The organism is Sulfitobacter sp. SH24 (assembly GCF_965641895.1).
Taxonomy (GTDB): Bacteria; Pseudomonadota; Alphaproteobacteria; order Rhodobacterales; family Rhodobacteraceae; genus Sulfitobacter; species Sulfitobacter dubius.
Genome location: NZ_CBFFKK010000001.1, coordinates 1 through 56,120 on the forward strand (window position 1 = coordinate 1; position 56,120 = coordinate 56,120).

Consider the following 56,120-nt stretch of genomic DNA (forward strand, 5'->3'; position numbering starts at 1 on the left):
ATAACAGAGTGTCCCATCGAACGCCTGTTCTAGCCTCGAGCGCCTGGATCAGCTGAGCCGCGCCTTCTTCACTCATGACTTTCTGAACTGCGATCAAGTCAAATCGGCTCGCGGCCTTTGCGACCGCGGTCAAATCCTTTCCGTCATCTCATCCGAGATGTTCGATATTCCAACTTGCAATAAAGGCATCCGCATAGATCGGTGAGGGAAGCTGAAATACAAAGATGAGCCACAGAAATTTTTACATGGTAATTCCGCCGTTATTTTTCCGCAGACGCGAGGCGACTCCATCCGATCGTCTTCAGCGCGGGGCAGGGGGCGCATAAATGAGATAGCGACGGGAGAAGAGGTTACATGACGGCAGTTCTTTGCCCAAGATCGGCCTCCGTTGACCGAAACTTAGAATTGGCATATATTGCCAATAAAGGAGGCCCGACCCATGGTGACACGCAACGTTGTCCTGACCGAAACCCAAGACCATCTGGTTCAAGCACTGGTGGCGTCCGGGCGCTACCAGAATGCGAGTGAAGCCATGCGCGCTGGCCTGAGGCTGCTTGAGCAGGAAGAGGCGCAGATCACGGGCGTCCGCCAAGTGCTTCTCGAAGGTCTCGCGCAGGCGAAGGCGAGTGAACTTGCTGAGGGCAGCGGCAAAGACGCGATCCGTAGGGCCTTTGCGACCGCGCGCGCCCGTTCATGAGCCGACCCTTTCGGCTGACCCGTCGGGCGGAAGCCAGCCTCACGGAAATCGCCAGATGGACGATTGAAACTTTCGGGCTGCGCCAAGCAGAGCTTTACGAGGCCGAGTTGCTCAACCGCTGTGAAAGTATAATGAATGGCCAAGCCCATAGTCAGAGTTGCGCAGTTCTCGTCGATGATGTCGAAGACCTACGGTTCATACGGGCAGGGGAGCATTTCTTGGTCTTTCTGGATCGATCGGACGAGGTCATCATCGTGGATATCCTCCATTCCCGCAGCGATCTACCTCGCCATCTTGCTTCGCTTTCGGCTTTGAGGTCCGAAGACTGTTGATCCGCGTCATAAGCCGGCTGCCTTCGTCAGGTTTACTCGGAACCGGTCGCGCCGGCGTTGATAGCGTCGGGTCATTTCGGCCGAAGCGTGTCCGAGCTGCTTCTGGACATAGCGTTCATCAACCTCTGCCGAACTGGCAAGGCCGGCACGCAGCGAATGACCGGAAAACAGGGCCAGGCGGTCTTTTTCGGGAAGGTCCGAACGGATACCTGCTCTCTGAACTGTCTGCTTGATGAGCCGAGCGACATGCTTATCCGTCAGCCGGGCCTCCAGCGCCTTTTTGCCATCGCGCGACGTTCTGACAAAAATTGGACCGAAGTTGATCTTGGCAAAATGCAGCCAATTCTCCAGCGCATGAACCGGGCAAGTCTGGTCCGACGATCCGCGGCCGATCTCGACCTCGCGCCAACCGTTTTTTGCGTTCAATGTAAGAAGCGCTCCATCATTTAGGATCTCGATCCAGCCAAGTGAATCCGGGGTGTCATCCTTGTGAGCGTCGAGGCTGATAATTTCCGACCGACGCAGACCGCCTGCATAACCGATCAGCAGGATGGCTCGGTCTCGCAGACCGCGCAGGTCGTAGGGCAAGGTGGCCACCATCGCCCGAATGTCCCCGGCAAGAATCGCCTCCTTCTGCACTGGCGGACGGGCGTGTTTGCGTTTGATACCGACCACCACTGTGGCGATATGCCGGTTCTTACGATCGAGGTTGAAGCCGCGTTGCTTGTAGTTCCAGCTAAGGCCAGATAGACGGCGCTCGATGGTCGAGACTGAGAGGGCAGGGGCCTTTCCCGTGGGTGCCGCCAAGTTGGCGAGGTAGAGCCCGATTATCTCGGGTGAAGGCGGCAAGGGCTCCGTTCCCTTCAATCTGCACCAGCGGGCAAAGTGCGCCCAGTATTTTGCATAGGCAGTCAGGGTGTTCTCAGAGGCCGCCTGCTTTGCATAGCCGCGTGCGGTTTCTACCAGCTGATCGAGGGTGCCTGAGCCAGCCACATGCGAGGGCAGGGTGATGCCATCACTTTTCTCTTGATAGCTCTCCGTCAACCTGAGCATCATCGGAGGTACTAGCGCGTGCTGAGCTTAACTTCTTGTCCTCTGTGGCCATGTTTCCCCCGAAAACTCAGTAGTATTGAGACTGTGCTGCGACAGTATCTCATAGCGTCCGATAATGTAAACTTATTGGACATAGCTGTGCACAACAAGGTGGGGCGTTTTACACAGCATTTTGTGGACGAAAGCGCCGTGATCAACTACTAATTTCGGCATGATACATCAGCGCGCCGCCATTTCGAACGACCTAAGTACCCTACCGCGGCTGCCGGGCTGGGTCGCCTCTGGACGTGTGGAAACCCTCGAAACTGTGGCCTTTCGGTCCGGGGCGGCGCTGGCGGTTCTGGATCAATTGATCGGCGACCAGAGGAATATCTTGCCGATAAAACTTTTGGCCAACCGGCTGGCGCTGAAGGCAGCGCTGGCAACCTCGAAATTGGAGGGCCGCTTGGCGCGGGAGGCTGATATTCGCGACGCGTTCCATCTGACACCTCCCGGCGCGGCGCGGGGCCCGGATGGCGATCTGTTAGCTTTCTGGCGCGATGGAGGACGGCTTCGTCCGAGAAGGACCCGGGCGATCGGCGATCTGGTTGGAGTGGAGTACGCGGGCGAGATGGGTGTCTGGTTGAATGCGGGGCAAGAACATTCCGGAAGCCGTGGCCACTGGCGGGTTGCGTGGCGGTCCTACGCGCTGTGCTTAGCGCTGATGATCGGGCAGAGCGGGTCGCTTGCCTGCTCTCGGACTTTGTCCTAGCGCGGGCTCTGAATTGAAAGGAGGTGCTACCGGTTTCGGCCCAGCATCTGACGAAGGCGGTACTACGCGACCTGACCGCGGAAGGGCAGGGGGCAGAGCTGGTAGTGCAAGCGCGGCTCTTGAAAAGCATCGAGGATACAATCCGAATGGCACGGGACCTCGCCCGTCGGGCGGAAGCGCTTCGCACCGGGTCGCCAAAGTTACGGGCCAAAGGGTCGGATGCGGCGGTCGAGCTGTTCTTGACCGAGGATGCAGTGGCCCCGGCGTATTTGCTCTCTCCAAGAGTTCGCGGGACCTCGATCCTGATGACCGATCGCGCCGCGCGGCGGTTCTGTGATCGGCTGGTCGAACTAGGTGTAGCACATGAGCTTACCGGGCGGCCTACGTTCCGACTTTAAGGGATTGCGCCATGACGACTGCGACCAGGAAAGAGAATTCGACAGATGAGCGCAATGCCGGCTTTGACCGGGAACTCAGTGATCTCCCGCCGGAGTTGCGCTGGCGCGAATGGATGGGGCGGATCGAGGCGGTACTTCTTGCGAGCGCCTCGCCGGTTGGACGCGAGGATCTTGCACGTGTGGTCGGGCAGGGGGCTTCGGTCGAGTTGCTGATCGAGGACATCCAAACCGCGCTGGTCGGCCGTCCCTATGAGTTGGCACAGGTGGCTGGTGGATGGATGTTCCGCACTAAGACGCAGTTTGCGGATGCTATCAAGGCGGCTGCCGATCTTGGTGATCAGTCCTTGGCCTTCACCGGGTGTTGTCACGTTACCGAGCCTTAGGTTGCTGGTGCATTGATCTGGGCGTAGGCGGTGTCGATGCAGGCATTGAAAATCAGCTACAAGCGCCATCGGCTTCCACCTCAGATCATTGCTCATGTTGTCTGGCTCTACGCCCGGTTCAACTTGATCCTGCGCGAGGTCGAGGAGTTGATGCTGGAACGTGACGTGGACGTTTCGCATGAAACGATCCGGCGCCGGACCGTCAAGTTCAGCCCGCTGGTCGCCCACGTTCTACGGCGACGGCAGCCGCGCCCCGGCGATGTCTGGCACCTGGACAAAGTCGTCGTGAAGATCGCGAGCCAGTCATACTGGCTCTGGCGCGCCGTCGACTAACACTTTGTCGCTCTTAAGGAAATCCTCCAACCGAGGCGAGAAAAGCGCGCCGCAAAGCGGCTTTTGATCAAGCAAATGAAACGTTGGAGCTTCGTGCCCAAAAGGATCATTACGGACAAATTGCGATCCTATGGCGCCGCAAAACGTGAAGTCGGGCCCGGCCTTGATCATTGGTCCCACAAGGGGCTGCAATAACCGTGCAGAAAACAGCCATCTCCCTTTTCGAAAACGAGAGCAGGTGATGCAGGGTTTCCGATCGCCTGATAGCTTACAACGCTTCGTCTCGATGCAATCTGCAGCCCGTAATTCCTTCTCCGTACCAGCCCGTTGTCGTTCCGCTCTTACTATCCGTTACCATCGGCTAAAAGCATTCGAGGCGTGGAAATCTGCGGCAAACGTCGCCTAATCAACGATCGGCATGCCAACTTGCAATCTCGGCGAGTTAACGTGACAATACCAAGATTGGTGCTCAACAAGCATCATGTGCGATCTTCATAATTCTCCAAATGAGCGACCGCATCCGAGATTTTGGAGCGTATTTCCACAGCATCACTTTCGGTCGCAGAAAAACTGGCTTCAATCTATCAGTGTTACTGGAAAGGCTCTCTCGTTCTGATTCAGCTACTGGGTAATGTCCAACGCGGTGGACATGCTGGGAGGTAGAGATGGACTGTGAAAAGGGTTGCGCGTAGTGAGATCGTAGGAGTGACTTCCCACGCACATCGTGGAAAAGATCAGATGGCGAGGTCTCCCTGATAGATCCTGTCTCCCGTCATGAGGCATTCTCTTCGGCCTGCTTGTGCTGAGCCAGTTAAAAATGAGGCCCCTCCGCAGAGGAACTGGGCAAATTCACCTCCCACCACAAATTTTTGCAGGGCTTGAGCGTCCAGCTCGTTCTGACATGTGTTGTCTCTAAAGCGAGTTAGGCCTTCCAGCCGACTGCAGACACTTCCAGGCCATGTCTCTGCTGCTGAAGCAGAAACACCTGGCCCAAGATCACGCTCATTTCCTGCATGGTTCGGGATGCTAAGTCCACCATGCTTGCTGAGCCGACTCGCCTACGGAGAACATGCAGTGCGCTGCTTTGCATCCGATCGATCAGTTCCGCACCTTCGTGGTGCTTCGGGAGAAGGGTAAGGGCGCTGAAGAGAAAGAGGCCGCGTTCTTTGTCACTCCGCTGGTGGTAAGACAGCGCCTGAAACTCGCTGTCTGGCCCCTGCCCTGCTCGATCGTCTGATCGCCGACAAGCTTCAGTCTAAAGCCGAAGCGATCGTGACCAAAGGTTGGAGATTGCCGAGAACTCGCCTGACCTTTCCTATGCCTAAAGCGGCGGTTTGCGCAGGCAGAGCGAAGATCCAAAGAAAGATGTCGAAAGCGCGGCGCATGCCAAGCTGCTTGCCGATTACCGGGTGCTCGAGAAGGAATACGACCGCCAAGATGAATTTTCTGTAGAGAACTATGCGGTTCCTGGCAGTTGGAAATCGCGATGGACAAGGACGGGGCCCGGGCGCTGGTTTTCGAAGCGGATGAGTTCGTACGGGCAGGGTGTTCGTGACGCGTGACAGATCTTGCAATTTGGACATTGATTGGATGAGTTGAAGGACTCTATCAAGATAGTTGAGCTCTCAAACCCGATCCAGGTAGAGAAAACAGAGAATGGCTTTGAGCCTTCTCAGGATTATCGGCGGCTATTGGCCGACGGTACAGCCGTATCCCCGCCGCGATGGCCACCCGCGGGGAACCGCTTGTTGGCCTCTATCGCAAAATGGTCGACGAGAACCTGATCCGAAAAGATCTATCCTTTGGCGAAATGGCGCGGTTTGCACTGTCCTATGCACGCGACGAGGGCATCGATGCGACAGAGGCAGTCCCATCACTCCATGCCTCAGCCCTAAAACAAAAGAGGACCTATATCCGGCAGTTCGCTTGCGTACCGGAGGCTCTTGAGGGCGCCGTGCTCTACCCCGAAGCGAGTTCCTCGCGCCTTAGGGCTGGACCCTCTATAAGCTAATTGAGGGGCGTCCCGAACTGGCAAAGGATATTTGAGAACGCCTAAATGGGCATCCCGAAAAGAACAAGGATGCCGAGTTGAGGTCGGCCCGGGATACGCTGGCTGAGCCGAGAAAGGCAGGTTCAAAGGGGGAAAACGGTGTCCAGAACCTCTTCTGAGGATGGGCCTTCCGGCAGGTGAAGCGCAGATGACCGCCTTAGATGGGAAAGTCGAGTTGCTCTTATAGCGGGACTTCTCAGCCATTCCAAAGGCGCAGCTTTAGCAAGGTATTGAAGCGTTCATGACACTGCGAAACGCTAATATCTGACGAAACTGCATACTGCGACCTTTCCCGATGGTGTTATAACATATCATGTCATGGCAAGGATAATGCCTCTGTTCGCTTAGCATTCCTTAACCGACCGAGCCAGGGGAGCGTGGTATGAGTGAAAAGAGCATAGTGATTGTCGCGGGCTAGGGGGCCTGGGCAAAGGCAGACAACAATTCTGCTTTGGAAACGGCCGAACACGTCGCGGCTCAGAAATGGGCGCTCATCGCGTTGTTCACCTTGAAGTGCCGGTGCTGATCAAATTGCTGATGGCATTCTTAACAGATGCGATCGCAGAATACGCGCCTGATCATTGGTTGGGCTTTGGCGCTGCGCCCTGGGGGCTGCGGCATTCGAATTGAATGCGCTCGGAGGTTTCGTGCGCGTAACCTCCTTCAACCCACGGACCAATTGGGTTTCGCAGGCGGTTCATACAGCAGGCGTTATCGACGTAAGATGAGGCCTTGCCCTGCAGCTTTTGGGTTCACTGCAGACCTTCTTGCGTTCTTTTTCCGCGATTTTAAGGTTTCCCGACCACTTGCTTCTTTGAGGCCGATTTTGGCGGGCAAGCAATGTTGATGTAACACGTTTGTTCGGATCGCGCCTCTAAACAAGAGGTGAAATATGAGCAGAAAAAAAGATAAGAAAGTAAAGCACTTTACGGTTCGCGTAACACAATCTGAACGAGACGCGCTCACGAAGCGTGCGGCGGGCAGGTCGCTTTCTGATTACATTCGGAAGCATGTACTGGGCAAGAAATCACGTCCGCCATTGCGATCGGCTGAGAAGCAAGCCCTCGCGCGGCTGAGCCGGATGGGTGTTGTCGTCAGTGATTTTATCCAGCACGTCGCGACGCATGGCACGCTTAAGCGGGGGGAAGTCATTAAGTTTCTGGGTGGGATGGAGGATGATCTGCATGCCGTACGGCTTGCCATCCTTAAGGGCGGAGCTGACGATGGCGATTGCTAAAATCTCTCGCCCGCGCGGCCCGGGACCGACGGTTCGCTACATCGTCGGTCCCGTTGATCATGCCGGACGGGAACGGGGCCAGGTTGCCGTCATTGGTAGCACGATCGGCAAGAGGCCCGACACGGCGATTAAGTTCCTCGGCGAGGTTGCCAAACTGCGACCGAGACTTAGGCGCCATCTTTACCATGTGTCGATTTCCGTGCCGCCAAACGACCGAGAACTGTCGCGCTCTGGCTGGGCTGCGATCGGCCGGGCTTGGTGCGAGGGCATGGGAATCGAGAATTATATGATCGTACTTCATGACGCTCATATCCATATCATCGGTTCCCGTATCCGCCTCGACGGTACAGCAGTCTCTGACACTTTTGACTACCGGCGCAGCGAGCTGCTGCTGCGCACAATCGAAACCCAATTCGGGCTCGCGCCCACGCGCTCATCGCATCTGGTAGATCGGGCCCGAGGAGTGCCGCATCAGCGCGCGCGCACGCTGAAGGAGGTTCACGCGGTCAGAAGGGATGGGAGGTCTCACAAAGACTTCATACGCCAGTCGATTGATGACGCACTCGCTGAAGAGATTGACGCGGCACAATTGAGAACAGTTCTGGCAGAGGCTGGCATCGAGATGATGCTTGAACAGGCCGCAGATGGCGCGGGCTATGTTCTGTTCGGTTTCCAGGGGCGGTCGTACGGCGCGCGCAGCTTGGGGCAGGGGTATAGCTTGACCAACCTGCTTGTCAGAGGTTTGCAGCTTAGCGCGCCTCAGAATGCTCGGGCGCAGCTGCCAACGCCCCCATGGGCGCTCGATGAGGGGGTGAGCCGCAAAAAGCCACAGGGTGCAGGGCATCACGAAGACGCGCTCCGGCGGCTGCGTGGTTTTGGCCGAGAAGCCCATCAGGTCATTGACCGTTACAGGGCCCGTGACGGGGCGCAGCACCCGTCGCCCGGTTCTGACCCCTCTGGGGCGGGGCCAGAACCGGAGGAGAAGCCTCCAGATGTCAGCTAGCGACGTGATCGCAGCCTGATCTTTTGACCCCGCCCGAGGCTCACACAGGGGCCAGTTTCATATTTCTGGGGATCATAGTCTTATTTCATATTTTCGTTGTTCTCGATCCAGTCTTTGATCATTCGGCGGATCATTTCAGGCCGTGTGGGCAAGTCGTCCTCTTCTTTCCGAAGGTCGTCTATCTTTTTTATGATATCGTTATGGAGCCTGAGCATAATGCCGGATGAATCGACGGGAGGGCGGCCTTTTTTTACCATTTTACAACAGTTTCTCTCATTTGGAGTTGACTTATTGATATAATGGTATCATAATGAGGCGAGCAAGACAAGGGCGGCAACCCTTGCCTTGCTCTAAACACAACGATCTAAACAGGAGATCATTATGCCTAAGGACTATTTTAACGATCACATTGAACGAGCGACAGGCGAAACTTCTAAAGCCTCGCCGCAATCTTTGATGTTCGAGCGCTTGATCAGCAACCTGCAGTCGACGCTTGAAGAAGAGGTTTTCTTTGACGATTCCGATTGGCCGAGCGGTTTTGATTGGCACCATGAGGCCGATGCCGTCTGGGAAGGCCTGGCGGAGGAAGCCACGTTGCTCGCCACCTTCCGGACACGCCGGCCCACGGATCGTTTGCTGTGCCGCGCCGCGGGAGTGATCCGCCGCGCCATTTGGGCCAGCTCGCCGATGGAGCTTAAGGCGGCGCGGATTAATCTGGCAAAACTGATGCAGAACCCGGCCGCGCCTGGCGTTTACTTCATGCTGGAGGAGGCGGAGCTTTGTCTCGAGCAGATGGCAGAGCGCGCAGAGGCTGAAGACCAAGAGCCCCCGGAAGCCGATCTCGGTCTTTCGCCAGAGGCGTAACCCTTCAACGTTCTCAGATTTCTGTCCCTGACCGGCGCCGTGATGGCAGCCGGTTGGGTGATCTATTGCCATCAAAGGAGAGATAGGATGACCCACCAACCCCTTTTGGATGGGTTCGAAGAGGTGTTTCACGCCCCTTCGAGCGCGTCCCATCAAGACCTGCTTCAGTTCCCAAAACTCGATGCAGAGACCCTGCGCTATCACGGCAAGAAGTTTGGTCGGGCCGGCGAGTTGCTCGTTGAAAGCGTGTTCTTGAGCCTCGGGGTGCATAGCGTCGGCGTAGCAGAACATCTGCCTTTTGACTGCGTCGTGTTTCTCGAGCAGGGCGTTCTTCGCGTTCAGGTTAAAACGGCCACACGTCAGCGGGCTGGCTGCTTCAATTTCAACGTGTCGCGCGGATACCACCGTTCTCCGGGCGGCGTGCGCGGCTATGCGGAGAATGACTATGATCTGCTGGCGCTCGTTTGCCTGTCAGAGAACGTGGTCAAGTTTTCCGCAGATCGCCGCCGCGCGCAGGTCGTCGGGATCGAGGAGATTGAAAGGCTCAGGCGTCAGCCCGGCGCGAGTTTCGTGGCTGCGTTAAGCGCGCTTGGGGTGGATCAAATGGCCCCAGCCCCTGCCGGCCCTGTGCCGTTTTGCTATTGAATTGAAGGGAGCGCAGAATATGACCGAGCTCTTGAACCAACCCCCGCTTTTTCCGAGCGTATTTTCCGCAAATCTGGCGCGCTCCACTGTTGCTGCGCTGCGCGAGAGCGCCCTGTCTGAGTGGAGATCGAATGCAGAGCGTTTTTATGATTATGGAGACGAGGAAGCTGACGGAGAAGCCTCCATTGATCTCTTGCAGCCGCCCCTGCGCCAAGTTTTTGAAGATGATATGCGGCGTAGCTCCGATGGGTTCGAGGGGCCACCCGCGGCAGAAACCATGACCGCTGCCGAGATCGAGCGGTGTTTTGCTGCTGGTGACGACCCTTGGGCATGTGCTGACCTGGAGGTTTCTCCGCTTTGGGAAATCAATCCCAGGCCCGCCGCTGTTCTGGGCACGATCTTAATGTGCGCCATGGTCGAAGACGAGCAGGCTTTGGCGAAGATTTTCCGGCCGGGATGCATCACCTTAATGCTTTGTCCTTCAGGTCAGATGCGCTCACAGCTTGAGAGTGTTGCGACCGAAGTTCTATCGCATTGGCAGGGGAGGCCGCCTTGCCCCTCGAGCCAGCAGGCGGCGCACCATGTCTATGAAAGCGGGACAAGCATCGTGGCGTCGGACCAGAAGCGATCGGTTCCAAAATTCCGGCAGGCGATTGATAAAAGTCTGATGCGGCATGTGCCTGTTGTGGCAGTCTGCGGTGCGAAGAACCAGCTCTCGCCGGAGCAACAAAGCCTCGTCCATCAAACCTTCCGCTGGCCTGGAATTTCCCCGGCGGCTGTTATCGAAGTGCTGCGGTGCACGCATAGCAATACCCGGCAACTCGCTGATTATGAGCTGCTCAGACGGCTGCCAGACGAGGCCGCGCTGCGGCGTCTCGAGCCGTTGCAAATTGCTGCGGCCTTCGAAGAGACGACGACCCTTCGTGTCGCGGATCGTCTTTCGCAGATTACAGCCGCACAGAGGGGAGGGCTCTCCATCACTTTGGAGGACGTCAAAGGACTTGGGGCGGCAGTACGACCTTTAGAGCAAATGCTGGCAGACCTTACAGATTGGCGAGAGGGCAGGGCGGTCTGGTCAGAGGTTACGCGCAGCGTTCTGATGTTCGGGCCTCCGGGAACGGGCAAGACGATGCTCGCGCATGCATTGGCTGGTTCTGCCGGGATTCCGATTGTCGCGACATCATATTCTGACTGCCAGCGACACGGGCATCAGGGCGATATGCTTGCCGCTCTTTCTGCGGCCTTTGAACGGGCTGCTCAGCAGGCACCTTCGGTTTTGTTTATTGACGAGATCGATAGCTTCTCTGAGCGCGCTTCTGGCAAGCAAAGTGACGGCTACCTGCGCGGGGTGGTCAATGGACTCTTAGAGCAAATCAACCATGCGGCTCAGGTGGAAGGACTTGTCCTGCTCGGTGCGACCAATCATCTGCAAGATGTGGACGCCGCGATCACCCGGAGCGGGCGGTTCGACGTGAAGTTGGAGATCCCCCTACCGAACCGTGCCGGACTTCTGGCAATTATCGCCGCTAAATTGAAGCTCGAGAAGGACTCCGAGTTGGACCTGCGCCCAATCGCAGACCGCCTTCTCGGCGAACCGGGCGCCACCGCCGAGGCAATTGCGCGTGATGCGCTTGGCAAAGCGCGCGCGGAACGGGCCGCATTGGCGCAGCGACACTTGGAGGCTGCGGTAGATGAGATCGCGCCCTCGCTTGATCCGGCTCTACTGCGCCGGGTTGCCGTCCATGAGGCGGGACATCTGATCGCGGCCCTGTTGTCGCCCTTGCCGACCCCTCTTGGAGCTTGGGTAACGGCGCGCGGTGGGCAGGTTACGCCAGCCCCTCTGCCTACGATCACCCCTAAGCTTGCGGAGGCAAAACTCAGAATGTGCCTTGCAGGCCGCGCAGCGGAGAGATTGGTGCTGGGCGAGGCGGCCAACGGTGCCGGGCTTGGGGCGGCCAGTGATCTTGCACAGGCAACCCGCCTGGCTTTGGAGATGGACCTGAACTGGTCGTTCGGGAGCGCGGACTTGGTTTGGCGAGATGCGCGGCAGGTGGATTTTGACCGGCTTCCTCTCAGCACGCAGCGGAGGATCGAGGCACAGCTACAGCATGCAGACATGGCTGTGAGCAATTTGCTCGCAAACAACCTGCATGGTCTCAACCGGATCGCCACTGAACTGATCTGTCGAAGGGAACTGACCCAAAGCGATTTGAATGAGCTTTCCAAAGGGATGCTGCCTTCGCCGAGCTTTGAAGGCCCGCCCTCCGAAGGGGAATGTCTGGGCCATAGGGCGTAATGCCAACGTTCCGTCCGGTGGGCGGAGGGTCTTCTTTGTAAGACCATACGCATAGTACATCTTCGGCTGGTTCCTGAGAGCGCTCTGGCGGCCCGTTGAATGCATGCGGTGCTCTGCGTCTGTGCTTTGCGGAGGCTAATAAGCAGATCGCTCATGCCACCAGGCTCTGTGTTAAATGCTCACCCCCGGCTCTGAAGCCCCGTGTCGCATGGCGGATTATATCCTCATGTGCAGCTGGCCGGACGATGACGTCTCTGAACGCCCGTTGATTGATGTAGCAATAATCGCGTTGAGCGTGGATCAGCCGCCAGCCGTCGTGTACACGCCGCAGAACAACAAAGGTCGTTATGCTCCTGCCAATCTGTGCGCGTGACGCTTTTTTCCCGCCAGGTCGGTACCGCACCAAGGTGCCGGCTCTGTTTTTGACTTTAATGCCATGGGCGTCCAACAGGTCTTCGAACTCTTGGGCGAGAGCAATCAGCCTATCAGCGCAAATGGTGTTGGCCCATGCCTTGCCGTTCACCTGCCCGAGCGCTGTGGCCAGCTTAGAGTGCATCGCCAGTTCAAGGTCGCGCTTTACGCGCTCCTTCTGCGCGATGGTGGTATGAAGCGCGTCAATCTGCTCAGGCGGCAGTGACGTCAGGCAATCTTTGGTGTTGTGCTGCGCCTGATCGCGTTTGGCTTTGAGGACCTCAATCTGCGAGGCCAGTGTGCAAATCTCATTGTTAAATTTTTGGCTCGTAACGACATAGTTCATAGTTCAAATTCCATTATAAGTGTTGTTGTGGAAGAGGCCGCCGGCACCTTTGCTGCGCTGGCTTTTCCAAAGGGGAATGTAACCGAACGTGTTTAAGGGATGATTAAAATGGGCGGGCATTTGGGGGAGGGCGGCTTTTGCCCGATCTCAAACGTCCCCATCGCACCGGTTCGCTTGTGCCAGATAACCTGCGATCCGGCACGGGTGTTTAGCCATCCCCCTCTCAGTCGCAGATTGACAGATTTTGCGATCGCATGTTTGGCTGCGTTTGCGCTCGGCGCGTAAGCAAGCAAGCTTGGTGCGCGGGCCCTGAAAGAGCGTATCGTTCGAACTGTCGGGCTGTGTCGAGATATGTAAGGGTAGGCCACGCCCATCTCGGGTGGGGCTTCGTTTGGTTGGTCTATATGGTCGCTAGGAATAGGGGCCGGCGCTTACGGACGCGGAGGTCCTTTTGGCTAGAATAACATGGAAAGAACCGGATCGAAGGCGTGGCGCAAAGCTTTGGTTGTTCCGGCCGATTTGCTGGTTGCTAGGACATGGTATCTATCAAGCGGATGGCGAAAGCTGGATGGAAGCTGAACTGCAATGCCCCAGATGTGGGTGCAGGTTCCTCCGCTAGGAAACAAAAGCGCAGCAGTGTTCGAGCCCCAAGCATCGTGGCGCTGCTTGGCCGCTCGCTCGTCGACGCAGCCGGGCAGCCATGTCCGCAGTGGTCAGGTTGCGTATCCGAGCACTTGGCTCGGCTTTTTCTCTGGCTTCGATTAAAGCAGTCAATGTATAAACTTTTGACAGTACGTCAGGAACCAGATGACAAACTTCATAATCGGCGATCCGCGTATTGTTTTTATCCACCTGCCTAAGACCGGCGGGACGTCTGTGCGGGATGCCTTAGGCAAACTCGAAGGGCGTTATTTTGGGCATGTACCAGAGCGGTTTCGCGGACGACCTGGTCTTGCAGTTGTGCGTGAGCCTAAGGCCCGATTCCTATCAGCGTTCCGGATGTTCAAGTTCGGAAACAAGCTTGAAGGAGACTATTATGCTGAGCCGCGCTGGCCTGACCTTACAATTTCTAAGGCGCTTGATGTGCTTGAGGACCCATGGGTCGGCTTTGACCGAAGTCACCGAGACCTAGCTTGGAACTTCAAACATCATATTATCCCGCAAACCCACCCATTCAATTGTCTCTTCTATGCAGATACCATTCTGAGGTTTGAGACCCTAGAGGTGGATTTTGCAGCATTCTGCTCGGGACTAGGTTTGGCCACACAGTTGCCCCGCTTGCGCGCCTCTCGTGGGGGGCAAAAGCATGAAGAGACTTGGAACGCTGAGGATGTAGCGCGGTTCATGCGGCTCTTTGAACGGGATTACCGAATATTGAACTACGCGACCCCCACGACGGTCGGTAAGAAGGGTATCACTGAGCTCAAATCTATAAAGCCTAAAGAAGACACGATATATGATCTTTGGTCTGTCTATTTTTCTGATCAAAAGGTCTTTGTCGCGGCGGTTGCCGATGCGCTACCGGATGCAAACTGTGCACTTGAGCCTTTTGCCGATGAGATCATTCCAGGCGCTCCCAGTGGCCCTTGGGCGGGGCGGTCGAAAGACTTGATCGCACATTTCCGGAAACTTCAGCCTGAATTCGCGGGCGCCTCTCGTCTTTCGCATCTGCTGGCTTGTACAATTGTGGTGCTGCGCAGAGACCCGAACTGCGAGAAGGCTCTGACGCTCTTTTGGCGCATTCTGGATGAGCAGTTTGAGGTGATCCGATCAGAACTATCTCTGCGGTGGCTGGTGTCGATTGCCGATACGATCGCGGATTTTGGGCGGAGCTCGGGGGAGCGTGCGGTCGGCATGAGCGCCAGTATCTACGCCAATACTGCCAAGCTGCATGAAAGTGATCTCAAGCTCTTCTATCCGAAGCGGCCTTGGCCGCCCCTTAAGCGATTTACATCAGGAGGTGAGCTCTTTGATGGAATGCTAACCTATTGGGTGGAGAAAGGCGATATGATCGACAATATGTTTGCGCGGTCCATGAGGGTAGCGGCTTTAGAGCCGACAGCTGGAAAGGTTCTAATGGAGGTTATAGAGCGGTTGAAGCTCGGTCCTACTGTTTACCGGCGATTCAGCCGGATATCGGGCGTGACAGCAGCGCCGATCTTAGAAGATAAGATCAAAGATCGATTGCAGCGGATACTCAAAAAGAATGGTTGAGCGCGGTCGTTCGGACTTTACCGGTGATGATTTGGTAAAGAAGGGATTTGATCTGACCTTGGTCATGTTCGAGGCTGATATGATCAGTGGTTTCATATGAATAAAGGGCGCAAACCAGAGATCTTATGTATCGGGGCGCAGAAGGCAGGTACGTCTTGGCTGCATGTGACCTTGGCGACAAGAAGAGACATCTGGGTCCCGCCCTTCAAAGAGCTGCACTTCTTTGACCACAAGTTCATTGCGGAGTGTCGTCGGTGGGCACCTTGGCATGTCAGGCAGGGACTGCAAATGGCCCGAGACCGTCACTTTGCCACTACGGTATCGCCCGATGAGACCTATCTAGAGTACCTTGATCGCCTCCAGACCGCGCCGATTTTAAATGGCACGTGGTATAAGTACATATTCTCTCGAGCTGAGGTCGACCAAAAATGCTTGGACGTCACCCCAGAGTACTCTTGTATTCCAGACGAGGGGGTGGACTTCTTCAAGCGGTTCTTGCCGCGTGGAAAGCTGATTTACATCATTCGCAACCCCTTAGATCGCCTGAAGTCTCAATTGCGTATGAATGCGCACCGCAAGAAAAAGTTACCGTCTTCATCAAAGGAGTGGGAGGACTTGTTGGACATGCCAGCGCTTCAGACGAGAGGTGACTACCTCAACAACGTACCTCGTTGGGACGCACGGTTTGCGCCAGAACAATTGCTATATTTGCCGTATGGGAGAATCGCGAAAGATCCTCTGGGGACGTTGCGCAAGATCGAGCAGCATTGTGACCTACCTCCTTTTGAGTATCCGCAAGCAAAGGAGAGGGTCCACCAGACGAAACCGTTGCCACTGCCTGAACATGTCGTGGCACGGCTAAAAGCAATAGCAGCCCCCCAGGCTGCCTTCCTTCAAGATCGTTTCGGCAAGGCCTTCTACGAGGAGACTTAAGGCTGTTTGGCCAACGTCGTCACAACGTAAGTGAAAGAACGGTCATGGGCTCGCTCTAGACGATCCTTGTAGGCAGAGAAAACGGCTATCTTTTGAGTGCATCAATCTTAGGCGCGTCGATGCCGTGACCTTTGGGTACTAAGATATGAAAAGTGAGCTCCGGCGTTCCCGACCGGGCTTAGCCGGTCAGTCTCGAAGTGCGGGCAAGCCTACGCCTGTGGCTTCAAACCCACCATCGGAGGCCACCACTTGCCCAGTGACATAGCTCGCACGGTCGCTTGCGAGAAAACATATGACATGCGCGATCTCTTGCTCGGAGCCGTAGCGGTTGAGAGGAATCGCGTCGTGATAGGCTGCGCGTATTTCAGGCGAATGAACCGCTAGCGCGAGTTTTGTGTCCACCGGCCCGGGGCAAACACAGTTCGCACGGATCCCGACTTCACCGAGCTCTGCTGCTTGCTGTTTGGTCAAATGGATCACCGCGGCTTTGGATGTGCCATAGGCGACCCGCAGCGTTGAGGCGCGCAGACCGGAGATCGAGGCGATGTTGACGATTGAGCCGCCTTGGGCAGAGAGCAGAGCAAGGCAGGCTTGAGACATCAGAAATACGCCGTCGAGGTTGGTCTCCATGACGCGACGCCAGCGGGCGAAATCGGTCTCGGCCAAGGGGCCGAAATCGGCGACGCCTGCGTTGTTGACCAGAATGTCGAGGCGCCCGAAAGTTTGCTCCACCTCTGCGACGGCCTGTGCGACTTGCTGCGGGATCGAAACGTCACAAGTAATTGCGAGCGCGCGGGGGAGGGCGGCCGCGGCCTCTGCCAGCTCTTCCGCATCGCGGTCGAGCATGACAACGCGGCGGCCTTCGGCGTGGAAAAGCGCCGCAGTAGCAAGGCCAATGCCGCGGGCGGCACCGGTGATCAGGGCAACGGTATCGTTCATTTCAGTACCTCGGGGAGGAAGAGGGAGAGGGCAGGGACCGCCGCCACGATGGCGAGGCCGATGACGCTAATTGCGAGGAACGGCAAGGCGGCGCGGGCGATATGCTCCAAAGGTTGGCGCGTGATGTTTGCGGCGACGTAGAGATTGATTCCAACGGGCGGGGTGATCAGGCCGATGGCGAGGTTCACCATCACCAGCACGCCGAACCAGACCGGATCCCAGCCAAGTTCGCGCACCACCGGCAGGAAAATCGGAAGGGAGATGAACATGACCGTCACGGGGTCCATGAACATGCCTGCGATTAGGAGGATCAGCATGATGACCATCAAGATCACTCCCCCGTTCTCCGACAGGCCGAGCAATTGGTTGGAGTATTGGCCGACGAGATCTTCTACCGTCACGACCCACCCGAATAGACTGGCATAGGCGACCACCAACATAACGACAGCAGAGGAGGCGGCGGCTTCGGTTAGGGCGTCACAAAGGGCGCGGACCGTGAGGGTGCGGTAGGCGAATGCGCCTACCGCGATGGCGTAGACAGTTGCGACGAGGGCGGCTTCGGTCGGGGTGAAGATGCCGGAGTAGATGCCGCCGAGGATGACGACCGGGGTCATAAGGCCCCAAAAGGACTCCCGGAAGCTCTGCCCTAGGTCGCGCCAGTAGCCCTTGCTGGGCGGTGCGGGGGAGATTTTGTCCAGCTCTGCCCGGTTGGTCGATTTGATGAAGGGCAGGATGATCAGCATCAGCACGCCCATGAAAAGTCCGGGGATGATTGCCGCGATAAAGAGCGCGGAGATCGATGTCTCGGCAATAACGCCATAGATCACGAGGCCGATGGAGGGCGGAATGACGATCGAGAAGGCCGCGCCCGTGCAGACCAAAGCGGCGGCTGCGGCGCGAGGATACCCGTCTTCTTGCATGCCTTTGATGATCATCGGGCCGATGGCTGCGACAGAAGCAGGGCCCGAGCCCGAAACAGCGCCCCAGAAAAGGCAGACCACCGTGCCGACGACACCCATGCCGCCGGGTAGGTTGCCGATGAGGATGCGAAAGAAACGGATCATCCGCTCGGCGATGCCGAGGGTGCCCATCAAGGTCCCCGCGAGGATGAAGAAGGGGATGGCGAGCAGGGCGTATTTCGCGATGCCGGTGGCGATCAGATCGCCCGCTAGATCAAAGCCAAAGCCGATCTGCCACATGGCATACATGGCCGAAAGACCAAGCGCGAAGGCCACGGGCACGCGCAGGGCCATTAGCAGGAAGAAGGCGACGATCATTTGGGTGCCGGCACCCATGCTGAAGATATCAAACACTGGATTATGCCCGCGGTTCTTGGCGCGTCGCGCGCCAGATTTCTGCGGCATGTTGCAGGTAACGAATGATGATTAGCGCAAAGCCGAAGGGCAGGCCGATCTGATACCACCAGGCAGGCACGCCGAGTGCATAGCTGCGGATGCCGCTGCCGATCTGGTTCATCAAGGTGGCCCAAGAGAACCAAGCGGAGGCCGCCAGAAGGAGGACCGAGAGGATTACCGACAGCAGAAACACGGCCCGGGCTGCAGGGCGGGGCAGGAAATCGTGAACGATCGTGACCGCCAGATGCTGCCCCCGCCGCGCGGCAATCGCTGCGCCAAAGACGGTCAGCAGCAGAAAGCCGTTGGTCAACAGCTCTTCCGAGGCGGCGAAGGAATAATGCGTTGCATAGCGGACCACAACATTGATGAAACCGATCAGCGTCATGCCAAGAAACAGCACGGCACAGACGATCTTTTCAAACTCGTTCAGTAGAAATCGCATGGCTCCGACCCTCCCTGATCGGCGCGGCCCCGGTGCAGGGCCGCGCCGAAGCTTTAGTTCGCGGGCGTCGCGGCGATGGCGTCTTGGAAGCTACCGACGATGTCGGTGCCCACTTTGGCGGCCCAAGTGTCAAAAGCGGGTTTGGTCGCTTGGCGGAAAGCGGCCAGTTCCTCCTCGGAGGGCTCGTACACCTCCATCCCTTTGTCACGTAGGAACGCGACGCCCTCGGCAGTGCCTTCGCGGGTGATCTCGCGCTGGTATTCCATGGCTTCGGTTGCGGCTGCGCGCATCTGCTCTTGGGTCGCCTCGTCCAAATCGCCCCAGACTTCGGTCGAGACGCCAAGGAAGATCGGGTCATAGGAGTAGTGCCAAGCGGTCAGGTGTTTTTGCACCTCGAAGACCTGCTGGGGAATGATCACGGCCCCGATCGGGTTTTCCTGACCATCGACCACGCCCTGTTGAAGCGCGGTCATCGTCTCGCCCCATTGCATCTGCTGCGGGTTGGCGCCGAGCGCGTTCATCACGTCGATATACATCGGTCCGGCGACGCGCATGTTCAGACCCTTCATGTCTTCGGGGGTCTTGATTGGGCGGACATTGTTGGTGACCTCGCGGAAGCCGTTTTCGCCCCAAGCCAGCACCTCGATACCTTTGTCGCGCAAAATGTCTTCGAGCAGTTTCGCCGGTTCGCCTTGGGTGGTCGCGTCCACCTGATCGTAGTTGGCATAGAGATAGGGCAGCGAGAAAACGGCCATTTCGGGCACCAAGGGGGTCACGTTGATTGCGGAGGTGACGACGAGGTCAAGCGCCCCGCGGCCCACCATTTCGGCCTGTTTCATTTGGTCGCCACCGGAAAGCTGCGCGTTGGGGAAGACGCGTACGTCATAGGCGCCGTCTGTTTTCTCAGACAGAAGCTCACCGAATTTTTCGGCCCCCTTGTGCCAGGTCGTGGTGTCGCCGGTGTTATGCGACAGACGCAGGGTGTCGGCGCTGACCGCGCCGGAGAAGACGGCGGTTGCGAAAATTGCGGCGAAGCCCGCCTTTGAAATCATTTTCATAATAGTTCCTCCCTCATTGAGCCATAATATGGAACAGAGTTCAGCTGTTCGGGCAAGATATTTCTTGCAATCAATGGAAGAATGCGCAGTTCTTTGTGTCTAAACCCCGGAATGCCGACAAAAGAGGTCCATATTATGAACGGCGGAGATCAGGCGACCCCCGCCAGTGGCAGTCAAGCGGTGGACCGTGCCCTAGCGCTTTTGCAGGTTACTGGGCGCGCGGCAGGGCGGGGCGCGACTTTGTCCGAGTTAATCGAGGCGTCCGGTCTGGGCAAACCCACGGTGCGGCGGCTGATGCTCGCGCTCATTCGGCGCGGTCTGGTGGAACAGGACTGCGCCACGCGGCTCTATTATTTGGGGGAGGAAAGCTATGTTCTTGGCACGCTCGCGACCCCGCGACATGGGCTGTTGGAGATTGCGGCGGACGCGGCTGTCCGGCTGGCGCAGGTGAGCGGCGACACGGCCTTCGTTAACATGCGGCGCGGCTCGGCTGCGGTTTGCCTGCATCGCGAAGACGGGGCTTTCCCGATCCGGACCCATGCGCTTGAGACCGGCGCGCAGCACCCTTTGGGCATTGGCGCAGGCTCCCTCGCGATGCTGAGCGCGCTGCCGGATGCGGAGGTCGAATTGGTGCTCAGAGATAATGCTGAGCGGATGGCCAGCGACTACCCGGATTATGACGCCGACCTTTTGCGCAGTGATGTGGCGCGGACACGGGAGCGAGGTTTTGCTTTGAACCCCGGACGGATCGTGCCGGGTAGCTGGGGCATCGGCGTGGCGCTTTGCCGCCCAGACGGATCCGTTGCGGGCGCCATGTCGATTGCCGCGATCGAAAACCGAATGCTGCCGCCGCGCGATGGCGAACTGGCCGAATTGTTGAAGCGCGAAGCGCAGGAAATTGAAATCCGGTTGGCGCGCAGGATGCCGCAGCCGGTACTGAAGGAGGATAAATGATGACGGACCCCTATATCGTGGGCTGGGCCCATAGTGCCTTTGGAAAAAGCGAGGCACCCGATACTGAGGCACTGATGGCCGAGGTGACAGGCCCGGCCTTGGCCCATGCGGGCGTCGAGGCCGAAGACGTAGATGGCATCTTTGTCGGTGTCTTCAATAACGGTTTCTCGGATCAGGATTTTCAGGGCGCGCTCATTGGCATGGGGAATGAGGCCTTGGCCCGCGTTCCAGCCACACGTTACGAGAATGCCTGCGCGACCGGCTCCGCAGCCTTGCACGGGGCGATGGATTTCATCGCCAGCGGCCGGGGCAAGATCGCCTTGGTCGTCGGGGCTGAGAAGATGACCGCCACACCGGGCGCGGAGTTGGGGGACATCCTGCTCGGCGCGTCTTACCGGGTTGAGGAAGCGGGTGTTGGCGGTGGTTTTGCCGGGCTTTTTGGGCAGATCGCGGGCAGCTATTTCCAGCGCTATGGGGATCAGTCTGAGGCGCTGGCGATGATCGCCGCGAAGAACCATCACAACGGAATGCAAAACCCCCTTGCCCATATGCAGCGAGATTTCGATGTGGCCTTTTGCAATACCGTGTCCGAGAAGAACCCGCTCGTGGCTGGCCCCCTGCGGCGCACGGATTGCTCGCTGGTCTCTGACGGGGCGGCGGCGATGGTCGTAGCAGCACCTGAGGTGGCGGCCCAGTTGCGGCGCGCCATTCGTTTCCGCGCCCGCAGCCATACCAATGAACCGCTGGCGCTGTCGCGGCGGGACATCACCCGTTTTGACGGCGCGCGGCGGGCGTGGGTGCAGGCCTTCGCGGCAAGCGGGCTGACACTGGACGACCTGAGCCTCGTGGAAACCCACGACTGTTTCACCGTGGCGGAGTTGCTGGAATACGAGGCGATGGGTTTGACCAAGCCGGGCCAAGGCAGCCGCGCCATTCGCGAAGGTTGGACCGGCAAGGACGGGCGGCTGCCGGTGAACCCCTCGGGCGGGTTAAAGTCGAAGGGTCACCCGATTGGGGCCACGGGCGTGTCGATGCATGTCATGGCGGCAATGCAGTTGATGGGCGAGGCGGGCGGCATGCAAATCCCCGATGCCGAGCTTGCGGGGGTGTTTAACATGGGCGGGGCGGCGGTGGCCTCCTATGCCTCGATCCTTGAGCGGGTGGCGTGATGCAGCCTGTCTCTACCCGCGTCATGAATCTCTCGCAGTTTTTGACTGAATCCGCTCGACGTCATCCTGAGGAGATTGGGCTGGTCTGGGGCGAAGACACTTGGGCTTGGTCCGAGTTGGAAGCCCGCGCCACGGCCTTCGCCGCTGCCCTGCGTGACCGCTATGGCATGCGTAAAGGTGACCGCTTGCTGGTGCAATCTGCCAATTGCAATCAGATGTTCGAAGCGGCTTTTGCCTGTTGGAAGCTCGGCTGCGTTTGGGTGCCCGCCAATTTCCGCCAAACGCCGGAGGAGGTCGCATGGCTTGCCATGTCTTCGGGGGCCAAAGGGCTGTTGGCGGGGGCTGAGTTCGCCGGGCATATTGCGGCCTGCAAGGGCGTCGACTTCACCGTCACGATCGGTGGTGAGGGGGAGGGTGATTACGACGCGCTTGTGGCCGAGTTCGCTAAGATGCCGGTCACCGTGGCCGAGGTGGATCGCGACGATCCCGCGTGGTTCTTTTTTACTTCCGGCACGACTGGCAAGCCGAAGGCGGCGGTGTTGACCCATGGCCAATTGGCCTTTGTGATCACCAACCATTTGTGCGACCTGATGCCGGGGACCGGGCCGGGTGATGCTTCCATCGTAGTCGCGCCCTTGTCCCACGGGGCGGGCATCCACCAGTTGACGCAGGTGGCACATGGGGTGAAAACCATTGTCCCCGGGGGCGCAAAGTTCGACCCCGCTGAGGTTTGGCGCTTGGTTGCCAAGTGGCGTGTGACGAATGCCTTTACCGTGCCGACGATCGTTAAGATGCTGGTCGAGCATCCTTCGGTTCATGAGCATGACCATTCCAGCCTGCGCTATATGATCTATGCCGGGGCGCCAATGTACCGGGCCGACCAAATCCGCGCGATCGAGGTTTTGGGTCCCGTTCTGGTGCAGTATTTCGGCCTGGGCGAGGTCACGGGCAATATCACCGTCTTGCCCCCGGCACAGCACTCCGCCGATGATGCCATGATGCGGATCGGCACCTGCGGCTTTGCGCGCACAGGGATGCAGGTTCAGGTGCAGGATGCCGCGGGCAAAGAGGTCGCTTCAGGCGAGACTGGTGAAGTGGCCGTGATCGGACCGGCGGTTTTTGCTGGCTATTACAACAACCCCGAGGCCAATGCCAAAGCGTTCCGCGACGGATGGTTCCTGACCGGCGACCTAGGGCATATGGATGCCGAAGGTTTTCTCTACCTTACCGATCGAGCGTCGGACATGTATATCTCGGGCGGGTCCAACATCTACCCGCGTGAGATCGAGGAAAAGATCCTGCAACATCCGGCCATTAGCGAATGCGCCGTTCTGGGGATGCTGGAGTCGACCTGGGGCGAGGTCGGGATCGCCGTCTGTGTCGCTAAGGGCGCCGCGCCGGAGGCTGATGAGGTGCTCAATTGGCTGGGGGACAAACTGCCGCGCTATAAGATGCCGAAAACCGTCGTCTTTTGGGATGAGATGCCGAAATCGGGCTATGGCAAGATCACTAAGAAGATAATCAGGGCCGAGCTGGCTAAGCGCGGGGAGCTTGCGGGTGCCTGAGGCACGACGGGTACAGCATCCTGGACGGCCAACGCCTGCGCGTGTCAGCGCCGTACCGTGTCGTGCAACACGCCGTCGGGTGAAGTTATCCGCGGGATTGACCCTTATGCAGGCCATGATCGATGCTGCTAATGGTAAAGGCGCTTGGTTCGACTTGACTGACGTATCGACCGAGATACTCACCTTCGTTTGTCCCGCACCGGCTTCTGATGACAGCCATGTAGTGTGGTACAGTGATGAGAAGGTTTTGCGCAACGCGATAATTCGCCAAACCGGTGCGCATCTAGGGCGTCGGGACGGAGAAGCGTTTGCGCATGTTCACGGGATGTGGCGCGCGGAGGACGGGACCTTTCACGCGGGGCATCTTCTGGCGGAGAAAACTGTTCTGGCAGTTGATCACATGGTGGATGTTTGGACCCTGGAAGGGGCGATGTTCGAAAGTGCATCGGACCATGAAACAGGGTTCATCTTGTTCCACCCAAACGGTACTGGCCAGGTGGACAACCCTAATGCAGTACTTGGAACAATTCGACCAAACGAATTGCTTAACGAGGGAATCGCAAAATGTTCGGCGGCCGCAGGACTGTCCGGAAGTACCGTAAAAGGTCTGGGCAGTTTGGTCGGCACCAGACTGAAAGGCCGGTCAGCCCTGAACGATATTGCCACTGAAGTCCTGCTGGTCGGTTCTACAGCCCAAAACGTAATTGCAGTCGGCTTTGATGGCGCACCTATCTGCGGAGAGTTGTCACCGCTCTTGAACCGAGTCTGCGTAACTTTTGAGGTTCTTTTGGTGTCGCAATCGGATTGATATGAACAAGGATGCATGCTGTTGCATAGGCAGACGCTAGGCTGCCTTACTTCAAGATCGTTTCGGCGCGATTTCTTACCAAGAGACTTAGAGAGGAGCCCGGGCCAAGCCTTTGCTTAATTTTGCGCCTTAGCCTGGTTACGCTTATCACTCGATAAGGGTCACTTTCGGCATGGCTGCAAGAGTCGTAAGGTCGAGTTCATATTGCACATCCATACGGGTTTGAAGGTCTTCATCGAGCTGGATAATCTTGCTCAACAGCTTAGCATTCTTGAGCTGCTGGCATGCATGTTGCGTGGTTGCGGTTCGTGTTTTGCGATCAAGACGATCGCCATCTATGCCCAAAAGAGCTGATAAGAACGGCAGCACAACTTTTTCTGGTTGTTCAAAATTCCAAACTGTGACCTGTGCTCTTGGGCAAGCCGCTGTGATGCGAGAAACGAGATTGGCCCATGAATGCACTGGGGCCGAATTATCAGAGCGGGCCGGCGAAAAATCGTCATCGGCAAGCAGCGCCGCCCAGCATTCAGCTTGGGGTGCTATGGCCAGATGCAAATTGAGGCTGCGATCCGAAAAAGCGCGATCGATGTTCTGCACCCGGCGCTTGGCTTTGGGGAACATGGTCCTTTTGGTAAGCATCTCGCTCACAGGCCCCAAAAGTGCGTGTTCGCTGATGACAATGTGCTCAAACCCATCAAGGGCCGTTCTGCTCAACACGGGCTCTACTGCATCGTTCAATAAGCCTAAGTTGTCGGTGGCGATCATCGATGATCGAAGGTGTTTAACGTATTCGTTGCGCGATACCGGTTTGATGGAAGTGCTTTGTAGGACTTTCCTCAAATGGCCCGATATGTTCTCCGTGAGAGCCATGGCAACTCGGTTTGCCCCGAAATGAACTGAAGCTGATTTGGGGCTAGACATCGTCAAGCTCTAGGAACCCATGCTCGGCAATCGTTTCGCGGCCTTCAGCAACTGCTTTAGCTGCTATAGCTTGTTGAGTGGCTTGGTAAATAAGAAGTTTGTATTTCATCTCTAGTGCAGCCAAGCCCGGTTGCAGTCGCGTTAGCTCATCGTCGGTAAGGTTTTTTGCCGCCGCGTCGGATGCGATGATCGCGCGAAAGAGGTCTGCAACCTCTGTCAATCTGGTCGCAACAAGGTCTCGATCTTCTGCTACGACATTATCTACCTTGATAGAGAACGCGTCTGCTTCTGTGTCGATGCTTAGCTTGAAGCTCATGGCCATTCCCGTAAGTTGCGCTGCCCGTGGCACATTTTCTAACATGGGGTGGATGGCCTACGCCATGGGTTTCTCGTGGGGGATAAGAAGAGATAGCAGGCTATGCGCGCGGTTAGAAGTTGCTCGTGCGAGACTTCTGGGTGTGATGCAGAGCAGGAACAAGGCTTCAGCTAAGGTGCGGCGTGAAGAGTGGCTGTGAGTAGACTTTGACATTTTTTAGTTCTATCACATTGGCCCAAATGTGATGGGCCCCTTTCGCGCGGTATGATCGGTTGCGATTTCGGTGGGCTGGGGCGTCTCTGCTTTCTTTGGGCTGCTGCGCTTCTGACATCACTCACATGGCACTGCTTTAGGGTGTCCTTTTCGGTCGACTAGGCTCTCCACATCGCGGGCCTTTCTTTTTTTGCTTCAGCTCTAATACACCTGCGGGAAACTTGACGTCATACGGCTTGGCGTATAAATCCTCCATATGCGCTAACGCGTATATTTACAAATAATGCGCTTTGGCGTATATAGTTGGCATGAACGATCTTGCGCGTACACCAAAACAAATTGGTTCCATTATCCAACGGGCGCGAAAGAAGCGCGCCTGGTCGCAGATGCAGCTCGGCGAGCGGGCGGGCCTACGTCAAGCAACCATTTCAATGATAGAGAGTGGAGCAAAGTCCGCTAGGCTCGAATCAATTTTAGCTATCTTTGCAGCTCTCGATCTCGAATTCAGAATTGGACCACGTTCTAAGGGACATGCCAGTGATATCGAGGAGTTGTTCTGATGGCTCGACGTCGAGCCCATGCGCCCTTGCATGTATATACGAATAATCGCCGCGTTGGGATGCTCACACGCCGGGCAAATGGGGCCATCGAATATGCGTACGCTGAAGATTGGCTAAATTGGGAGCATGCTATGCCGCTCTCTCTTTCGCTGCCGCTAAGCGAGGTGCCCTATCGCGGCCAAGCCGTCTCTGCTGTCTTCGAGAACTTGCTACCTGATTCAGACAGGCTTCGTCGTCTCGTCGCTGAAAAGGTCGGCGCAAGAGGCACGGACGCCTACAACATGCTGACCAAGATCGGCCATGACTGCGTGGGCGCACTTCAATTTATCGCAGAAGACGAAGAGGTACCTGATGCTGTTGGCAGGATTGAGGGCGAAGCCGTCGATGCGGTTGCAATTGAGAAGATTCTGAACGGATTAGGCCAAGCGCCCCTCGGCTTAACCCGCGACGATGCTTTCAGAATTTCAGTGGCGGGGGCGCAAGAGAAGACAGCCCTGCTCTGGCACGATGGTCAATGGCTCAAGCCCCACGGCACGACGCCCACCACCCATCTGATAAAGACGCAAATCGGAAAGCTTCCCAATGGTGTCGATCTCTCAGACAGCGTTGAGAACGAATACTATTGCCTGCTACTCACCGCTGCATTTGGTCTGCCTGTGAACGCCGCTAGCATAGAAACTTTCGGGGAAACTAAGGCTCTAGTCATCGAGCGTTTTGATCGACGCTGGACGAAAGATGGGCGTTTACTACGTCTGCCGCAGGAAGATTGCTGTCAGGCACTCTCTGTACCGCCGACGCTAAAGTACCAGAATGAAGGTGGCCCCGGCATGTACGACGTTTTGAACTTGCTTAAGGGTAGCGATACACCGATCGAGGATCAGGACATTTTTCTCAAAGCGCAGCTCATTTTCTGGCTGATGGGCGCAACGGACGCTCATGCCAAGAATTTCAGTGTGTTCCTAGGCCCCGGTGGCAGCTATCGCATGACCCCACTCTATGACATCTTGACGGCGGAAGGCGCATTGCATGCCCATCAAATTGAACGGAAACAGATGAAATTGGCGATGTCGGTTGGAAATAGCCGGCACTATCGGTTCGATCAGATTCACGGGCGGCATTTCGTGCAAACGGCCATGCGCGCGGGTCTTTCAAGAAAGCGAATCACGGGCCTTATCGACGAAATCGCGACGAGAGCGCCCGAAGCCCTTGAAACGGCTGCCAACGCCTTACCCAAAGCCTTCCCACAGACAATTGTTGATATTGTGAGTAGGGCGGTCTTGGACCGGCTTGATGGTTTGAAATTGCGTAGCACGGCCTGAGGCAAGAGAACTTCCGCAAACAGCAAGTGCAATGGGCAGGAGAGGGTGGGGTCTGAAGGGCTACGCTATCTTGTCCATTACATGGGGAGTTCAAACAGGTCGATAAACCTGCGGCACAACTCCGTTTTGCCGATGATTTCGGTGTCGACCGTATCCGAAACCTCGTCGCCGTAAAACACTACCGCAAGGAGCGGGGAGCGGGGGCGGTAAAATGCAGGTCGGGGGTGTCAATTTCTCCGCGTGTCACAGACATCCTACCATTTTGAAGGTGGGCGGCGAACTTGGCCGTACCGATGAAGAACTGAACCAGAGCTGTCATGCCCTCTGCGGCCTCGACATTAAGCACTGTTCTCAGCGATAGCATGAAAGAGGCCGGCGACAGGGGCAGCGTAGGGTTGTGCATTGGCGAGGCTGCGGCCCAACCCCTTTATGATCGGTTCAGCGGCATATCCCCACCCAGTCAGCCAATAGAGCTTTGTTGGCACGGGTTCTGGCACCGTTGACCGGATGATCACGCCATGCGTCTCAAGCCCATGTGGGCGTTCGGTCAGTACATCTCCGGCAGAGCGATCTAGTATGACTTTTCGTCACCCCCGGTTCCCAAGCAGCATCGCCAATAGCCGCGCTGATCGGCTCGCCCCCTTCTCACTTTCTAGGATCAGACGGAGAACCGATGCGCGGTGTTTCGCACTCGTTGTCCATACCAACCTCCTGCCCATGAGGCCGAAACTTATCCACAGATCCGACCGCCAATGAAGGGTCTAGTATAGCAATCAGCTGGGCGTTAAATTTTCGATACAAAAGGATAATTCTGGATCAGATTCTGATTGATTACGGCGCAGTGACACCCAATTACTCGAAAAAATTTCCCCCAAAACGCAGAAACCGCCCTGCCAAATGCTGGAAGGACGGTTATTTTTTTTGTTTCAAGCTACTGTCTCGGCGTTAGTCCACCTGCGGTGCTTCTTTCCAGGCATTCCAGTCCGACATGATCGCTTCGGCGTAGCTCTTGGCGACACGATAGGCATTTTCGGCGGCAAGCGGGAAGCCACCTGATTTCGCCTGCAGCGAGGCGATGGCCGTTTGGTCCGTCCCCTGGCGGTCGAAATTGGACCCGGTGCGCAAAACGGCCACCCGGTCAAAATCGAGCAAACCGGCCTCGTCCGCGCGTTTCAGCGCGGTCAGCGTCGCATTGTTCTCCATCTGCGTGGTGTAATAGTCGCCGGCATCGTCGGTCAGCAGAGAGACCCATCTTTCCTTAGAATCGGCGATCTTGATCCCGTGCCAATAAGTGTCGCTGGAAAGAGTATCGCAAAGGCTGACAAAAGGTTTTCCCTGCGCGGCGACTTCAGCGTAATGCGTCCTGTAGCTGCTGGCCTCTTCCCCATCCGCCAGTGGGACATCCTTCGTGGTCTCATAAGCAAATTCCGCAAGGGCTGGGTTCAGCGCAAAGACCTCAGTCCCCGAACCCCATTTTGGCTTTTCGCCCGGCGCGCCAGCGCCCAAACCGATGGTGTCATCGCTCCAATCGTCAGGAGTCTCGCGCGGATCGATCCGATGGTTCAGATCCGCGTCGACCGCAAATTTTGCCCGATGCGCCGAACCTAGAGTGCCGTCCTTGGGATCAACACCGGCAATTCCCGCGATCACCACATAGGTCTGCTGCAAATCGAACTTCGGGCTCAGCGCAACCGCCGAGACCGAACTGGCGGCATTCGCGAAGCCCATGGCTGTCGTCATCATACAAAGCCCCGCGTCATTGCAGGTGACGGCCGGGTAATCTTGGCTCAGCCCTAGGACCGGAATTTCGGTGGTCAGATTCTCGTTCTCGGTCCAAGGGGCGGCTTCCTGCGCGAACATGGTCACGACCAGTACTTTCGGCGCGACTGATCCCCTCTCTTGAGCCATGAGAGGGGAGACAAAGGCGGCCGAGAAAGCGGCCGCGGCGGTGATGTAACGCATGTGATATTCCTTTCAATGGGGAACCTACCCCGGTAGCAGGGTGTAGCGTCGCGGCAGGGTATCCCACGGAGACGACAGGCGCACAACGGGGATCGTTGGGGGCGGCCGGCTTGCGCAATTTTCACCAAAGACTCGTAATTTTTTACATTATATTGGCAACCATATTAAGCGCCCGCCTCTGTCTCATAGGTGTCTGTGGCTCGCGTCGCGATTTACGCCCCCGGTGCCCCTTGTCAAATTCACTGAGGCGTTCAAGCATCGCTGCATTCATACAGCTAAACCGTGTGTGCTATGATGTTTGGTGGGAAGCGGTGGCGCTTGTCGCTGTCGATCATGCCTATGCGCCGCTGGGTCAGGAAGTTCGGCGCCGAGATCCGCAAACGGGCCTATGGTGGCCATCGTTCCTAGCGCGGGCTGCAGTGGCATGTCGATGAGACCTACGTCCGCGTTGGTGGACGCCGGTGTTATCTATGGCGTGCCGTCGATCAGCTCGGCCAGTTTATCGATTTTCGGCTGACGGCGCCGCGAGATGCCAAGGCTGCGAGGGCGTTTCTGAGGCAAGCCCGAGAGACCGTTCGCCTGTATCAGCCCCTGACCATACTGACAAGGCGCACAGCTACGCCAAAGTGATCGACGAGATCAACGACCGGCTCGGGCCAGAGCACACAATCCGCCATGTCGATAACAAGTACCTGAACAACCGGATCGAGAGCGATCTTGCTGCAATAAAACAACGGCTGCGACCGATGCGTGGCTTCCAGACTATGGCCGGTGCCAAGGCCGCGCTCTCCGGGATCGAAACCTTCCGCACCATCCGCATGGGTCAGTTCGAGAGCTGCAGGCCCGAGTTGAAAACGAGATCGATTTCGTCGCCAAACTCTTCCCGGAAGCCGCTTGAGGATCGCAGTTCCTGCTTTTACCGCGCCGAAGCGGCGTTAATGCAACGGACCCCTTCTAGATCTTTGTTCTTGACAGATATCGTGTCCGACGAAATTCTCTACACAAGGAATATATTTCACACTTGTGAAAAACGCAGCGTCCTTCAAGAAGGATGAACGGCTAAAATGGGGGGAGAGTATGTCTGTAAAGCAGGTCGAAAACGTGCTGCGTTTTTTCGAGTTTTTCTCGGATGAACGAGTGCCTGCAACGTTGACGCGGCTGTCGGCGGCCCTGTCGCTACCGGTCTCTAGCACCAGCAATCTAATTAAGACGCTGCGTGAACAGGGATACCTTTTCGAGGTGCGCCCAAGAGGTGGGTTCTATCCCACCCGGAGGCTATTCGACGTTAGCCAGAACATCATCGATGGCGATCCGGTTCTTGCCAGCGTGCGCGACCAAATGGCCAAACTACGCTCCGAAACCGGAGAGACGGTGCTGCTGGCAGCTCGCGACGGTAACGACCTAATCTACCTGGATACAATGGTTTCCGATCAGGGGGTGCGATACTCGGCTGAGCCCGGTGAACGGCGTCCCATTTATGCTGTGTCATCTGGAAAGGCGTTGCTCGCCGCGCTCGATGACAAGGCATTAATGGCTGAACTCGAGGCGATGGACTACTCCGGTGCCAACGATAATTCTGTGACCGATCCGGACAAGTTGTTCCAAATGATCGTTGAGGGCCGCCGGCGTGGCTGGTTCCTTAACGCGACCGAGTTCACTCCTGAGGTTTCGGGCGTGGGGGTTATGCTGGAGGTCGCAGGCCGCCAGCTTGGTTTGTCGGTAGCCGGGCCGAACTATCGCATGGAAGGCCGACATGCCTCAATCGCCGAGGCGCTTACTCGATCAATAACGGCGCTCCGCGACCAGATAAGCGGGTCGGGAGGCATCAAATGATTAATAAAGCCATGTACATCATCGACACGGCATTCACCGCTGTTGCCGTTACTGCCATCGCAGCATTGACGCTTCTCGTCGTCACGGATGTCTCCTTGCGCTACGGCATTGGCAAGCCAGTGTTCTTCGCACATGACGTCGTCGTCCTGTACCTGACACCCGCTCTTTTCTTCTTTGGTGTGGGTCCAACGTATTGGCGCGACGAGCACCTCGCTGTCGATCTTCTCGTGTTGCGCCTATCAGTTCGAAAACGTGCCGTGACAGATGCAGTCAGTGCTACCATCGGCCTGTTCATCTTCTCACTTCTTATCTGGGTCTCATGGGACAGAGCATGGACAAGCTTTGTTAACAGCGAGCGGATCGCCAGCATTGTGCCCTGGCCAGCATGGCTCAGTTACATCTTAGTGCCGGTCGGATCGGTAGCGATGGCCCTTGTCTGTTTGGCGCGCCTCTTTTTGGCCATCCGAGTCGTTCTCACCGGTGAAAAGCTTTCCAGGGCTCAACACACCGAACCCGGGGAAGAAATATTATGACCTCGCTGATTGTCGTTATCGGACTTCTCTTTCTTCTGTTCCTCGGCGTTCCGGTTGGTCTCGCGCTTGCATTTTCAGGCATGGTGGGACTGGTCGCTATTGTCGGATTCAACTCAGCCTTGTCGGTTCTAGCAACCACTCCACTGTCCACGACCAACGGTTATGAGCTAATCGCCGTCCCGCTGTTCATCCTGATGGCCGAGTTTGTGATCGTAAGCGGCATCGCCGATCGGATGTTCAAGGCGATTACGATCTGGGTTGGCCGTTTGCCCGGTGGTCTGGCTGTTGCCACGGCCCTTGCCGGGGCTGGCTTTGGTGCAATCTCCGGATCTTCGACTGCGGCCGCTGCGGCTCTGTCGTCGACATCAATACCCGCCATGCAAAAAGCTGGCTATGAGGCCAAATTTTCAGCTGGCGTGGTGGCCGTCTCGGGCACTTTGGCCATGCTCATCCCGCCCTCGATTGCCTTGGTCTTGTACGGCATTATCGTCGAAGTGAATATCGCGTCGCTGCTGATTGGCGGCGTTATCCCCGGTGTTCTGGTGACCTTTGGTATCATCGTAACGATCTACGCCCTCATGGCGCGCGATCCATCCATTGCCCCAGCGGCAAAGCGTTGGTCACTGCGGGAAAAGCTTTTTGCCCTGCGCGAGATTGGCCCAATGCTCGCCTTACTCGCATGTGTAACAGGGTCGATCTATCTCGGGGTTGCAACACCCACGGAGGCCGCTGGCCTCGGGGCATTCGGAGCCTTCGTCATCGCTGCCGCTTTTCGTTCGCTGACCTGGGCAAGAACTTGGGGCGCCCTGTCTCGTGCAGTGCGCGCGACATGTATGATTTTCCTAATCATCATCGGCGCGCACATCTTCGGCTATGTGCTGACATTGGGGCAGATAACCCCACAGTTCGTGACGTGGATCACCACGCTGAACGTTTCGCCCTATGTCGTGATGGCCGGGATCATCCTGTTCTACTTGGTTCTTGGCTGTTTCATGGACCAGCTCGCCATTCTGATCCTGACTGTTCCCGTCATGGTGCCAGCCATCATCACCTTGGGTTTTGATCCGGTCTGGTTCGGCGTGATCGTCGTCGTCTCCGCTGAGGTAGGCATGATCACACCGCCTCTGGGCATGAACATCTTTGTGGTAGCCCGCTATGCCGGAAGACCGCTATCAGAGATCTTCCGTGGCGTCGCGCCGCATGTGGTAACCCATCTGATCATCATCGCATTGCTTATCGCGTTTCCACAGCTGGTTCTGTGGCTGCCCAGCACAATCAACAACTAAAAAGGACACTGAAAATGACGCAACCAAAGGCTGCAGATCTGAACCCATCCGTTTTTTTCATGACCGAAGACATGGCGCAGCCCTATTCGCCAAGCGGACACTCCGGAACTGTAAATCGTCGTCTCGTTTCTCCTGAAACCGGCGCAACCCAAATGGAAGTTCTGATCGGACGGATCGAGCCGGGCCAAGGCGCCAGCGCACATTTACATCCGGGAATTGATCAGTTCTGCTGGATGCTCGAAGGCCGCGCGGCCGTTACCATTGGGTCGCACAAACAAGAGATTGGGCCAGGAGAAAGCTGCTTTTTCGCCGCCGACATGCCGCACACCTTCACCGCCATTGGTGAGACGCCGGTGCGTGTGCTCATTTGTTACGCCCCCCCTTACGGAGAAGGCGCTCGCGTCGAGTGCTAAGGGCAATTTCTACCAAACATGATGAACTGGAGGAGTAAAATCATGAAAACGACCCTAACTGCGATCTCTTTGCTGGCGGTAAGCGCTATCAACCCGGCGTTTGCGCAAGAGATTACACTGAAGATCGCCGACAGTCTGCCAGCGGACCACATCATCACCAAGAATACGACCGACGTGTTCATGGCGCGGGTGCAGGAAGAACTGGGCGACCGCGTTGCCTTCGAACACTATCCTGCTCAGCAGCTTGCTAAAGCAAAGGACATCCTTTCCATTACTCAGGCCGGGATCGCAGACATCGGCTATATCGTGCCGTCCTATGTATCTGAGAAGATGCCTTTGGGGGGCGTCGTGGAGCTGCCCGGCGAAATCGCAACTTCTTGCGAAGGATCGCTGGCGTTCCGCAACCTCGTGCAACCCGGTGGGATGCTCGACGAACTCGAGTTTCAGCCTGCTGGCGTTCGCGTGCTCTACAACGTTGCACTCTCACCTTACCAGGCAATTTTCTCAGAACGGGCAGGTGTGGGATCGCTGGATGAATTCGACGGTATGAAGCTGCGTTCGAATGCTGGCGCGATGGAATTGTCGCTACAGTCGGTCGAAGCCGTTCCTGTGCGCATGACGCCGCCAGAGATTTTTGATGCCATGACAAAAGGCACAATCGACGGTGCTCTTTTGCCATTCACCTCTACCTTCTCCTATGGTCTCGATCAGATCGTAGGGTCGGCTACACGGAACGCGAATTTTGGCACCGTTGGGATTACCTATTCCATCTCGGAAAAGAAGTGGGACAGCCTTCCCCAGGATGTTCAGAAAGTCCTGACCCGCGTCGGGCAAGAGGTGACGGAAAGCGCTTGCTTGGCGTTTGACGAAGCAGAGGTTCAGTTCGCCGACGACCTCTCTGCTAAGGGCGTTAATGTCTTCAGTCTCTCTGACGATGAGACAGCGCGGCTCAACGCATCCTTCGAAACTGTCGCCCAAGATTGGGCTAAAAACCTCGACAGCCGGGACAAGAAGGGCAGCGAAGCGCTCGCGGCCTTCCGCAGCGAAGTCGAAAAGCTACGGGTCGCGAACGAGTAAATCCTTCAATAGCGGCGACGGAAACTTTCGTCGCCGCGTGTATCGTAAGCCGATTTCCCGAACCTTACCCTAACCCGTCAGAGGCCATTGTGTTTGATCTTCTAAAAGGCGTTCGCGTGGTCGAACTGACCACGATTGTATTGGGTCCCATGGCGGGCCAGATACTTGCAGATTTTGGAGCCGACGTTGTTAAAATCGAGGCACCCGGCGGTGATCTAGCACGACATGTCGAGCCTCGTTCAGAAGCCGGCGAAAGCTCGATGTTTGTGAACTGCAATCGCAACAAACAGAGCATCGTTATAGACTTGAAAACCCAAGAGGGCCGCGAGGTTTTGAAGCGCTTGATATCGCAGGCGGATGTCTTCCTGCATAACATGCGTATGAAGGCGGTGCACAAACTTGGGTTCGATGCCGCGACTCTGCGCGCCATAAACCCCGGCCTCATTTATTGTTCCGCCATCGGCTTTGGCAGCGATGGCCCCTATGCTGATCGTCCAGCCTATGACGACGTTATTCAGGCAGCATCAGGTATTGCGCACTTGCCGACATACACAGGTGCCGAGCCCGCATATGTGCCGGGCGTGATTGCAGATAAGGTGGCAGCGCTCTACGCGGCCAATGCCATTTCCGCAGCATTATACCACAAAGCCCAAACGGGACAGGGCGTCGAAATCGAGGTCCCAATGTTCGAGGTTATGACCTCTTTCGTGATGACTGAGCATCTTGCCGCGGCATCTTTCGAACAGGACGCTAAACCAGGGTATCGCCGGCTGCTCAACCGGCATCGCCGGCCGTTCAAAAGCTCTGACGGTTGGGTCGCGGTTCTTCCATATACTGAAGCTCACTGGCGCAGCACGCTTGAGGAGATCGAGCGCGCTGACGTGATCGATCAAGAGTGGTTCAAAAGCGCCTCAAGTCGGTCAAGCCATGTGGCGGAGATGTATGAAATCCTCGCTCAAGTAATGCCAAAGCGTAGTACCGACGACTGGATCAACACCTTTGAGCGGCTGGATGTGCCGCATTCGCGTGTTAGTTCTTTGGGAGATCTGCTGAATGATCCACACCTCCAGGCTATTGATTTCTTTGGTGTTACAGATGATACAACTGGCCGAGCGCGGTCGGTTCCCCAGCCGGTAAAGGTCAATGGAGCTCACACCACCGTAGACAGAGCTGCGCCGCTGCTTAGTGAGAATTCGATCAGTCTGCTTCAGGAACTCGGTTACGAGCCTACCACAGTTCACGACATGATAGAGCGCGGCGTCGTCCAGGCCCCGCCACTAAAGGACGGGGAATAGCATGGCAGGTCTGTGGCTAGAAGAATTTAAGCCAGGCATGGTTATCTCGCATGCGATCACACGCACGGTCACCGAAGCTGACAATTTTGCTTTTTCAACCCAGACGATGAACCCCCAGCCGCTGCACATTGATCGGAACTTCGCCGTTCAATCAGAATGGGGTAAGCCGCTGGTTAACTCGCTTCTGACGTTGGGGATCATGATCGGTATTTCGGTTCATGAAACTACACTGGGCACTACTGTCGGCAACCTGGGAATGACTGATGTGATATTTCCGGCGCCGGTCTTTCATGGCGACAGCCTGCGGGTGGAGACTGAAGTAATCTCAGCACGGACTTCAAAGTCGCGCGCTGGTCAGGGTATCGTGGAGCTCATCCATCGCGCCTACAAACAGGACGGAACTTTGGTTGCTTCCTGCCGTCGTTCTGCGCTTATGCGCGCACGTCCAGCGCAGGAGGCAAACTGATGCGATCGTGGCTTTTCGTCCCGGGCAACCGCCCCGACATGATGGCAAAGGCAGTGCGCGTGGGCGCCGATGCCATCATCCTAGATCTCGAAGACTCCGTTGCGCCTCAACAAAAGGAAGAGGCACGCGAGGCAGTGGCAAACGCCCTCTCCACGCTTGATCGGAGCGCGCAGTTATGGGTGCGGGTGAACCCCATATCCAGCGCCTATTGCACGCAAGATGTCGCGACAGCGATCAATGGGCGCGCCGATGGGCTGGTCCTGCCAAAATCCGAAAACGGCGGAACGGTCCGCGACCTGATCGGTATGGCTGGCAACGCTTGCCCGCCAATCCTCGCTATCGCTACGGAAACCGCGGGCTCCTTGTTCGGCTTAGGCCAGTATGCAGGGCTGGAGACACATCTCTTTGGGTTGGCCTGGGGGGCAGAAGATTTATCGGCAGACTTGGGGAGCACAGCTTCACGCGACGATACCGGAGCCTTGACTGGCCCGTTCGCGCTGGCCCGCAATTTGATGTTGGCCGGTGCGAGGCAGGCAAAGTGCCAACCCATAGACACGGTTTGGACCGACATCCGGGATCTCGCCGGGCTGGAGAAGGAATGCAACGCCGCCCGGCGCGACGGGTTCACCGGCAAGATGGCAATCCACCCCGCACAAGTACCGATCATCAATCAGGCGTTCCGACCAACGGCTTCTGAAATTGCGCTGGCCCAACGGATCACGAAGGCGCTGGCGAGCAACCCTAATGTGGGTGCGGTCAGCATCGACGGACAGATGATTGATATGCCGCATCTCAAGCGTGCAAAGCGGGTTCTGGACCTCGTAGCAAAATACGGAGAAGATCAATGACGTCTGCACCCATTCGCCTAGGCCGTGGCTTTTACTGGCAAGAACTGACAGTAGGCGATCGGTACTCAACATACGGCCGCACTATCACCTCGGCGGATATCAGCACCTTCGTCGGTCTGGCCGGCATGATCGAAGTGCTTTTCACCAATGTGGAATACCGTAAAACCGAAAGCACCTTGAAGGGCGAACCGTCACCCGGAGCGCTAGTGCTTTCGGTAGCAGAGGCGCTGGCCCTTAATGCCACAGCTCAAGAAACGGGTTTAGCTTTCCTTGGGCTTTCCACACTAGACATTAAAGGGCCTGTCCAAGCTGGCGATACGATTGATGTCGAAATGGAAGTGCTCAGTGTTCGCCAGGAAAGCAATGGCGACCGTGGTCTAGTGCGAACACGCAACACGGTTCGCAATCAAGAAGGTAAAACTGTCATGGTGTACGAGCCGTTGCGCTTGATGATGGGAAATCCCCAATAGATAAGTATATTGTACGCCTGTAGATATGTAAGAACTCTCGGGGCACTATCCTGCGGTGATAAACAGCGAACAGAACGGCCATTGGTATTGACCTGGCCCCGCTGGTCCCCGTGTTCAAAAGGCTGAGGGCGTTAATGCAACGGACCCATCATGCCCATGCGCCGCAACTGCGCGAAATCTCCGAGGCTTCCAACAGATCCGAGTTAATGTGACAATGCCCTGCATAGGCCTCCGATGGGGCGGCGGCGGTCAAATCTCGGGTGGGGTTTTTAGTTTGACGAGTGGCATATTCAGCGCTCTCCCCCTCGGGGTGACGAGAGCCTTGCCGACGGAGGTCGACAAGGCCCTCTTACCGATCAGAAACTTGCTTAAGGCTCATGACCAGTAAGTCATTATACGCGCAAACAAGTAAGCTCCGCTAGCCGAACAATAGGCATGATAGCATTCGCGGTTTCGGTCTCCCCATTGAAAGGGGGATGAGAGTTCCCTTAGTTGGCAATGCGCATTGCATCAGGTGGGGTGCCATTGGCCACTTGCGCGCGGAACCAATTCGGCTGGCGGCCTTTTCCCGTCCAGGTTTGGGCGGTATTTTCTGGATTGGCATAGACGGGTTTTGAAGGTTTTCGCGTTGTTTTGGCTTTGGCCTTTTTTGGTTTTGCGGTCTCAGTTTCGGAAATTTCTCCCAGAGAGAAGCCGAATTCAGCGGCGGCTTTCGCTGCGGCCTTCTTCGCGTTCCGATGGTCCCGGGCACGCGCTGCTTGGAGGGCCTTTTTAACATCGCCCAGATGTTTCTCGAGTTCTTTGCGAGACATGGACTTCATGCAGACTTCTCAATCATATTGTTCTTTCGTTTGCGCGGTTTGGTAAGGTTTTGCTTCCACTTCATATGCTTGCGATGCAGTTCATATCAAGTCGGAATTGTTTTCTAATGAAATCGACTCAAGAAAGTTTTGTTTTGGATGGCCGAATGGCAGCTATTGAACGTTCCTGACTGGATCGTTTGCTCCTTTCAGTTTGTATTCCCTAATTGAGCCTTTAACGAATCGTGAGGCGACGGAGCAGTTGTATTGCGAAGTAGTGCTAACCCGCTGAAGTATAGCTATCTTCCTATTTTTGCTGGGCGTTTTTAGGTGCCTATGTATTCGTTTTTATTGAAGACGTATGTCTTTGTAGTGCGTATTGGTAGAGCTGCGCATCGCGGTGATGATATGCCAGAAAGCGCTCCCGCAAGTGGTCGTAGGTATGGGCGGCTTTGGGGCGGGGTCCTGTGTTTTGCACGAAGGGTTTTAGGGGGCGTTTGATCAGCTGCGAGAGGGTTGCGAGGTCTTGCGTTAAAGTTTCTGTTACGCCGATAAAGTCTATTCTCTGCCAGGGCAGGCCTTTTAAGAACATGGACTGATAGTTACGCAACGCAGGGTGGAACAGGTAGGTTTCTAGGTCCCAGCTTTCCGACAGGACGGTTCTGACCAGTGGGTCTGGCATGGTGTCTGGATCGAAGGTTTGCCAATAGAAGTAGTTCGAGACGGCCCGTGCGAAGGGCTCGCGCACCCAGGTGATGTAGAATGGTTTCCGCCAAGTGAGCGCGCGATGGTATTTTTGGGCTGGAAACTGGCCATGTACCAGTTGGACCGATTTTGGGAGTTGGGCGAGGTCTTTTCTGTAGCGCCAAGCCAGCTGAGGCAGGTTGAGCGAAAGCCATTTTTGATGCGTTCCGAGGGGCTCTACGCCTTGCGCTGCAACGAGGGCGTGATCTCGTTCGTGCTGATAGTCAAACTGGATCTCATTTGGGGAGAATGCTTGTTTTAGGGAGCTAGCAAAGCTTGTGCCCGCAGTTTTTGGTATATGAACTGATACGTAAAGCATGTGGGAGTAGCCGTTGTGTTGTGAGGCGTTCGTCATAGCCTAGGTTGTGCGTTTCAGAAAGACCGCGGCCTGCTGTCGGTAGGGGGGGATTAGCGCTTTATACATGGGCGTCACTCAGTCATTCAGGCCCTTAAATTGTGCCCAAAGTTGGGCTGGTCGGGCGCGATGTATTCGTGCATAGATAAAGCCTGTGGGACCTGCGCTTTGTTTTTGGGCGAGAATGGGATGGGTTCTGGGCGTCTTTTATCGGCAACGTAGGAGGCTCACCCTAGGAAAGGATACTTCTGTGCGACGTTTGCGAGCGACATGTTTTTCAGCAGCCTTTTTAGCCTTTCTGGGGCTTGCGGGCTGCGGCTTTACCCCGGTTTACGGAACCGGGTCGCCGATTGGCCAAGTGCTGACTGATATTCAGGTCGCGGCGCCGAACAGCCGCGAAGATTATATGTTCGTCCGCAGTATGGAGGAGCGATTAACGCGCAATCCTCAAGGCCGAAAAACCCTGCGATACGACCTGTCTCTCTCAGAGGTCGGTCTGGATATCATGGATGTGAGCCGGAGCCAGGTTCTTGGGAAGGTAACCTATGAGCTCATCGATGAGGCCAACGGAGAAGTGGTGGTCTCTGGTACGGTGGAGTCGTTCACGTCTTTTTCGACGGCAGATGATTTTCCGACGCTGATGCGCAACGACGCTCAAGAGCGTTTAATCAATATTCTCGCTGACCGGGTCATGTCGGACCTGGCGGCGAAGCTCGCCATGACTTGATGGTTTGCCGGCGTCGCAAGGCGCCAACTTGTATCATGCTCGCCTATAAGCAAGCGGCTTAGGCCGCGCCAGACGCGTCCGGGAGGCGGAGCGCGCGGGATTCGCAGGGCGCATTTTGGCCTGCATCCTGCTGCTCTAGAGCGAGTTGAGGGTGCTAGCGTGTGTCATTTTGGCAGAGCGCCAACAATCATGCGAGATTGTTTCCGTAAGGTAAGCCTTGATTTTCTTGCCAGATGAGATTTGTGGGCATACTATAGTAAGGTGTTAATCCTTTGGTATGTTTTTATCTGGACAAAGGTTGCGCCGAGCTATGTACGATAAAAAGTATGGGCGCCCCTGAGTGATTGTCGTCTCGCGAGATGGCGCTTTGGGGTTTGTGATGCGCGTCATTTGACGTGACGTTGCGCAGAGTTATGGAGCTGCCAGTTGGGCAAGTTTGAGAGCAGCAAGAGCGCGCAGGGGCGCGATCAAGTAGCCGATCAAGTCGGGTATAGCTCGATTCCGATAGGTTTATTGCGGTCTTCAAACGATACGGGCCCACGCAGCATTGGTATCTCGGTCACCGCTGGTGCGATTGGCATGGGGCTGGCCGCGCAAAGCGCGTCTCAAGACGGTTTGATGGCATTCGCAGCCACTTTGCCTGGAGCTGACGTTCTGGTCTCTCTTGCGAAGGGGGACACCCAAAGTCCTGCACAATCCGCGGATGTTGCGGGGGGTGAAGGTCTTGGTGGAGCTTCCCACTCTCAGGGGGCCGCAATCGAGGCTGAGGTTGACGTTGATCCTCTTCAAAAGACGGCTTTTGAATCTGCTGATGCCGAGTTGTCTGTCGCGCCGGGCATAGAAGAGGGCCAATTTACATCGCAGATTGGGGTCGATGCGAGCACTATTGGCAGCGTCTCAGGGCAGGGTGTGGCAAGCCTCCCGGCCAATCTCTCTGCAGACGCGCAACTCAATGTTGAGGCAGGGGCTGGTAGAAACACCGCTGCCATTACGATTGTGCCTGGGGACCGTGTTCTTCCTGACGCTGACGATATTGCAGGAGATGAAGGCCCAGCCGGGTCGATCATAGGATCGGTCATCGGCGATGACGGTCTCGTGGGCGGTGTGCTCGACGGCGTCGTTGGAGACGGAGGTCTGCTTGATGCCGTCGTGGGCGATGATGGCCTCGTGTCGGGCCTTCTTGGCGACGGCGGCGTTATCGATTCAGTTCTAGGCGACGGTGGCCTTGTTGATGGCCTTGTCGACGGCGTCCTTGGCGAAGACGGCGTTGTCGATGCCCTGCTTGGCGACGATGGATTGGTCGGTGGTCTTGTCGGTGACGGCGGCGTTGTTGATAATTTGCTCGGCGACGATGGTGTGGTCGGTGGCCTGCTTGGTGAAGACGGCGTTGTTGGTGGCCTGCTTGGCGATGATGGCCTTGTTGGAGGCCTGTTGGGTGACAACGGCGTCGTCGATCTAGTGCTAGGCGACGACGGCGTTGTTGGCGGTCTGCTCGGCGATGATGGCCTTGTTGGAGGCCTGTTGGGTGACAACGGTGTCGTCGATGTGGTGCTAGGCGACGACGGTTTGGTCGGTGGTCTTCTGGGCGACGACGGCGTTGTTGGTGGCCTGCTTGGCGATGATGGCCTTGTCGGCGGCGTGCTGGGTGACAACGGTGTCGTCGATGTGGTGCTAGGCGACGACGGTTTGGTCGGTGGTCTTCTGGGCGACGACGGCGTTGTTGGTGGCCTGCTTGGCGATGATGGCCTTGTCGGCGGCGTGCTGGGTGACAACGGTGTTGTCGATGTGGTGCTGGGCGACGACGGTTTGGTTGGAGGTCTTCTCGGCGACGACGGTGTTGTTGATGGCCTGCTCGGTGATGGCGGTCTTCTTGGCGGATTGCTGGGCGGGGGCGGCTCTGAGGCCGCAGAGATCGTTCCTGCTGACAGCGCGCTTGGCGATGGCGGGCTGGTTGACGGTATTATTGGTGATGATGGCCTTGTCGGCGGTGCCCTTGGCGACGATGGTTTGGTCGGCGGTCTTCTGGGCGACGACGGTGTTGTCGATGAGCTTCTCGGCGATGATGGCCTTGTCGGTGGTGCTCTTGGCAGCGATGGACTGGTTGGTGGGCTTCTAGGCGGAGTGCTGGGGGGCGGTGCCGCTGAGGTCGAAGAGGACGTTCCAGCTGAGCTGACCGATACGGGGATCACTGAGGTTTCAGGTGTTCTGGAGACGGGGACCGAGACTGTAACCCAAGTTACTGACGGCGTGCTTGGCGATGGTAGACTGGTCGACGGTATTATTGGTGATGATGGCCTTGTTGGCGGTGCTCTTGGCAGCGACGGACTGGTTGGTGGGCTTCTGGGCGGATTGCTGGGGGGCGGTGCCGCTGAGGTCGAAGAGGACGTTCCAGCTGAGCTGACCGATACGGGGATCACTGAGGTTTCAGATGCCTTGGAGGACGGAGCCGCAACTGCTGAGCCTGCCACCAATGCAGTCTTGGGCGCTGGAAGCGTGGTTAATGAGGTACCTATTGTTGGGGGTATCCTTGGCGGACTGCTGGGCGGCCAGGCTGCGTCGGCTGTGGTCCCGCCTCTGACCGAAGGGCCAGTTGCAGGTCTCTCAGAGGGCGTGACGGCTGAACCTAACGATGCCCAAACGTTGATAGGGCAAGATGAGACCGACCCGGTCGCTCCCACAGATACACCTGATACCTCATCAGAGGCTGACGTTTCTGGCGCTGCCTTGCTTGATGATGTGCCGGTGACGGAAGACGCAGGAGATGACGGCTTCCTCGACACGTTGGTTGCCGGGGACACTGAAGACCTATTGGGGTCTGTTGAAACACTTCTGGACCCCAGCGACGCACTTCTCGACGGGCTGCTCGGAGAGGTTGATGTATTTGGCCTCAATGTTGTTGAGGGTGGTGAGGGTGACGATCTGTTCGCCGGGCTGACGGGTGAGCAAGGGCTTACGGGCAGCTTGGTTGAGCAAGACGTGCTTGGCCTGTCCGATCCGATCGGGGATGATGCGCCTGATGCTGAGGTCGACAATCTGTTGAACGACATCCTTGCGGGCGGGGTGAGCGACATCACCGGCGAGGAGGGAGCTTTCGATGCGCTGTTTGGCAGCGATGCGATGGCCGAAGAAGAAGGCGAACTGCTTGGTGTCGAAGATGCTGCGGTTGCCGAAGCGGGTGCTGTCGAAGGCGCGCTCGACATTCTCTTTGATCAGGGTGCGGATCAAGGGCACTCTCTCTTAGGTGGATTGCTCCAGGAGACCTTCGACAACGACAATGCCTGATAGGCATTGTGTAAGCAGTTAGGATTGACGGCTATGGCGGCCTCCGCCTTAGCCTTCTTTGTCATATTGCTTACGATTTAAGCTATTCTTAAGGCGGTATTTTTTCATTTTGTCACAAAATGGGCTCAATTGGACTGCATCCTTTTGGGTGCAGGGCGTTTGCCCTTGTAACGAAAGTCTGAAAAAGTTCTAAGCAAACTACTTTAGGTTGGTTGACGATTTATACTATAGCGCTAAGCGATTGTGAGCGCGCATTTTGAGAAGGGGCATGCCGTGTCCGTTGGCGTAAAGCTTATGCAAAGAGGCTCCTCTGGGAATGAGGGCGTGCAGGCTGTGTCAAACATGTCGTTGGGCGCGCCGGCTGATATTTCGCTTGCGCAGGGGACCCCGGCAATCGTCGCATCCGACAAGCTAGGGTCCGATTTAGCCTTGCGTTTCGCGGATGGGAAAACGCTCCTGGTACAGGACTTCTTCGTGATCGGTGAGGAGGGGGATTTCAGTCGTCTGCTTCTGCCGGACGGGGAGGCTTTTGTGACGGGGCTGATGGGGCCCGAGCCGACCTATAGCACTGATGGCGATGTGGCAGAGCATGCTGTGCACAGCGCTGAGGGCGCAGCGACATCGCAAGCTGAACAGCCCGGCGCTCAAGAGAGTGCTGGGGAGGGCATGGATTGGTCTGGCCCGCTGCTTCTTGCGGGCACAGGCCTTTCACTTGGAGCGGGGGTCAATTTCCTTTCAGGAAGCGATGATGACGGCGCGTCCGTGGCGGCGCAAAGTGAGGCGGCGGAGCTCTCACTTGCAGTCGACGAAGTGATCGGCGCCGAACCCGACAGATTGGCGCCCGAGGAGTACGATTCAGAGGTGTCGACCCCCGATCCTGAGACCGCCGAAGCGCCCGAGGGCGCGGCTATGGAAGGTGCCGACCCGGCGGATGACGCCATGGAAGGTGCATTTGTCGGGGCTGCAGACATGCCTATGGACATGGAATACCAGCAAGATTTGCTGGCAGAGTTAATGACGGAGTTTGTTGGATGAGGGTTATGAGGCGCAACCAGAATGTTTTCAGGTGCGCTGCTGGTTGGTTTTATTCCACAGCTGCGATCGCGCTTGTTCTAACTCTGGCAACGCCGGTTGCCGCGCAGATATCGTTGCGCACAGCCGTATTGCAAGCCACGGAACGGGACGGTGAAGTCTCTGCACTTCGCCAAAAAGTTGCCAGTCGATCAATAGACATCCAATCGGCCCGCGATGAATATTACCCCAGCATCAGCGTTTCGGGCGACACCTCGACGACAGATTCCGACGGTCCTGGGATTACTCTGACGGTCTCACAGGTCCTGTTCGACTGGGGTCTGATCCGCAGTAAGATTAACGCGGCATCTCATGTCCGTGTGCAGGCAGTCTCGGATCTGAAAATGGCTGTAGAGGGGCTGACCCTCCAGGTGGCCGAATATTTTATCGATATTGAGATGATCGATCGCAAGATTGAGCGGACCCGTGATTATACGGCCTTCGCTCAGCGGATTGCCGACCAGGCACAAGCCCGTGCTCAAGCGGGGATCGGTGACAATGGAGAGGTTGCGCGTGCCCGGCTTGAGATTGCACGTGCAGAGGACCAGTTGTCGCAGCTTGTGTCGAACCGTCGTATCGCATTGTCTCAAATCGAATTCCTAGTCGGCCGCCAGGTTGGCGCCATCGTGATGCCGCCTGATCTTGGCTATGCCCGTCGCTATGCAGAAGCGGCCAAAATCCGATCCGCGGTGCGCATTGCCCCCGATTATGTTGCTGCCCGTGCGGGGGCGGACGAGGCTGCGGCTGGCGTGGAGACCGCCAAGGCATCACGCCTGCCCACGATCAAGTTGCAGGCACAGGGCCGCGCTGCGCTGAACGGCGGTAAAAGCAGCGCAGCCCTCGGGCTTTCCACGGGGGTGGACCTTAGTTCCAGCGGACTTGGGCGCCGGCAAATTCAATCTGCTGAATTGAACCTGCAGGCGGCAAAATCCACATTGGTGTTCACCGAGCGGGAGCTGACGAATACGGCCACCAGTGCTTTGCAGCAGATTAGCATTCTTCGCCGAACAGAGAACGCCCGGGCGCAGCAGCTGCTGGAGTCTCAGCGGGTGCTGGACAACTACGAACAGCAGTTCATTGGCGGTCAGCGCGAACTTTTGGACCTGCTGACCACCGGCCGTGATCTTTACGATTCCGAGATTGAGAAAATTGACACCTACGAGGAGCGCAAGCGCACGGAATACCAAGCCGCGCATGATCTGGGTGTTCTTGGCACACTGATACTCAGTGCCGCTTCTTAGTAATTGGGGCGGTCATGAGAGCACTATGATTGATGGGGAGCAGAGATGAAAGACCATGACTTCGCGGGCCCCTTGATCGCTGGGATTGTTGAGCTTTGCCGGGTGCAAGGGGTGACGACCTCGGCAGAGCAGCTGACCGACGGCCTGCCAAAGTCGGGTGATGCCGCTCAAGATGAGCATTTGGCGTCTCTCGCCCTGCGGCGGGTCAACATGAGTTGTCGTATTAGCCGGGAATCTCTGGATACTCTGCCTGCCCACTGCCTGCCCGCACTGGTCTTTCTAAAGGACGGACGCACCCTAGTTCTGGAGGGCCTCCCAGAGACTCAAGCACGGGTTATCTTGCCGGAATCGGGTGGCGGGCGCGCATTATGGACGCGCAGTAAGCTTGATGAGATGCATGACGGGCGCGTCTTGATATCCAAACCGATCGATATTGTGAGCAGTCGGCTGGACGCTTCCAAAAGCGGGCATCACTGGATTTTGGGACCGGTTTTTAGCAACTGGGCCATCTACCGCGATGTTATCTGGGCTTCTTTTGCGGCCAACTTGCTTGCCGTTGCGACGGCCCTTTTCTCAATGCAGGTCTATGACCGGGTCGTGCCCAGCAACGCTTTTGATACCCTGTGGATCCTTGCCAGTGGGGTGGGAATTGCCATCGTTCTGGAGTTGGTTTTGCGCATTATGCGCTCGACGCTTGTTGATGTTTCAGGGCGAGATCTTGATTTGCGGCTGTCGGCGCAACTGTTTGACAAAGTTGCAAACATGCGACTGAAGCATCAGCCCGCGTCAACTGGGGTTTTTGCCAACCAAGTCCGAGACTTTGCCACCGTCCGCGAGTTTTTTACATCCAGCACTGTGACCGCGATCTGCGATTTGCCATTTGTGCTGATCTTTGTGGGGGTCATTTGGTTCATTGGCGGGCCGATTGCCCTGGTGGTGCTGGCGGGTGTGATCTTGACGGTTTTGCCCGGCCTGGTGATGCAAAAGAAACTAGGGAAAGCCTCAAGGGAGAACACGCGTGAGGCTGCCGCGCTGAACGGGCTTTTGCTGGAAACGATTTCGAATTTAGAAACTGTGAAGGCGTCGCGCGCTGAGGGCCGGTTGCAACGTGCGCATGCCCAGTTGACGGCAACCATGGCGACCACGGCGATTAAGACCCGCAGCATTACCAATTTTATGACCCAGCTTGTGAGCTCAGTGCAAAAGCTGGCCTATGCAGGCGTGATCATTACCGGTGTTTATTTGATCAGCGCTGGTGAATTGACTGTCGGGAGCCTGATCGCCTGCACATTGCTTTCGGGCCGAACGATGGCTCCGATGGGGCAGGTGGCCGGCCTACTGGCGCGGTGGCAACATGTGCGTGCGGCGATGGAGGGGTTGGATCAGATCATGGATTTGTCCGTTGAACGTCCCGACGACCGCCACTTTGTCCGTGCGCCTTCGCTCTCGGGTGGTTTTGTGCTGGACGACGTGGTCTTCCGGCACGATCCCCAAGCGCCGCCGATCCTTTCTATTCCTGAGCTTTCGATTAAGGCCGGTGAACGCATCGCGCTTCTTGGTGGCAATGGCGCGGGCAAGTCGACCCTCTTGCGCATGATGGCGGGTCTGACGGATCCGCAGTCGGGCAGCGTGCTTGTAGACAGTCTGTCTCTAAGCCAGATTGATCCGATCGACCGGCGTCGTCAGATTGGTTATCTGCCGCAGAGTGTCGCGCTTTTCCAAGGCACTTTGCGGGACAATCTTTTGTTGGACCATGGGCTGCATTCTGACGAGGAGCTGCTTGAGGCATTGGACGCGGTGGGATTAGGCACGTTCGTGCGCCGCCACGTCCGCGGGCTTGATCTGCAACTTCAGGGCAATGCCAATGTCTCAGGGGGGCAACGTCAGTCAATTGGCCTTGCGCGGGTGCTGCTGCAGGACCCTCGGATTGTCTTGCTGGATGAGCCTACATCGGCTTTCGACCATCTCACTGAAAGCAAGGTTATCGCCCATATGAAGGAGTGGCTGCAGGGCCGGACGACGATTATTTCGACACATAAGCGGGAATTGTTAGGGCTTACCGAACGCGCGATCGTGCTCAAGGAGGGCCGGGTGGCGCGCGACGGTGATCTGCTGAGCATTCTTAACACAGCACGTGCGAATGCGGTTCAGAACAAACCGGTGCAGGCTGTGAAATGACCACCGTTGATGACATGCCAGTAAGCCACCTAGATGGCAGCTATCGGCGTCAGACACTCAAGGTCGCGCGCTGGACGATACGCACGGTTGTCATCACTTTGATCGTTGCCATCGGATGGGCGTCTGTTGCCCAGATCAATGAGATCACGCGGGGGGATGGCCGTGTCATTCCTTTACGCCGGATGCAGACGATCCAAAGTCTTGAAGGCGGGATTCTGGCGGAATTGGCAGTGCAAGAGGGTGACATTGTTAAAGAGGGCCAGACGCTGGCGCGTCTCGATCCGACCCGCTCAGAATCGGCTTTCCTCTCAGCGGAGTCTGAGATCATATCGCTGACTGCAGAGGTTGCGCGCCTAGATGCAGAGGTTCTTGAGCGCCCCGTATTGGATTTTGGCGATGCGCCAAACAGCTCGGAGCGCAATGAGCTAAAGTTGTTCACGGCCAGACGGACAAAACTTGAGGCCTCGCTTGAGGCCCTTGAGGCAGAGCGGCTCGCCATTCAGGAGCAGATCGACATAACGCGGCCCTTGACCCTTAATGGATCGGTAAGCCGTATTAATTTGCTTCAGCTGGAGCAAAAGAAGGCTGAACTGGATGGCAAGATCAGCGAAACCCGCAATGTCTATGTCCAAGACGCCTATAAGGATTTGGCTCAACGTCGGGCCAAATTGTTGATGATGCAGCAAGAATTGGTCCAAAAGCAGGACGAGTTCCGGCGGACAGAAATCCGATCTCCGGTGTCGGGCAGGGTTAACAACATCGAGATCACCACGCTCGGGGGCGTGGTGCAGCCGGGCGAGCCGATCATGCAGATCACGCCCACCGATGATCAGTTGATCATTGAAACGAAGGTCAAGCCGCGGGACGTTGCGCTGATTGCGCCGGGCATGCCTGCCAGCGTCAAGATTACGGCATATGATTTTGCCACTTACGGCGATCTGCGCGGTGTGGTTACGCAGATCTCAGAAGACACGGTCGAAGAGGATACGCCCCAAGGTCCGGCCGACTTTTACCGCGTTATGGTGCGCACCGAACGGAGCTATTTGGAGCGCTTCGGGGAGCAGTACGCAATCCGGCCTGGGATGATTGCTCAAGTTGATATTGAGAGTGGCGATCGATCCATTTTAAGCTACCTGACGCGCCCAATCCTTAAGGCGCGCCTCCACTAAACCCAAGTGGTGGGGCCGCTGCTGGCCCTATCCACTACAGAATACGACATAGAAAGTGCTGCCCTTGCCTTGTCTGCTGCCCCCTTCAAGCGCGTTCCGCGCTCTCTTTTCTGTTGTGTTTCGATCTGCGTCGCTGGCGGCAGCAATGACAGTGGTGCTGCCATGGGCCACAGCAGCTGAGGCACAGAATGTGCGCAGCGTGGAAGTGCGCGGTGCGCAGTTTATCCCCGAAGATGATATCCGTAAAACTTGCGGTGCCGAAGCCGGGATCGCCTATTCTCAATGGGAGCTGATGGCGATCGAGGAATGCCTGATGTCGACCGGCGTGTTTGAAGCGGTGAACCTATCGCTGGAAGGTGATTTGCTGGTTATCGACGTTCAGGAGTTGGACACGCGGCCCGGCCGGATCGATGCAAGCCTTGCCTATGTCTCACAGGATGGGCTGACAGCCAGTTTGTCGTTCGAGCGCTATAACCTCTTTGATCGCACTTATGGCGCGATGAGCCTCGAGTACGGCGAGGAAGTGCAGCGCTATAGTGCGAACCTCTATCGGACAGAAGTCTTCGAGACGTCGCTGGACTTGGGGTTTGAAGTCGTAGCAGGACGTGAAACCTTTGATGACCGCAGCTTTAGCTATGAGACGGTAAGAGCTGAGGCCTATCTGGCTTGGGCACAGCCGGCCAATACACGGTTTGAAGGGGGCATAGGATACCGAGATCATCGGCTTTACGATCTTGATCCAAGCGCCAGTGCCTTGTTGGTGCGCGAACAGACCGATGGCATCGCAGCCCCTTATGTTCGGTTTGGGCTGGCTCATAAAAGCTGGCCTGAGCCAGACGAGGGTGAAGCCCGGTGGCAGAACTTCGGCTACAGTGTGAAGTTGGATCAGTATTTTTGGAACGTTGGAACATCTGATCTGCTTTCCGATACACGCTTTGAAGCACGCATGCAGTTCCCGGTGGCAGACAAAACCCGTTTATTATTTGGCTTCGATGCAGGCGCGGTCTCTGGCCTCGATGGCAACGCCTCTCGGGCCATCGATAGGTTCTACCCGGGCGCTGATAGTTTCCGGGGATTTGCGCCGCGGGGCATCGGGCCTCGCGATGGAGAGGATGCCTTGGGCGGAAATAACTTTGTACGGGCATCCATCGAGCTGCAACGTGATTTTGGCGAGCTGTTACACACACCAATTCTTGGGGGCATATTTGTGGATACCGGAGGCAGCTGGGATTTGGACGACACGCTTGATGGGGGGATTGATGATGGTTGGCATCGCAGAAGCAGCATTGGTGTGTCGGTCACTCTCGACATTGGAGCGACCCCTGTGTCGCTGTATGTCGCCAGCCCCTTTGAGCGCGAGCCAGGCGACGCCCGGCAGACCTTTGGTCTGGGGCTTAGCACACATTTCTAATTGGCGCTCTGGGGTGGTCGCGTTAACGCGCCGAGCTTGCAAGTTGGCATGCCGACTGTCGATCAAAGACGTTTGCCGCGGATATCCAAGGTCTCGGGGGTTTTGGATGACTTCGCGTTTGAGTGATGTCCCTTGATCCTTATCGACAGGTGTCGTATTTTTGACGACAGTTGTCTTGCAAGGAGAGCTCTCATGGTAGCTGCAACTGTTAACAAAGAGGCCGGAAAGAAGCCGGTGCTTGGTGCCGATCAGGCATCGGAAGATTATGCTTTGCATGCTTGGCACATCCTAGGCGGGCGAAACAGCACGAAGCCCGCGATGCGCAGTTCACTTGATGCACATGACATGATTATGAAGGGCTTCGACACCAAGGCGCTTTTGCATCTAATCGAGAGCGTCTCGTTCTTGGCAGTCGATGAGCTTCTTCAGAGCGCCGTCGGCATCAGTCAGAGAACACTACAACGGAAGCGAAGCGCAGAGCGGCTATCTACAGAACAGAGCAGCCGTTTATGGCGGTTTGCTGAGATTTTGGCTCAGGCAACAAACACACTTGGTAGTCAGAAAGAAGCCGAACGGTGGATAATGGAACCTGCCATGGGTCTCGATAATCGGCGGCCAATTGATCTTTTGGCCACGGCAGCCGGAGCAGAAGCTGTCGAAGAGCATCTCACTCGAATGGAGTATGGAGTCTACATTTGACCCCTCTGCCACCGCCATTGGGAGATGGGGAGCTGCGTTTCTGGCGCCTCGATCAGAAGCAGCATGCTTCCACCTGGGATATCGGCGAAGGCTCTTTTCGGGTTGGGGGTAGATGGAACTCTAGAGGGGTGCGGGCCGTCTACTGTTCACTGGATCCAGCCGCAGCGATCCTCGAGGTTGCAGTACACAAGAAATTCCGTGCGCTAGATACTGCGCCTCATATTTTGACTTCGGCTCGCGTAATTGATCCTTCTGAGATCCACGTTCTCGATATAGACGATATCCCGAACGCTAACTGGCTTGTGCCTAGCGTCCATGGCCCTGGACAGCAAAAATTTGGCGACGAGCTTATCAGAAAACATAATTTTGTGCTCATCCCATCTACGGTATCTCGCCATAGCTGGAACCTGGTGTTTGATGCTACGCAAGCAGCCGGTCGCTTTGATGATATCCAGCAAGAAGCCTTTGCTCTGGATCCTCGGCTTCACGTCTAGAGTAGCCATATACGGCACCTTTTGAGCCGAGAATGCGCTATTTGAGGTGCATAGGAGAAAGCCAATGCCCGTAAAGCGCCTCTTTCAACTGCAGGCTGGGCATTGTTCCTCCTTCCCTGTCTGGCAATTGGATTAAGGGCCGCACCTTTCGCGCACTCGGAGCAGCGGTCAGACTTCAAGACGCGAGCGAAGCCCTTCGGGGGAGGCCTGCGGCTGCTCGAACGCGAGGACGCCGGGTTGGCCGATGGGGCGGCGCTGACTCCATGCGCCGCGTTTTCAGTGGAGCCTGTTCGCAAGCGTGACACGATCAATTCGCCTTGCGCGACGAGCAGAGGGCAGTCTGGTCGATATCGCGAGATGGACGATCCAACAGCTCGGTGCCCGTCAGGCAGGTATTTATGAGACTGCGCTGGTCGAAAGACGCGAAGCGATTGCGCGTGGCGATGTAGTCTCCCAAAGGTAATCAGGTCTTATTTGGGCATTAACCTGTTTGGCTGCTGGTTCCGAAACGCGGACCTCCCTGAGGGTGGAGGCGTTCTCGAGCTTGAGTTTTGGCAAAGATTGCCATGTTTTTATTGACGGGAGCGCAAAATGGTACCCATGAATATTTCACTGCCAGAACCGATGAAGTCTTGGGTCGAACATCAAGCCAAATCGGGTCGCTTTGCCAACTCTAGCGATTACGTCCGTGACTTGATCCGACGTGACCACGCGCGTCAGGAGGCCATTGCAGAGATACAGGTGGCGGTTGATGCCGGATTTGAGAGTGGCTCCGCCGCGCCGCTTGACCGGGACGCATTTAAAGCCGGGATGCGCGCGCAATATGCCAAGTAGCGTTCGCTGGACGCTTCGCCCGCCAGCGCAGGTCGATCTTGCCGAAATCTGGCGTCATGGTGCATCTAGCTGGGGCCTCGATCAGGCTGATCGCTATGCAGATGAGTTATTCGCAGTTTTTGACCTGCTTTCCGACTTCTCTGAGATCGCCCGCGCCCGTGCGGAATTCACCCCGTCGGTGCGGATACATCTAACGGGCGCACATCTAGTAGTGTATCGGTTGGACGGGCATACTGTCGAGATTATCCGGCTCCTGCATTGTGCGCAGAACCTGACAGCGTTTTTGCTTGAGCCGTGATGTTGGTTAGCGTGCCCTTGCGAACTTGTCGGCTCAGTAGGGCGCAGTCAGATCCGGTGCGTCGTCCTCAGAAGCGGTCGGCATATGTTTTTTGTTCTCGCTCATTGGCTTTGATGATGCGGCGCGCGGCAGAATTTGGGTTGGGCCTCAGGGCATATTTCTAGGTGAGTTGGCGGTCTCTTGGGCGTTCCCGATCCGGGCTGCGCGATTGGACATCGCTTGTCGGAAGAGCGTCATGTAGCGGGGGGCTGTGACAGATAGGTCGTATTGCGCGCGGGCGAGACTCCGAGCCTTCTGCCCATAACGGAAGCGTCGCGCTGGATTGTCTAGGAGGGCGAGGATTGCGTTGATCCAAGCATCGTCGTTGTCGGGAAGCAGCTGTCCGTTGACATCGTCTTGGATCATCTCGGCTGCATATCCACGGTCAGGTGCTAGGACGCAGCCACCGCGCCCCAGTATTTCCATCAAACCCCAATTTGCGACACCGAACTTTAGGGGGTAGAGGAAAAGGTCTACTTCTGTGATCCGCTTTGAGAATTCATCGTAAGGCAGTTTGCCGGGAAATTCGATTACCTTTGCGGCGCGGGGGTGCTTAAGCATTAGGTGATCGCGGAAAGTTTTGATCTGGCCGTTATGTGCGCGCGTGACGGCTTGTTGTTCGTAGCCATAAGTCACTTCCTCGGCGCCGCCGAAGGCAATGAATTGCGCATCAACGCCCTGTGACACCAGTTTGTCGACCAGCCTCACATAGGTTTCAAAGCCTTTGGCAGATGATAGATCGCGTGCCGCGAAACCGATTGTCATCTTCTCGCGGCCGCCGGTCACAGGTGCAGGCATTGATGTAAAATCAAACCCCTCCATTTGCACTTCGATATTGGAGCGCAGGGCAGGCGGGAACATGCTCTTTGCATGTTGGCTGGGGCAGATCACCAGGTCGCTGCAGACGGCTTGGTGAAAGTTCAGCATCTCAGCATTTCGGTCTGCGATCCGTTGTGCCAAGTCGGGTGGATAGGCGGGGTCCCAGCCATGCGCCCGGAAGCTTGGGAATTCGATGTAGCTGACAATGGCCGCGTCGATTTCATCATAGAGGAAATGCGGCGCACCCCAAAGGGAGTGGGCCACTACCACGTCGATCTTCGTATGTTTGCGCAGGTCGTGTAGAGCGTTGAGTAACCCTCTTCCGATGCGGGCTGAGCGCTCCACTTTGGCTGAATAGTAGTACCGATCATCGCTCAAAATTGGGCCATCGGGGCGAAACCCAAGAATATGATTGCCGCGTTGTCGGTTGCGTTTCATATGTCCTGGCGTCGTTAGAAAGTAGCTCTCGGCCAGGCCTGAATGGCGCAGGTAATCGCATAGCAGGCCGAACTGGCCGGGATATACGGCACCTGCAAAGACGATAACTGGTTTGCTCACCATTGGCTCCCGTTTTCGGGCCTCCCCCAGCCGTTATGGAGGGGGGGGTGGTGTGAGCGTAGCGCACATAAACTTGTGGGTGCAACTAAGGTTGAGGCGCTGTGAGGTTGCTGTTTCTTCGCTCAGAAGATGTTCCTGTCGCGGGCGACAATGACCGCTTGGGTGCGGTTGTTTGCACCCAGCTTGGCGCAGATGGATTTCACATGCATCTTGACGGTTGCTTCGGCCAGACCCAGCTCGGTTCCGATCTCGCGGTTGGGTTGGCCTTGGGCAAGAAGGGCTAGAACGGTCATTTCGCGTTCTGATAGAGGGGAATTGCTTGATACTTTACTGACTTTGGCGCGTGGCCGGTCGATAAGCTCGACTGGAACGTATCGCCCGCCGCTGGCCATAAAACGTATCTCGTTGGTGAGGCTCTTAAGCGATTCCGTTTTGAGGACGATGCCTGCGCCGCCCAGAGCAAGTGCTTCTGACACGACATGCGCTGAGGGATTGCTGGTCAGAATTCCGACGGGCTTGCCCCCGTTCCGCTCTAGGGCTTTTGACAGGCCTGTAATCCCGTTCATGCCTGGCATGTCGAGGTCTACCAACACCAGATCAAAAGGTCCTTCCGCGTCGATCTTGTCGAGCGCGGTCTCAAGGTCGGGCGCGGTCTGTGCCTCAAAATCGGGGAGGTTTGAGAGGAACTGCTCAAACATTTCCAATACCATCGCATGGTCATCTGCGATTAGGATCCGGGTTAGTTTGGTTTGAGGGGACGTCATATTACTCATCTTTGATTTACGAAACCCCTGGGTAAAGTCCTCAAGTCAACACTATCGACGGACGACATTAATCGACAAAGGCCGAACAAAAAGGGACCGTTTATCGGCCCGGACGCTAGATTTATCACGAAACCTCAGCGAAGCAAGCGATCATCTGTTATCGGGTGAACTTGATCCAAGCGTGTGTATGGCTTCTTGCGTCGCGTCTAATGCTTCCCTTGCGCCCTCAAGTGCAATTTGCTGTGTCGTTTCGGAGGTGTCGAGAGAAAGCTCTACTTGGCGCAGGCCGTGTTCTAGCAGCTTAAGGCCGGTAAGGCCGGAAGACCCGGTTGCGGCGTGCAGCAAGCGCTTGGTTTCGGCGCTCTGCTTGCCGGGTGTGATCTCATCAAGGATCGCCCGTGCCTCGGCATGGGCGCGCATCATGAACCCCACGGCGGCCTCTTGGCCAAGCTGCTTGGTCAGGTCTTTGACTGTTCTTGCTGAGAATGGTTCTGCCAAGGTGGCGGGGGTCTTTTTTGTTGGTTGGGCGCTGCCGTCTGTGGCGGCGGTTGTGTTATCATCCTTGCTGTGGGCTGCGCAGTAGACCGCGTGGCAAAGTGCAGCATTGCGGATGGGCTTTTCCAGGAGCCGGACCATTCCGAGGGCGAGACATGCCTCACGCAGCTTGTCGTTAACATGCGCTGTCAGTCCAAGGATCAGCCCGTCCCATTCCAGTCTGCCCTTTGATTGTTCATCTCGGATGCCGCGCAGCAGTTCGACACCGTTTATATGGGGGAGGGTCATGTCGGTCAGCAGAAGGTTAATGTTCTGCGCGGCGTCAGGCCGTTGCAGAATACGCATTGCTCGCAATCCGTTCTCGACCCCTTCGACCTGCGCCCCCGCTTGGCTG

General features: G+C 56.7%; 52 protein-coding genes and 3 pseudogenes (1 of these 55 running past the window's edge). 41 read left to right on the forward strand and 14 right to left on the reverse strand.

Going from position 1 to position 56,120, the window contains the following annotated elements; translation table 11 throughout:
* Positions 1 to 439 precede the first annotated feature (439 nt).
* Both ACSQ16_RS00005 and ACSQ16_RS00010 read left to right on the forward strand, forming a co-directional pair.
* Positions 440 to 697, forward strand: a complete 258-nt coding sequence (locus ACSQ16_RS00005) for a type II toxin-antitoxin system ParD family antitoxin (protein WP_435988261.1) — start codon at positions 440 to 442, stop codon at positions 695 to 697.
* Positions 694 to 1,029: a type II toxin-antitoxin system RelE/ParE family toxin gene (locus tag ACSQ16_RS00010; protein ID WP_435988262.1), complete on the forward strand. Its 336-nt coding sequence runs from the start codon at positions 694 to 696 to the stop codon at positions 1,027 to 1,029. The genes ACSQ16_RS00005 and ACSQ16_RS00010 overlap by 4 nt, the downstream gene beginning before the upstream one ends.
* 6 nt (positions 1,030 to 1,035) lie before the next feature.
* On the opposite strand, the gene ACSQ16_RS00015 is transcribed toward ACSQ16_RS00010, so the two are convergent.
* Positions 1,036 to 2,085 (reverse strand): tyrosine-type recombinase/integrase, encoded by a 1,050-nt coding sequence (locus ACSQ16_RS00015; RefSeq protein ID WP_435988263.1) that lies wholly within the window; start codon positions 2,083 to 2,085, stop codon positions 1,036 to 1,038.
* A gap of 208 nt (positions 2,086 to 2,293) precedes the next feature.
* Between ACSQ16_RS00015 and ACSQ16_RS00020 the strand changes: the two genes are divergently transcribed.
* From ACSQ16_RS00020 to ACSQ16_RS00065, 10 genes and pseudogenes are all read left to right on the forward strand, one after another.
* Positions 2,294 to 2,833: a DUF1403 family protein gene (locus tag ACSQ16_RS00020; protein WP_435988264.1), complete on the forward strand. Its 540-nt coding sequence runs from the start codon at positions 2,294 to 2,296 to the stop codon at positions 2,831 to 2,833.
* A 23-nt stretch (positions 2,834 to 2,856) separates the two neighbouring features.
* Positions 2,857 to 3,231: a DUF1403 family protein gene (locus tag ACSQ16_RS00025; RefSeq protein WP_435988265.1), complete on the forward strand. Its 375-nt coding sequence runs from the start codon at positions 2,857 to 2,859 to the stop codon at positions 3,229 to 3,231.
* An 11-nt stretch (positions 3,232 to 3,242) separates the two neighbouring features.
* A pseudogene (locus ACSQ16_RS00030) lies at positions 3,243 to 3,578 on the forward strand (SMC-Scp complex subunit ScpB); the annotation flags it as partial.
* Between the two features lie 72 nt (positions 3,579 to 3,650).
* Positions 3,651 to 4,353, forward strand: a pseudogene (locus tag ACSQ16_RS00035) (IS6 family transposase).
* Between the two features lie 663 nt (positions 4,354 to 5,016).
* Complete coding sequence (locus ACSQ16_RS00040) at positions 5,017 to 5,184, forward strand: hypothetical protein (RefSeq protein WP_435988266.1); 168 nt, start codon at positions 5,017 to 5,019, stop codon at positions 5,182 to 5,184.
* A gap of 1,705 nt (positions 5,185 to 6,889) precedes the next feature.
* A complete protein-coding gene (locus ACSQ16_RS00045; protein WP_243263365.1) occupies positions 6,890 to 7,234 on the forward strand; it encodes a plasmid mobilization protein in 345 nt (114 codons plus the stop codon).
* Positions 7,221 to 8,237, forward strand: coding sequence for a relaxase/mobilization nuclease domain-containing protein (locus tag ACSQ16_RS00050; protein WP_435988267.1), 1,017 nt, complete (start codon positions 7,221 to 7,223; stop codon positions 8,235 to 8,237). The genes ACSQ16_RS00045 and ACSQ16_RS00050 overlap by 14 nt, the downstream gene beginning before the upstream one ends.
* Before the next feature lie 381 nt (positions 8,238 to 8,618).
* Positions 8,619 to 9,101: a hypothetical protein gene (locus tag ACSQ16_RS00055; protein WP_435988268.1), complete on the forward strand. Its 483-nt coding sequence runs from the start codon at positions 8,619 to 8,621 to the stop codon at positions 9,099 to 9,101.
* A gap of 87 nt (positions 9,102 to 9,188) precedes the next feature.
* The gene (locus ACSQ16_RS00060) at positions 9,189 to 9,746 is read left to right on the forward strand and encodes a group I intron-associated PD-(D/E)XK endonuclease (protein WP_435988269.1); all 558 of its coding nucleotides are present in this window, start codon (positions 9,189 to 9,191) and stop codon (positions 9,744 to 9,746) included.
* Positions 9,747 to 9,765: 19 nt separating this feature from the next.
* On the forward strand, positions 9,766 to 12,042 hold the full coding sequence (locus ACSQ16_RS00065; protein ID WP_435988270.1) for an AAA family ATPase: 2,277 nt from the start codon (positions 9,766 to 9,768) through the stop codon (positions 12,040 to 12,042).
* Between the two features lie 151 nt (positions 12,043 to 12,193).
* Here the strand turns inward: ACSQ16_RS00065 and ACSQ16_RS00070 are convergent, their stop codons facing one another.
* Positions 12,194 to 12,799 (reverse strand): hypothetical protein, encoded by a 606-nt coding sequence (locus ACSQ16_RS00070; RefSeq protein WP_435988271.1) that lies wholly within the window; start codon positions 12,797 to 12,799, stop codon positions 12,194 to 12,196.
* Positions 12,800 to 13,606: 807 nt separating this feature from the next.
* On the opposite strand from ACSQ16_RS00070, the gene ACSQ16_RS00075 reads away from it, so the two are divergent.
* Together ACSQ16_RS00075 and ACSQ16_RS00080 are read left to right on the forward strand one after the other, a co-directional pair.
* Positions 13,607 to 15,013 carry a sulfotransferase family 2 domain-containing protein gene (locus ACSQ16_RS00075; RefSeq protein WP_435988272.1) on the forward strand — a complete coding sequence of 469 codons (1,407 nt, stop codon included), beginning with the start codon at positions 13,607 to 13,609 and terminating at the stop codon, positions 15,011 to 15,013.
* A gap of 96 nt (positions 15,014 to 15,109) precedes the next feature.
* Positions 15,110 to 15,946 (forward strand): sulfotransferase family protein, encoded by an 837-nt coding sequence (locus tag ACSQ16_RS00080; protein WP_435988273.1) that lies wholly within the window; start codon positions 15,110 to 15,112, stop codon positions 15,944 to 15,946.
* 186 nt (positions 15,947 to 16,132) lie between these two features.
* On the opposite strand, the gene ACSQ16_RS00085 is transcribed toward ACSQ16_RS00080, so the two are convergent.
* Genes ACSQ16_RS00085 through ACSQ16_RS00100 form a run of 4 tightly spaced genes read right to left on the reverse strand, consistent with a single transcriptional unit; the run spans position 16,133 to position 19,740 of the window.
* Entirely contained in the window at positions 16,133 to 16,885 is a 753-nt protein-coding gene (locus tag ACSQ16_RS00085; protein WP_435988274.1) for an SDR family NAD(P)-dependent oxidoreductase, read from the reverse strand.
* Positions 16,882 to 18,180 (reverse strand): TRAP transporter large permease, encoded by a 1,299-nt coding sequence (locus tag ACSQ16_RS00090; protein WP_435988438.1) that lies wholly within the window; start codon positions 18,178 to 18,180, stop codon positions 16,882 to 16,884. Before ACSQ16_RS00090 ends, ACSQ16_RS00085 begins: the two co-directional genes overlap by 4 nt.
* 22 nt (positions 18,181 to 18,202) lie before the next feature.
* Entirely contained in the window at positions 18,203 to 18,682 is a 480-nt protein-coding gene (locus ACSQ16_RS00095) for a TRAP transporter small permease (RefSeq protein WP_435988275.1), read from the reverse strand.
* A gap of 53 nt (positions 18,683 to 18,735) precedes the next feature.
* Positions 18,736 to 19,740, reverse strand: coding sequence for a DctP family TRAP transporter solute-binding subunit (locus ACSQ16_RS00100; protein WP_435988276.1), 1,005 nt, complete (start codon positions 19,738 to 19,740; stop codon positions 18,736 to 18,738).
* Positions 19,741 to 19,875: 135 nt separating this feature from the next.
* Here ACSQ16_RS00100 and ACSQ16_RS00105 point away from each other — a divergent pair, with 135 nt between their 5' ends.
* The 4 genes from ACSQ16_RS00105 to ACSQ16_RS00120 all read left to right on the forward strand — a co-directional run bounded on the left by ACSQ16_RS00105 (position 19,876) and on the right by ACSQ16_RS00120 (position 24,236).
* The gene (locus tag ACSQ16_RS00105) at positions 19,876 to 20,694 is read left to right on the forward strand and encodes an IclR family transcriptional regulator (protein WP_435988277.1); all 819 of its coding nucleotides are present in this window, start codon (positions 19,876 to 19,878) and stop codon (positions 20,692 to 20,694) included.
* The gene (locus ACSQ16_RS00110; RefSeq protein WP_435988439.1) at positions 20,694 to 21,863 is read left to right on the forward strand and encodes an acetyl-CoA acetyltransferase; all 1,170 of its coding nucleotides are present in this window, start codon (positions 20,694 to 20,696) and stop codon (positions 21,861 to 21,863) included. The genes ACSQ16_RS00105 and ACSQ16_RS00110 overlap by 1 nt, the downstream gene beginning before the upstream one ends.
* Positions 21,863 to 23,428: an acyl-CoA synthetase gene (locus ACSQ16_RS00115; protein WP_435988278.1), complete on the forward strand. Its 1,566-nt coding sequence runs from the start codon at positions 21,863 to 21,865 to the stop codon at positions 23,426 to 23,428. The genes ACSQ16_RS00110 and ACSQ16_RS00115 overlap by 1 nt, the downstream gene beginning before the upstream one ends.
* A 106-nt stretch (positions 23,429 to 23,534) precedes the next feature.
* Complete coding sequence (locus ACSQ16_RS00120) at positions 23,535 to 24,236, forward strand: hypothetical protein (RefSeq protein WP_435988444.1); 702 nt, start codon at positions 23,535 to 23,537, stop codon at positions 24,234 to 24,236.
* Positions 24,237 to 24,383: 147 nt separating this feature from the next.
* Here the strand turns inward: ACSQ16_RS00120 and ACSQ16_RS00125 are convergent, their stop codons facing one another.
* Positions 24,384 to 25,001, reverse strand: a complete 618-nt coding sequence (locus ACSQ16_RS00125) for a hypothetical protein (protein ID WP_435988279.1) — start codon at positions 24,999 to 25,001, stop codon at positions 24,384 to 24,386.
* 148 nt (positions 25,002 to 25,149) lie between these two features.
* Positions 25,150 to 25,473, reverse strand: a complete 324-nt coding sequence (locus tag ACSQ16_RS00130) for a hypothetical protein (protein ID WP_435988280.1) — start codon at positions 25,471 to 25,473, stop codon at positions 25,150 to 25,152.
* 521 nt (positions 25,474 to 25,994) lie between these two features.
* On the opposite strand from ACSQ16_RS00130, the gene ACSQ16_RS00135 reads away from it, so the two are divergent.
* The gene (locus tag ACSQ16_RS00135; RefSeq protein WP_435988281.1) at positions 25,995 to 26,246 is read left to right on the forward strand and encodes a helix-turn-helix domain-containing protein; all 252 of its coding nucleotides are present in this window, start codon (positions 25,995 to 25,997) and stop codon (positions 26,244 to 26,246) included.
* A complete protein-coding gene (locus tag ACSQ16_RS00140) occupies positions 26,246 to 27,565 on the forward strand; it encodes a type II toxin-antitoxin system HipA family toxin (protein WP_435988282.1) in 1,320 nt (439 codons plus the stop codon). The genes ACSQ16_RS00135 and ACSQ16_RS00140 overlap by 1 nt, the downstream gene beginning before the upstream one ends.
* A 945-nt stretch (positions 27,566 to 28,510) precedes the next feature.
* Here the strand turns inward: ACSQ16_RS00140 and ACSQ16_RS00145 are convergent.
* On the reverse strand, positions 28,511 to 29,527 hold the full coding sequence (locus ACSQ16_RS00145; protein ID WP_435988283.1) for a purine-nucleoside phosphorylase: 1,017 nt from the start codon (positions 29,525 to 29,527) through the stop codon (positions 28,511 to 28,513).
* 414 nt (positions 29,528 to 29,941) lie between these two features.
* On the opposite strand from ACSQ16_RS00145, the pseudogene ACSQ16_RS00150 reads away from it, so the two are divergent.
* The 10 genes and pseudogenes from ACSQ16_RS00150 to ACSQ16_RS00195 all read left to right on the forward strand — a co-directional run bounded on the left by ACSQ16_RS00150 (position 29,942) and on the right by ACSQ16_RS00195 (position 37,748).
* Positions 29,942 to 30,582 (forward strand): annotated as a pseudogene (locus tag ACSQ16_RS00150) (IS6 family transposase).
* Positions 30,583 to 30,604: 22 nt separating this feature from the next.
* On the forward strand, positions 30,605 to 31,360 hold the full coding sequence (locus ACSQ16_RS00155) for an IclR family transcriptional regulator (protein WP_435988284.1): 756 nt from the start codon (positions 30,605 to 30,607) through the stop codon (positions 31,358 to 31,360).
* Positions 31,357 to 31,893 (forward strand): TRAP transporter small permease subunit, encoded by a 537-nt coding sequence (locus tag ACSQ16_RS00160; RefSeq protein ID WP_435988285.1) that lies wholly within the window; start codon positions 31,357 to 31,359, stop codon positions 31,891 to 31,893. The genes ACSQ16_RS00155 and ACSQ16_RS00160 overlap by 4 nt, the downstream gene beginning before the upstream one ends.
* Complete coding sequence (locus ACSQ16_RS00165; RefSeq protein WP_435988286.1) at positions 31,890 to 33,179, forward strand: TRAP transporter large permease; 1,290 nt, start codon at positions 31,890 to 31,892, stop codon at positions 33,177 to 33,179. Before ACSQ16_RS00160 ends, ACSQ16_RS00165 begins: the two co-directional genes overlap by 4 nt.
* Positions 33,180 to 33,193: 14 nt before the next feature.
* Positions 33,194 to 33,592, forward strand: a complete 399-nt coding sequence (locus ACSQ16_RS00170) for a cupin domain-containing protein (RefSeq protein WP_435988287.1) — start codon at positions 33,194 to 33,196, stop codon at positions 33,590 to 33,592.
* A gap of 42 nt (positions 33,593 to 33,634) precedes the next feature.
* Positions 33,635 to 34,669 carry a TRAP transporter substrate-binding protein DctP gene (gene dctP / locus ACSQ16_RS00175; protein WP_435988288.1) on the forward strand — a complete coding sequence of 345 codons (1,035 nt, stop codon included), beginning with the start codon at positions 33,635 to 33,637 and terminating at the stop codon, positions 34,667 to 34,669.
* An 89-nt stretch (positions 34,670 to 34,758) separates the two neighbouring features.
* Positions 34,759 to 35,964, forward strand: a complete 1,206-nt coding sequence (locus ACSQ16_RS00180; RefSeq protein ID WP_435988289.1) for a CaiB/BaiF CoA transferase family protein — start codon at positions 34,759 to 34,761, stop codon at positions 35,962 to 35,964.
* A gap of 1 nt (position 35,965) precedes the next feature.
* Positions 35,966 to 36,430: a MaoC family dehydratase gene (locus ACSQ16_RS00185; RefSeq protein WP_435988290.1), complete on the forward strand. Its 465-nt coding sequence runs from the start codon at positions 35,966 to 35,968 to the stop codon at positions 36,428 to 36,430.
* Entirely contained in the window at positions 36,430 to 37,278 is an 849-nt protein-coding gene (locus ACSQ16_RS00190; RefSeq protein WP_435988291.1) for an HpcH/HpaI aldolase/citrate lyase family protein, read from the forward strand. Before ACSQ16_RS00185 ends, ACSQ16_RS00190 begins: the two co-directional genes overlap by 1 nt.
* Positions 37,275 to 37,748, forward strand: a complete 474-nt coding sequence (locus tag ACSQ16_RS00195) for a MaoC family dehydratase (RefSeq protein ID WP_435988292.1) — start codon at positions 37,275 to 37,277, stop codon at positions 37,746 to 37,748. The genes ACSQ16_RS00190 and ACSQ16_RS00195 overlap by 4 nt, the downstream gene beginning before the upstream one ends.
* Before the next feature lie 488 nt (positions 37,749 to 38,236).
* On the opposite strand, the gene ACSQ16_RS00200 is transcribed toward ACSQ16_RS00195, so the two are convergent.
* Together ACSQ16_RS00200 and ACSQ16_RS00205 are read right to left on the reverse strand one after the other, a co-directional pair.
* On the reverse strand, positions 38,237 to 38,569 hold the full coding sequence (locus ACSQ16_RS00200) for an H-NS histone family protein (protein ID WP_435988293.1): 333 nt from the start codon (positions 38,567 to 38,569) through the stop codon (positions 38,237 to 38,239).
* A 313-nt stretch (positions 38,570 to 38,882) separates the two neighbouring features.
* Entirely contained in the window at positions 38,883 to 39,611 is a 729-nt protein-coding gene (locus tag ACSQ16_RS00205) for a hypothetical protein (protein WP_435988294.1), read from the reverse strand.
* A 286-nt stretch (positions 39,612 to 39,897) separates the two neighbouring features.
* Here ACSQ16_RS00205 and ACSQ16_RS00210 point away from each other — a divergent pair, with 286 nt between their 5' ends.
* From ACSQ16_RS00210 to ACSQ16_RS00260, 11 genes are all read left to right on the forward strand, one after another.
* Positions 39,898 to 40,374: a hypothetical protein gene (locus tag ACSQ16_RS00210; RefSeq protein WP_435988295.1), complete on the forward strand. Its 477-nt coding sequence runs from the start codon at positions 39,898 to 39,900 to the stop codon at positions 40,372 to 40,374.
* A 909-nt stretch (positions 40,375 to 41,283) separates the two neighbouring features.
* Entirely contained in the window at positions 41,284 to 43,656 is a 2,373-nt protein-coding gene (locus ACSQ16_RS00215) for a hypothetical protein (protein ID WP_435988296.1), read from the forward strand.
* 474 nt (positions 43,657 to 44,130) lie between these two features.
* On the forward strand, positions 44,131 to 44,691 hold the full coding sequence (locus tag ACSQ16_RS00220) for a hypothetical protein (protein WP_435988297.1): 561 nt from the start codon (positions 44,131 to 44,133) through the stop codon (positions 44,689 to 44,691).
* 5 nt (positions 44,692 to 44,696) lie between these two features.
* Positions 44,697 to 45,968: a TolC family protein gene (locus ACSQ16_RS00225; RefSeq protein WP_435988298.1), complete on the forward strand. Its 1,272-nt coding sequence runs from the start codon at positions 44,697 to 44,699 to the stop codon at positions 45,966 to 45,968.
* Positions 45,969 to 46,013: 45 nt separating this feature from the next.
* Positions 46,014 to 48,146 (forward strand): type I secretion system permease/ATPase, encoded by a 2,133-nt coding sequence (locus tag ACSQ16_RS00230; RefSeq protein ID WP_435988299.1) that lies wholly within the window; start codon positions 46,014 to 46,016, stop codon positions 48,144 to 48,146.
* On the forward strand, positions 48,143 to 49,315 hold the full coding sequence (locus ACSQ16_RS00235; protein ID WP_435988300.1) for an HlyD family efflux transporter periplasmic adaptor subunit: 1,173 nt from the start codon (positions 48,143 to 48,145) through the stop codon (positions 49,313 to 49,315). Before ACSQ16_RS00230 ends, ACSQ16_RS00235 begins: the two co-directional genes overlap by 4 nt.
* A gap of 145 nt (positions 49,316 to 49,460) precedes the next feature.
* Positions 49,461 to 50,726: a BamA/TamA family outer membrane protein gene (locus ACSQ16_RS00240; RefSeq protein ID WP_435988301.1), complete on the forward strand. Its 1,266-nt coding sequence runs from the start codon at positions 49,461 to 49,463 to the stop codon at positions 50,724 to 50,726.
* 192 nt (positions 50,727 to 50,918) lie between these two features.
* Complete coding sequence (gene parS / locus ACSQ16_RS00245) at positions 50,919 to 51,425, forward strand: type II RES/Xre toxin-antitoxin system antitoxin (RefSeq protein WP_435988302.1); 507 nt, start codon at positions 50,919 to 50,921, stop codon at positions 51,423 to 51,425.
* Positions 51,422 to 51,919: an RES family NAD+ phosphorylase gene (locus tag ACSQ16_RS00250; RefSeq protein ID WP_435988303.1), complete on the forward strand. Its 498-nt coding sequence runs from the start codon at positions 51,422 to 51,424 to the stop codon at positions 51,917 to 51,919. Before parS ends, ACSQ16_RS00250 begins: the two co-directional genes overlap by 4 nt.
* 591 nt (positions 51,920 to 52,510) lie before the next feature.
* Positions 52,511 to 52,753, forward strand: a complete 243-nt coding sequence (locus ACSQ16_RS00255; RefSeq protein ID WP_435988304.1) for a type II toxin-antitoxin system ParD family antitoxin — start codon at positions 52,511 to 52,513, stop codon at positions 52,751 to 52,753.
* On the forward strand, positions 52,743 to 53,051 hold the full coding sequence (locus ACSQ16_RS00260; protein WP_435988305.1) for a type II toxin-antitoxin system RelE/ParE family toxin: 309 nt from the start codon (positions 52,743 to 52,745) through the stop codon (positions 53,049 to 53,051). The genes ACSQ16_RS00255 and ACSQ16_RS00260 overlap by 11 nt, the downstream gene beginning before the upstream one ends.
* Before the next feature lie 147 nt (positions 53,052 to 53,198).
* Here the strand turns inward: ACSQ16_RS00260 and ACSQ16_RS00265 are convergent, their stop codons facing one another.
* The 3 genes from ACSQ16_RS00265 to ACSQ16_RS00275 form a co-directional block, all read right to left on the reverse strand.
* Positions 53,199 to 54,470, reverse strand: coding sequence for a glycosyltransferase (locus ACSQ16_RS00265; RefSeq protein ID WP_435988306.1), 1,272 nt, complete (start codon positions 54,468 to 54,470; stop codon positions 53,199 to 53,201).
* A gap of 119 nt (positions 54,471 to 54,589) precedes the next feature.
* Positions 54,590 to 55,231, reverse strand: a complete 642-nt coding sequence (locus ACSQ16_RS00270) for a response regulator transcription factor (protein WP_435988307.1) — start codon at positions 55,229 to 55,231, stop codon at positions 54,590 to 54,592.
* 150 nt (positions 55,232 to 55,381) lie between these two features.
* Positions 55,382 to 56,120, reverse strand: partial view of a hybrid sensor histidine kinase/response regulator gene (locus ACSQ16_RS00275; protein ID WP_435988308.1) — the 3' end only. Its footprint extends 1,412 nt past the window's final position; only the last 739 of its 2,151 coding nucleotides appear in the window; its start codon lies off the right edge, out of view — the gene reads right to left on this strand; its stop codon occupies positions 55,382 to 55,384.

Excerpts from the sequence above, each read along its gene's own strand:
- ACSQ16_RS00005 (WP_435988261.1), top strand. The coding sequence starts at position 440 with ATGGTGACACGCAACGTTGTCCTGACCGAAACCCAAGACCATCTGGTT.
- ACSQ16_RS00010 (WP_435988262.1), top strand. The coding sequence starts at position 694 with ATGAGCCGACCCTTTCGGCTGACCCGTCGGGCGGAAGCCAGCCTCACG.
- ACSQ16_RS00015 (WP_435988263.1), bottom strand. The coding sequence starts at position 2,085 with ATGATGCTCAGGTTGACGGAGAGCTATCAAGAGAAAAGTGATGGCATC.
- ACSQ16_RS00020 (WP_435988264.1), top strand. The coding sequence starts at position 2,294 with ATGATACATCAGCGCGCCGCCATTTCGAACGACCTAAGTACCCTACCG.
- ACSQ16_RS00040 (WP_435988266.1), top strand. The coding sequence starts at position 5,017 with ATGCAGTGCGCTGCTTTGCATCCGATCGATCAGTTCCGCACCTTCGTG.
- ACSQ16_RS00045 (WP_243263365.1), top strand. The coding sequence starts at position 6,890 with ATGAGCAGAAAAAAAGATAAGAAAGTAAAGCACTTTACGGTTCGCGTA.
- ACSQ16_RS00050 (WP_435988267.1), top strand. The coding sequence starts at position 7,221 with ATGGCGATTGCTAAAATCTCTCGCCCGCGCGGCCCGGGACCGACGGTT.
- ACSQ16_RS00055 (WP_435988268.1), top strand. The coding sequence starts at position 8,619 with ATGCCTAAGGACTATTTTAACGATCACATTGAACGAGCGACAGGCGAA.
- ACSQ16_RS00060 (WP_435988269.1), top strand. The coding sequence starts at position 9,189 with ATGACCCACCAACCCCTTTTGGATGGGTTCGAAGAGGTGTTTCACGCC.
- ACSQ16_RS00065 (WP_435988270.1), top strand. The coding sequence starts at position 9,766 with ATGACCGAGCTCTTGAACCAACCCCCGCTTTTTCCGAGCGTATTTTCC.
- ACSQ16_RS00070 (WP_435988271.1), bottom strand. The coding sequence starts at position 12,799 with ATGAACTATGTCGTTACGAGCCAAAAATTTAACAATGAGATTTGCACA.
- ACSQ16_RS00075 (WP_435988272.1), top strand. The coding sequence starts at position 13,607 with ATGACAAACTTCATAATCGGCGATCCGCGTATTGTTTTTATCCACCTG.
- ACSQ16_RS00080 (WP_435988273.1), top strand. The coding sequence starts at position 15,110 with ATGAATAAAGGGCGCAAACCAGAGATCTTATGTATCGGGGCGCAGAAG.
- ACSQ16_RS00085 (WP_435988274.1), bottom strand. The coding sequence starts at position 16,885 with ATGAACGATACCGTTGCCCTGATCACCGGTGCCGCCCGCGGCATTGGC.
- ACSQ16_RS00090 (WP_435988438.1), bottom strand. The coding sequence starts at position 18,180 with ATGGGTGCCGGCACCCAAATGATCGTCGCCTTCTTCCTGCTAATGGCC.
- ACSQ16_RS00095 (WP_435988275.1), bottom strand. The coding sequence starts at position 18,682 with ATGCGATTTCTACTGAACGAGTTTGAAAAGATCGTCTGTGCCGTGCTG.
- ACSQ16_RS00100 (WP_435988276.1), bottom strand. The coding sequence starts at position 19,740 with ATGAAAATGATTTCAAAGGCGGGCTTCGCCGCAATTTTCGCAACCGCC.
- ACSQ16_RS00105 (WP_435988277.1), top strand. The coding sequence starts at position 19,876 with ATGAACGGCGGAGATCAGGCGACCCCCGCCAGTGGCAGTCAAGCGGTG.
- ACSQ16_RS00110 (WP_435988439.1), top strand. The coding sequence starts at position 20,694 with ATGACGGACCCCTATATCGTGGGCTGGGCCCATAGTGCCTTTGGAAAA.
- ACSQ16_RS00115 (WP_435988278.1), top strand. The coding sequence starts at position 21,863 with ATGCAGCCTGTCTCTACCCGCGTCATGAATCTCTCGCAGTTTTTGACT.
- ACSQ16_RS00120 (WP_435988444.1), top strand. The coding sequence starts at position 23,535 with ATGCAGGCCATGATCGATGCTGCTAATGGTAAAGGCGCTTGGTTCGAC.
- ACSQ16_RS00125 (WP_435988279.1), bottom strand. The coding sequence starts at position 25,001 with ATGATCGCCACCGACAACTTAGGCTTATTGAACGATGCAGTAGAGCCC.
- ACSQ16_RS00130 (WP_435988280.1), bottom strand. The coding sequence starts at position 25,473 with ATGAGCTTCAAGCTAAGCATCGACACAGAAGCAGACGCGTTCTCTATC.
- ACSQ16_RS00135 (WP_435988281.1), top strand. The coding sequence starts at position 25,995 with ATGAACGATCTTGCGCGTACACCAAAACAAATTGGTTCCATTATCCAA.
- ACSQ16_RS00140 (WP_435988282.1), top strand. The coding sequence starts at position 26,246 with ATGGCTCGACGTCGAGCCCATGCGCCCTTGCATGTATATACGAATAAT.
- ACSQ16_RS00145 (WP_435988283.1), bottom strand. The coding sequence starts at position 29,527 with ATGCGTTACATCACCGCCGCGGCCGCTTTCTCGGCCGCCTTTGTCTCC.
- ACSQ16_RS00155 (WP_435988284.1), top strand. The coding sequence starts at position 30,605 with ATGTCTGTAAAGCAGGTCGAAAACGTGCTGCGTTTTTTCGAGTTTTTC.
- ACSQ16_RS00160 (WP_435988285.1), top strand. The coding sequence starts at position 31,357 with ATGATTAATAAAGCCATGTACATCATCGACACGGCATTCACCGCTGTT.
- ACSQ16_RS00165 (WP_435988286.1), top strand. The coding sequence starts at position 31,890 with ATGACCTCGCTGATTGTCGTTATCGGACTTCTCTTTCTTCTGTTCCTC.
- ACSQ16_RS00170 (WP_435988287.1), top strand. The coding sequence starts at position 33,194 with ATGACGCAACCAAAGGCTGCAGATCTGAACCCATCCGTTTTTTTCATG.
- dctP (WP_435988288.1), top strand. The coding sequence starts at position 33,635 with ATGAAAACGACCCTAACTGCGATCTCTTTGCTGGCGGTAAGCGCTATC.
- ACSQ16_RS00185 (WP_435988290.1), top strand. The coding sequence starts at position 35,966 with ATGGCAGGTCTGTGGCTAGAAGAATTTAAGCCAGGCATGGTTATCTCG.
- ACSQ16_RS00190 (WP_435988291.1), top strand. The coding sequence starts at position 36,430 with ATGCGATCGTGGCTTTTCGTCCCGGGCAACCGCCCCGACATGATGGCA.
- ACSQ16_RS00195 (WP_435988292.1), top strand. The coding sequence starts at position 37,275 with ATGACGTCTGCACCCATTCGCCTAGGCCGTGGCTTTTACTGGCAAGAA.
- ACSQ16_RS00200 (WP_435988293.1), bottom strand. The coding sequence starts at position 38,569 with ATGAAGTCCATGTCTCGCAAAGAACTCGAGAAACATCTGGGCGATGTT.
- ACSQ16_RS00205 (WP_435988294.1), bottom strand. The coding sequence starts at position 39,611 with ATGCTTTACGTATCAGTTCATATACCAAAAACTGCGGGCACAAGCTTT.
- ACSQ16_RS00225 (WP_435988298.1), top strand. The coding sequence starts at position 44,697 with ATGAGGCGCAACCAGAATGTTTTCAGGTGCGCTGCTGGTTGGTTTTAT.
- ACSQ16_RS00230 (WP_435988299.1), top strand. The coding sequence starts at position 46,014 with ATGAAAGACCATGACTTCGCGGGCCCCTTGATCGCTGGGATTGTTGAG.
- ACSQ16_RS00235 (WP_435988300.1), top strand. The coding sequence starts at position 48,143 with ATGACCACCGTTGATGACATGCCAGTAAGCCACCTAGATGGCAGCTAT.
- ACSQ16_RS00240 (WP_435988301.1), top strand. The coding sequence starts at position 49,461 with ATGACAGTGGTGCTGCCATGGGCCACAGCAGCTGAGGCACAGAATGTG.
- parS (WP_435988302.1), top strand. The coding sequence starts at position 50,919 with ATGGTAGCTGCAACTGTTAACAAAGAGGCCGGAAAGAAGCCGGTGCTT.
- ACSQ16_RS00255 (WP_435988304.1), top strand. The coding sequence starts at position 52,511 with ATGGTACCCATGAATATTTCACTGCCAGAACCGATGAAGTCTTGGGTC.
- ACSQ16_RS00260 (WP_435988305.1), top strand. The coding sequence starts at position 52,743 with ATGCCAAGTAGCGTTCGCTGGACGCTTCGCCCGCCAGCGCAGGTCGAT.
- ACSQ16_RS00265 (WP_435988306.1), bottom strand. The coding sequence starts at position 54,470 with ATGGTGAGCAAACCAGTTATCGTCTTTGCAGGTGCCGTATATCCCGGC.
- ACSQ16_RS00270 (WP_435988307.1), bottom strand. The coding sequence starts at position 55,231 with ATGACGTCCCCTCAAACCAAACTAACCCGGATCCTAATCGCAGATGAC.